Below are 44,900 nucleotides of genomic sequence, written 5' to 3'. Positions count from 1 at the left end.
CTCAGAAGTTGCACCTCGCGTAGGACAATGAATAGCCGTGCTGGCCGAGAAATTCTGCGTTTTTCGTGAAGAAGTGCAGCAAGCGGTTGAGATACAGCTCCGGCTGAAGAGCGAGCAGCGCACGTCGTGCGCTGCTCGCCAGCGTTTGGCCCGGTTGTGCGCCCAGCAGGGTCAGTGTCCAGGCGACGAAGATCAGCAGCAGCCACCGGTCCAATCCCCTTGCGGTCCGCAGTGCGAAACGGTTCAGCCCAAACTGATGCTTGCTCTCCTTGAAGAACGACTCGATTTGCCAGCGCTTTGCCCCTTCTGAGATCACCTCGTCGCCCTCCATCAACTCAGAGGACACCGCATGGAACACACGTTGGCCGCGCTGAACGCGACCGAGCGTCAGGGTGTCGTGCGGCCAGTTCTGGAGCTCGACGTACCCGCCATGCGGGCAATCGGCAACGGTGACGACGCCAGGATGATCGGTGCGCCTGGTCGACCGTACCCCGACCACGAATTCAAAGCCCAGCGTCCGAACCTCGTCAAGAAAGGCGGCTGCCTCGAAGCCGCTATCGGCGAGGACACGCACCCGGAACCGGGTGCGGATGGTGTGCGGAACAGTGCGCAGCAGGTCACGGGCCAGTGTGATGGGTGTGGGCGTCCCTTTGCCGCGGTACACCCGGTACCCCACTGGGAACTTCAGGGTCCCGTAGTGCGCAAAGAGGATGACGAGATGGATGCCGTGGACCTCGTTGTAAACGCGAACGAACGGGAGCTGGCGTCCCGTTTTCGGGACGCTAGTGAGATCGACACTCAGCCGCAGGCACGGATGATGTTTCCGCTTAGCCGCCTGGAGCAGCAGGTCCCATTGGGCGTCCCTGAGAAGGGTCCAGCACGCGGTGGTGTCCCAGTCGTATTCGTTGAAGAAGCGACTGAGGGCACTGGCGCTGACGAGCTCGGCTCGGTGAAGAGCCATCTTCACGTCTGGATTGAGAAAAAGAGAGAACGCAGCCCCGAGGCTGCGTTGCTGGTAAGCCGTGGGAGGGACGGCCAGCAGGCGGTCTGTCAGAATGCGGGCACGCTCCCAGAGAGGCTGTGACTTCGACACTCCCAGACTCTCGCGTCTGGGAGCGCTTTTTTCGTCTTATGCAGGTGCAACTCCTGAGTTCAACGCCAGGGCCCTCTCAGCGGCAGTCCGGCGTATGGCTCCTGCAATGCAGAAGTTAGACATTCAGGTGGAGTTTTTCGAACACGGCAAGGGCGCGGACCGGCGAAAGATCCTACTGGCCCTTGCACCTGATGACACATGAACTTGCGGTTTTCCGGTGACATTCCCCATCAATTAGGGAAGCGTCACCCCAGATAGAAACCGCAAATTCAGACTGTAAAGATCAGTCGTAGATTTGAAGTTTTTCATATCCGAAATACTCTTGGTAAATCCATGCCTTCACCACAAAAACCATAAATCTAGCGTTACCGAGGTAGAAAATGAACAAAGTAGATCTAGATATCCAGTTAATCTGCAATATGGATGACGCATATTTGAGAGACAATCCTGAAGTAAAGGATTATGTGAGACCTCTTCACATCAATGAGGCAAAGTTACTTTTTGGTCGTACTCTTTCACGTCAGGAACGCCGCGATCCACGCTTTATTGCTCGAATCTCGGATTATGTTATGGTCGTAGTACGCAGCGAGAATGGAATTTGCCTTAAGGGGATTGCACGGCGTGGAAATTCAGACAGCGCCAACGGTATAATCGAGGATTTCTTCAAACGTTCTGTTTCCGCTTAAAAATCTGTACTGCTTAGACCAGAAGTTCTCTCTTCTGGTCTCTCCCTCCAGTGAGGCGAACACCATGACTGATCCTCCCACGACGAAGCAGATGGAGTCCGGGAAGCTGAAAGTACGACTCAATGGTATCAAGCATGGCATCAGCGCCCGTCTCTTGACCGACGATGAACAGCCCGCATTTGACGCCCACCTGGCTCATCTCCGGGCCGACCTTAAGCCCGTCGGCTATCTCGAACACGAACTCGTAGACGCTCTCGCCTATGCCCTCTGGCGGCGGCGCAAGCTCTACGGTTGGCAGGAAGCCAGTACGCAAGCCCAGGCCCGTGAAGCCCTCGAACACGCCGCCTACCCCAACACCATCGAGACGCTGACCGCTGAGGTCCATCTCTTACAGGGGCGTACCCCGATCAACCTGCCGGAGTCTCTACGGGCACTGTGTGACGCTATCGAAGCGGCAGGCCTCTTCCGCCCGGATGAGGCGCGCGTGGTTGATCATCTGGACACGTTCAGAGGCGCAGCAGAGGCGCTTCCACAGATAGCTCAGCCTGGCAAATCTGTGGCTGATCTGCGATGGCAGCAAGTGGAGTTGCTCCAGTGCCTGGATCGTGTCGAGGGGTTGCTACAAGAGATACAGGCGGTGAGGGCTATTCCGCAGGAGTCCACGCTCAATCTGATCTTGCGGTACGAGGGGAGTCTGAATCGCAGCGTGCAGCAACACCTCGATCAACTCCGCGCCCAGCAAGCGCACCGGCTCAAAGCGGAGCGACTGGCCCACAAAGACCGTGATTTGGACGAGGAGGACGGCGAGGACTGACCTGCCGGAACCCTCACCAGGACGGCCAGGACGCGCAGCGGAGACCCACTGAGGGCAGAACTATGGCCGAGGGGGGTCCTCGTGTCCTGTCACTGACGTGGCGGGAGGGAACGGGAAGGTCAGCAGCTCAGGCAAAGTCAGCTCGAAGGCTGCTGCCAGCGCCATAAGCGTTCCGATCTGAGGGTTGCCAATCTCAGCATTTTCGAGCTTGCCGGGGTGGGTGCGGTGAACGTCCGCTTGCTCCGCAAGTTCGTCCTGACTCCAGCCACGCGCTTTGCGGAGTTCGCGGATGTGTTGACCGAGCGCCTGAAGGTAGGCAGGGTCAACACTTTTCCGCGTGGAGGAACGAGGCATCGCCTCCAGCATCGTGTGGGGGTTGTAAGGCGCGCTACATAACGCTTTATGCAGAATACAATCTGCAAAGCTGACTGTAGGAGGTCGCGTTATGGCAATGATCATCGGACTGATTGGGATGGCACTTCTGGCTCTGGGCGGTATTGGAGTCATCAAGCGCAGGACGCCTCTGCTCAAGCTCAAGAGGCGTAGGGCTGCCGCAGGTGTCCTCATCGGCGGGCTGGCGTTGACCGCCGTCGGAGGCAGCCTCTTGCCGAAGAGTGAGGTCACGTTGACCTTCACACCGGCTACCGCAACTGTGAAGCTGGATGGGCAGACCTATACGCAGTCGCCCGTGCGAGTGAAACTGACGGACCTGCCGTATACCGTGAAGGCGAGTGCGGAGGGGTATCACGCGCAGTCGGTGAGCTGGGACACGGAGAAGCAGAAGAGCCTGCACATCAATTTGAAGCCAATCACCGCAGCCGAGCGGGCGGCGGATGCGGCTGCCGCAGAGGCGATGCGAGAACGTACCAGGCAAGCCGCGCAAGCCAGAGCGGCACAGGCCGACCAAGCCTCAAAGTCGTTGGATGACGGCACATTCATCGTCCGCTGCCAAGATGCCGTCCGCGCCCAACTGAAAGCCCCCTCCACCGCCAAGTTTCCTGGCGTACTGGAGAAGGCCGCTGCGGTCACCACATACGAGAACGGCAACAAAGACTGGTCTGGGTGGGTAGACAGTCAGAACAGCTTTGGGGCGCTGCTCAGGACTGAGTTCCTGTGTGAGTACGATTTTGACAATCAGCAGATCGAGCTGACTGTCAAAAACTGAGTCTAGCACAGTATTTTTCGGTAGCGGCGGCCTTCAGGTCGCCGTACCTCATTTGTGGCACCTGTGGAGTTAAAAATATGAGACCTCAATCTCCACTCATAATATTGCGCTTGTGCAGCATCGTATGTCAGTCCGCTAGCGGGAATCGCTATACTATTACGCCTGTGTATAGCCTGTGTATGCCTGCCTCTCTCAAGTTTGGAGCGACATCATGACCTCTCGGAAGCTCGTTGCGATTGATCTATTTGCAGGGGCTGGCGGCTTTGGCGAAGGTCTTGAGCTTGCTGGTATCAAGGTTGCTGCGGCCCTTGAACTCCACCCGCACGCTGGATTGACTTATGCCTTTAATCATCCCGATACAGAAGTTTTTATCGGCGACATCAGAGAGACTGAATTCTCAATAGTTCTTAACTCAATCAAAAAGAAGCATCATACAGATGAAATTGACCTTATTACTGGTGGCCCTCCATGTCAAGGCTTCAGCACGGCAGGTAAAAAGAATTCAGAAGATCCAAGAAATAACTTGTTCAGGCAGTATGCAAGAGCAGTTGAGTTTTTTAAGCCACAGTACTTCATTTTGGAGAATGTTCCTGGCTTTAAAAAAATGTATGGCGGCTTCGCCTATGAACAGTCAAAGAAGCTACTTGAAGATTTAGGCTATAAGACCAAGGACGCAATTCTAAGTGCACCAGACTATGGAATCCCTCAGCGCAGAAATAGATTTTTTATGATAGGTTGGCGCAAAAGTTTAGCAGAACCAAGCTGGCCCTCAACAACTCATGGTAATCACAGTCTCTTTGGAAATGGTCTTCCAATTGTAACGATTGAAGAAGCTTTGGGGGATATTGATTTCTTAGCACCAGGATTTGAAACTCATTATATTCCCGGCCAAGCTGCTAGTCCTTATCAGGAAGGCCTGAGGCATGGTGATCTTATTTATAATCATTTAGCAACTCAACATAGAGAAAAGGCTGTTGAGATGTTTAGTTATATACCAGAGGGTAAGACAATCTCACAGGTGCCTGATCATTTACGAACTGGAAAAATCACAATGGCTAGAATGGACAGGAAATCCCAATCAAATGCAGTCTTAGCCTTACCAGATGATATGATTCATTATAAGCATCACAGAATACCAACCGTTAGAGAGATGGCGAGGCTTCAATCTTTCTCAGATGATTATGTCTTTTTGGGGAAAAGAACTTCGGGATTTATGGAACGCCGAGTCGATGTTCCACAATATACCCAAGTGGGAAACGCTGTACCTCCGCTTATGGCAAAGGCAATTGCAGTTGAGATAGCCAAGGCGTCCGAAGCGAATACTAAAGATTCTAGAGATAAGAAGGTTAAGAACAAAATGCTTGAGCTTCTTCGTGGAACATCAGGCTTTTCCGGGTATACTTTATCGAAAGACGCATTAGAGATAATCAAGATGAAATCTTTATTGGGAAACTTACTGCCTCTCCCAATTGATGCTGGAAATGGTGTTACGCCAACCACTTATAGAGAACCAATAAGATGGTCCAGGAAGAGCAGCTAAAATAATGTTGTGCTGGCCCTGGATGGTAAGCCGAATCTAGTAGATACTGTTTCTAAGAACTGGATAATATAAGGGAATTGATGCCAATCCGATGGCGTATCGGCGGACGGGTCGTCGCGTGTGGTCAGCTTTAAGTCAAACATATATGTATTGCTTCTGGTTTGACCGCTATTTAGCTCTCCCCGCCTAGCTTTTTCATCTCTGCCTTCCAGCTTATAGATATTCGCCGTAACAATAACGTGATAAATGTGATACTTATCAGCGTTCGGCATTTTGATACCCAGCTTGTCATATGAGCAGCCAACCGTTCCTGACAGAGGACATGGATTCGTAGCTTGATCGAAGTAAGTTTTCCATCTAGCAGCCATTCCTGCCCGATCTGCAAGAGATGTTTTAACCGAAAGAAGAATAATTGGCTCCCGCCCGGAATTCGCTGCGCTCCACTCAGAATTCCTAATTAAAATATCAACATCAGGCTGAACCACAAAAACTGACGCCGCTTCAGCATCTTTATTATCAGCATTTTCTTCCAGCGCTTCCTGCACGAGGTCTTCAGTTGACTCGCCTTCGATTTCTACGTTGCCGGAGAAAACAATGGCGAGAGCGCTCTTGAGTTCCTTTGGTACAGGATGCTGTATATACCATGCGCTCCCAGTCTCTTCAAGATACTTGGCTAGCGCATAGGCTGTCATAGTTTGGAAATTTGTTCCAGCAGAACGTTTGAGAGAGTTAATAATAGCAGTCTCAGTCCTATCTGGTTTGTCCCTCCATCGATTCGTCATTTCGGCTCTAATTAAAGATTTAGTAGCATCTCTGGCGGCCAGTAAGGGATAAGTAAGGTTATTTAAGTAACGTACTGGCTCGCCTTCATCGCCAATATGCGCTTCATATGCTTCAATACAAGGCCCTAGAACACCGCTTCGCCTTCCATTGATGCTCTTCTGAATCTTCTGTAACGAATGTTCTTGCGGTCTGATAACCGCTTTGGGAGTAGCTTTGCGTGACTGGGGCATTTCTAATGAGCCTAGCATTACAAACTGATTCTGTCTAGAGCATAATCCTGAGCTGTGTACTTCAGTCAGTGGGCTTGATACTGTTGCCCTTATGGGAACAACAGGAGTCTACAAAACAAGTAAAGGGTTTCGCTGGCATTTAACTTACGAAGGTAAGCGGTTCAATGGCACTGCTACAACCAGCAAAGAAGCTGAGCAACAGCGTGCTCAGAAGCTCTCGGAACTCAGCCGCGGCCTGACTGCACAGCCCACTAAGATCACTTTTGGGGAACAGCTGGAGACATGGTTACAAGAGAAGGACCGCTCGCGTGCCGTCCGGACGAGCCTGGGCTACCGCTATACGGCCGAGAAGTACATCAGCGCCAAGTTCAAGGCACTCAAGCTCAAAGACCTACGACCGGCACATGTGCGCCAGCTCTACACCGACCTCCAAGAACGTGGCGTCACGGAGTCCAACACCCTCCGCCTAACCCACGCGGTCGTGCATGGCGTTCTGGAAATGGCGCTCAAGGATGAGCTGATCGCCCGCAACCCTGCGGCGGGCCAGAAGCCACAGGTCACCAGCAAGGACACGGCTGACGATGAGCTACAGGTCTTCAGCCCCGAAGAGGCCAGTCGCTTCGCTACGGCCTGCGATGATTCGCCTTGGGGCATGGTCTTCAAGTTCATGCTACTGACCGGTGTGAGGCGGGGCGAGGCCTGCGGCTTGGCTTGGGAGTATGTCTTTCTAGACGCTAAAGCGCCCTACGTCCGCATTGAGCAAGCTCTGCACTGTGCGGGCGGAGAGAAGCTGCTCACCCGCCCCAAGACCAAGACCAGCCGCCGGACGCTCTATCTGTCTCCCGATGCTGTGGCGGTCCTACAGGAAGCCAAGCGCCGACAAGAGGCGATCAGGCAAAAGCTCGGTGACAAGGCGTTCCACAACGACTTCGTGTTCACCAGCGCCAAGAATGGCGACTCGCTCGGGCCAGACAACCTGAAGAACCACATGAACCGCCTCTGCAAGGCCGCAGACGTGCCGAGGATCAGGATTCATGACCTGCGCCACACGTTCGCGTCCCTCGCGCTCAGGGCTGGGACGCGGGTGGAGGTGCTGAGCAAGCAGCTTGGGCACGCCTCCCCGATGATGACACTGAACGTCTACCGGCACGTCTACCAAGAGGAGATGCAACAGACGGCCATTCCTGCATCCGTACTGTTCGGTCAGGCGGGGTAGAAGTCAGAGCCCGTTAGTATCCAGCATATATCTACAAATGTGGTGTTCGTAACCTAGAAAATTCAAATGCTCCATGCTACCCGCGTGATCTAGAAATAGGACTATACTGGTAAAATCCTCTTGGGGAGTACTTTTAGAGCTTCTGAATTGCATTCCTATAATTTCATGATCATGATCCATGCCGTATCTGATAAATTCAGTTAATACTTGAGTGGAAACATAGTCTATGCTAGAGTAGCCAGCTTCTTTTCTGGCTGGCTTAGAAATTTCCTTAACGTACTTATCTACAAATTGCGCAACATTATAATATTTTGCTTTATCTAAGTCAAATACACTTATCCCCTTCGATGCTCGAGATATATCTACTAAGTATTCTGATTTTTTAGTGGAAAATCTACCTATAGTAAACTTTTTACCGTCCAAGTCTGGTGAGGCAGTCTCCATTAATGCAACTTTTTTCTCATAAGCTGCGTAAAACATTGAAATTCCCGGAGGGCTCATTCTGTTAGGCTGAGTTGCAAACTCCACTGGAGGAGAAGCTAAATCCTTAAATGCTGTATAATGATCATTAAATCTTACATGATAAAGCAAATCTTCATTCGTTATCTCTTTGTACATACCCATTTCTCTAATAAAATTACCGATAACTGAGAGTATTTCCATTGGCTCCAAATAGAACTCTTCGTTCAAATCTAGATCGCTGTCGTTAGATTTGAAAAACATATATCTTTTTTCATGTTGCACTAACTGCTTGAATCTTTCCCAAGAGTATTTATACATATGATCTTCTGGAAGACTAAATGGATCTTTATCGCACCAAGTATTATCAGCTATAGTATTGACAAGATCATTAAATAGTTTTGTTCCATTCTCGAAATATTTTTCGAGAATATCTTCAGTAGTAAGAGTATCACCAAACCAACCCGACTCAGATTCATTATCTCGCGGCAAGTCTTCTTCGGCAGTACCATAACGGTTCATCATCACCAAAGCAACCCTTTCAATAACCAATTCTATATCAGCAGCTATGGGGAACGGAGATGTATTCCCACAGTAATCACAGTGCATACTTGTCATATTGCTCTGCACTAACTCTACCAATGCATAGTCACCGTATGAGTTATCAGATATACATTGACCACAGATAAATTTGCTGGGAGGTATGCCATAGCCCCGCTCATCCATTTCGATCATAAGATTTCCAGTCCCCATATGTGCAAGTCTACCGGGTAGGAACGGAGGGCGTGGATAGGATTGACGAGCCAAAGGCACCCCCCATTCCAGCCGTTTACACTGGAATTACACCGTTTTGTGACAGGGGCGGCAATTTCACCGTGTGCAAAAAAGAAAGAAACGATGTCTAGCACATCGTTTCTTCTTGGTGGGTCGCCTCGGACTCGAACCGAGAACCCGCTGATTAAAAGTCAGCTGCTCTACCATTGAGCTAACAACCCATGAATGTTCGTGTAAACAGCCTCTCGGCAGCGAGCAGGAAGATAGCACTACACCCCCATCCGTTCATGAGAGCGCCTGGGACCACGCAGGCTACAATGGGCGGCATGACCTCCTCTGCCGCATTGCCTCCGGACCTGGCCCGTCAGCTCGAGGCGCTCGGCGGTCAGCTGGTCTGGCGCATCGGGAAGGACGAGCTCAGCGATAATGTGGTCGTGCGCCTGGGCTACGCGTCGGCCACGCCCCGCTTTTCGCACCTGCCCCGGCTGCGCAGCGCCGGCGATCAGGAACTGCAGGACGCCGTCGAGAATGGCCGCCTGGTGATCGAATGGGTGGACTGATCCGGCGGGCAGCTCACCAGGCGACTGCCCAGAGGCCAGGTCGGCCAGACTCTCCGCGTACCAGAGCCGCGGCCACCTCGTGATTCTGCTCGCCCGGCAACAGTTCACGTTGCGCCATCCGGACGGTGGGCCCGCCGCGCTGGAGTTCGTCCGCGACCCGGCTCGGGCGCTTGCGGCCGTGGATTTTCTGCGCGCCCTGGACGCCGATACCCAGCAGGTCCGCGGCGAGCTGGTCGTGTCCGTGCCGGTCATGGGTGAGGTGGACCTGCCCTTCGTCAGCCACCTGCACGTCACGTCGGAGGGTGCAGAGCTGCGTCCGCAGCTGCTGGAGCACGAGCGCGCCTGGGTCGAGGTCGGTGGGGTCGCGCAGGCCAGTATGGTGGGGGACATGGCCTTCAGCTTCGAGTTCCGCGCCCACCTCGCTCTCCCGGAGGGCAGCGGTTGGGGCGGCGCGGCCTTCGAGAAGATGGCCCGCGCCGCCGCCGAGCGGACCCTCGAACGCCTCGCCCGGACCCTGCCGGCCAGCATCGCGGCGGCCCTGCCGAACCGTCAGGACTGAGCGGGGCGCTCGCCGGCGGCCAGCGCCTGCACGGCGCGCAGCATCAGTTCGCCTTCGACCGCCTGCACACGGGCCTTGAGCGAAGATACCGTGTCGCCGCGCAGCACCGGCACACGCGCCTGCGCCAGCACTGGCCCCTCGTCAATCCCGGCCGTCACCAGATGCACCGTCGCCCCCGATTCGGCGTCACCGCTCGCCAGCACCGACTCGTGGACGCGGTCGCCGTACAGCCCGTGCCCACCGTGCCGCGGCAGCAGGCTGGGGTGGATGTTCAGCAGCCGCCCTGCGAAGGCCTCCAACACCTGCGGCCCTAGCGCCTTCATGTAGCCGCTCAGGACCAGCGTGTCGGCACCGCTGCCCACCAGAAAGTCGCGCAGGGCCGCGTCGAGAGCCAGAGGGTCCGGGAAGCGCGCCGCGCTGAGGTGCGCCGTCGCTAGGCCCTCCGCCTGGGCCCAGGCCAGAGCAGGCGAGCGGCTGTTGTTGCTCGCCAGGGATAGGGGCGCGGCGTGCAGCTCCCCGCTCCGGCACGCCGCGACGAGGTGCCGGGCCGCGCTGCCGCCGTGCGAGGCAAGGAACGCGAGCTTCACAGCCCCCCCGAGCCGGCAACACGGCGCGTGGCGTGCCGCGTGCCCAGAGCGGCCAGGAACGCCGCTCGCCACACACCGCACGCCGCGCACTTCATTTGCCCAGCTCCTCGAGAAGGTACGCGCTCGTCAGGATGCCGTTGTGGTAATCCTGTACGGCGAAGCTCTCGTTGGGGCTGTGGGGGGCGTCCTCATTCAGGCCGAAGTCCACGAACAGGACCGGCGCCTTCAGGATCTCGGTGAAGGCCGCCACGATGGGAATGCTGCCCCCGGTGCGCGCGAACACGGCCGGCTTGCCATACACCCGCTCCAGCGCGCGGTCGGCGGCGCGGATGTAGGGGCTGTCGGTACTGAGTTTGACCGGCTGACCGCCGTGATGGTCCATCACCTCCACCGTCACGCCCGCCGGAGCGATCTGGGGGACGTACTCCTGGATGAGGCGGGTGATGCGCGCGGGGTCCTGCCCCGGCACGAGGCGCATGGAGACCTTGGCACCGGCCTTCGCGGCGATCACGGTCTTGCTGCCCTCGCCCTGATAGCCGCCCCAGATGCCGTTCACGTCCAGCGTGGGGCGGCCCCAGATGCGTTCCAGGGTGGTGTAGCCCTCCTCGCCCGGCAGCGCCGAAACGCCGATGCTCGCGGCGAAGGCCTCGTCGCTGTGGGGCAGGCCCGCCCACATCTCGCGCTCCTCATCGGTCAGCGGCTCGATGCCGTCGTAGAAGCCGGGAATGGTCACGCGGCCCTGGTCGTCCTTGAGCCGGGCGATGATCTCGCACAGCGCGTTGATGGGGTTGGGCGCCGCGCCCCCGTAACTGCCGCTGTGGAGGTCGCGGTTGGCTCCCTGCACGTGCAGTTCGACGTAGCTCAGGCCGCGCACGCCGTAGGTGATGGTCGGCACGTCCGGCGCGAAGCGGCTGCCGTCCGAGATCACGATCACGTCGGCGGCCAGTTGCGCGGCGTTTTGGCGCAGGTAGGTGTCGAGGTTGGGGCTGCCGACCTCCTCCTCACCTTCGATCAGGAACTTGACGTTCACGGGCAGTTCACCGCGTGAGAGCAGCAGCTCGGCGCCCTTGACGTGCGCATAGGCCTGGCCCTTGTCGTCGGTGCTGCCCCGCGCGTAGATGCGCCCGTCCCGGACGGTCGGCTCGAAGGGCGGGGTGGTCCATTTTTCCAGCGGCGCCTCGGGCTGCACGTCGTAGTGCCCGTAGATCAGGACCGTAGGCCGCCCCGGCGCCTGGAGACGCTCGGCGTACACGACCGGGTGCCCGGCCGTCGCCTCGACGCGCGCTGCGAAGCCCAGCGAGTCCAGCTTGACGCGCAGGAACTCGGCGGTACGGGCCATGTCGGCCGCGCGCGCCGGGTCGGCGCTCACCGAGGGAATGCGCAGCAGGTCGAACAACTCGGCGTTGGCCTGCTCGCGGTTCAGGGCGGCGGAAAGGTCCGGGTGGGTCATACCCCGGATGATAGCGGCCCACCCCGGCGGGGCCGTCCGGAAGGGCGGGCCAGCGGCGCAGCGACCGGGTTCAGGCGCTCTCCCCCGCCGCGAGCAGGCGTTCCAGGGCCAGGAGGTCTTCGGGACGGTTGACGTTGGCAAAAAGCTGCCGGGGGAGGCCGGCGACCGTCACGGTGGCCTCCGGAGGAGCGGCCAGGCGCAACCGGCGCTCGCCGGCGTCCAGCAAGGCCGTCACGCCGGGCAGCAGCGCCGTGTGATACAGCGCGGCCAGGGGTTGCGCCCGGCCCTGCGGGTCGCGGGCCTGCACCGCCAGGACCCCGGCCCGGACACCGGGCACGTGTCCGGCTTCCCACAGAGCCGCCCAGTAGGCCGGGGTCAGGGCGGGCTGATCTACCCCGCACAGGGCCACCCAGCCCGCGCCGCGCCGCGCCGTGACCGCTGCCAGCGCCGCCTCCAGGCCGGCCAGCGGTCCCTCACCAGGGCGGGTATCGGGCACCGCCTCCCAGCCACTCAGGGCGTAACGGCCCGGCGGGGCGACCAGCAGGCGCAGCCCGCACCCCTCCAAACTGGCGGCGGCCCGCTCCAGCAGGGTCCGGCCCCCGAGGCACGCCAGGGCCTTGTCGCGGCCGAACCGGCTGGACCGGCCGCCGGCCACGAGAGCGCCCGTCAGGTCGGGCATGAGGCCGGCGGGCAGGCCTATCACGACTGTCCCGCTGGGCCGTCAGATGAGAACACCAGTCCTGCCCTCCGCCGAGCACCGTTCCTCATGCCGGGAACGGACCGGCAGAGGGCACGGATGAAAAATCACCCTCCAGCAGCTCTTTTGCCGGCTTGCTCAATTCTGATTCCTCGCTTTACGTTCGTACCACAAAGTTACCTGTCTTACACTTGGAGATCCTGTTCTTGGGAAGGATCATCTCATATTTCCAAGGGGGAACATCATGAAGAAACTTGCTCTGATCATTCCGGCCATCTCCATCGCTCTCGCCTCCTGCGGGGTCGCCGGCCCCACCACGACCGCCTACACCCTGGCGCGTCCCGCCACCGTGCAGTCGCTGGCCCCCGCGTACAGCCCGGCCGGGACCGTGTCGGTCGGCCAGGTTCCCGGCGTGACGCGCACCACCATCACGCTGACCGGTCTGGCCCCCTACGGTCTCTACACGGCCCGCTACTTCACCCCCGGCGCCGCCGCGACGACCACCACGACCACCGCCGCTGTGACCCCCGCGGCCGCCGCAAGCAGCACCGTGACTGATCCCGCCGCCGCCACCGCCGGCACCTCGGCCGGTGGAGCAATCGCCGGCGGCACGCTGGCCCAGACCCAGGCCACCGGGACGACCGACCCGGCCGCCCCAGTGACCACCACGACCACCACCCCCGTGGTCGACCCGGGTGGCGTGTGCACCGGCGGCACGGCCATTGCGACCAGCCGCCTGACCGGCCAGGCCGACAAGGACGGCAAGCTGAGCCTCGACGGTTTCATCCCCACTGCCGCCCTCAGCGGCGCGACGTACCTGAACGTGCAGGGCGCCAGCGACTTCGCCGGCACCCCCTCGGACAGCGGCGTGCTGTGCACGGCCGTCAGCCTGAGCTGAGCGCCTTCTAGCGCTGCACAGAAAAAGCCGGGGCTACGCGCTCCGGCTTTTTGCGCGCTACCCTGCGGCCGATGAAGGACAAACGATGAGGTCGCGGCGATGAGCTTACGGATTCTGGGCGGAAGCGCCAAAGGACGCGCCCTACAGGTGCCCGAGAGCGCCCGCCCCAGCAGCGCGCGTATCCGCAAGAGCCTGTTCGACCTGCTCGCCTCGCGCGCGCCCGCCGATCAGTTTCCGGATTTCCTGGACCTGCACGGCGGAAGCGGCGCCGTGGGGCTGGAGGCGGCCAGCCGCGGCTACGCCGTCACCCTGACCGAGATGGACCCGCGCGCAGTCAAGGCGCTGGAAGCCAACGCCCGCGCGCTGGACCTGCCGGCACGGGTCGTTCGCGGCGATGCCCTGTCGATGCTGCCCCGGCTGGGCCAGTTTGATGTGGTCTTCAGCGACCCCCCCTACGAGGCCGACATCCCCGGCCTGACCCGCAGCCTGTTCCGGGCCGGAGTCGTCCGCCCCGGCGGCGTGCTCATCTGCCAGCATCCCGACCGCGTGGTGCTGCCGGAGGCGCAGGGTTACGAGCGCGAGTTGCGCGAGTACGGCAGCAACTCGCTGACCCTCTACTGGCGGGCGGCGCCGCTGCCGGACCCCGCGCCCGCCGGGGCAGCCACGGACCAGGAGGCAGCCCCGGATCAACCAGACACAGCCCCCGCTGAGCTAGGGTAGATACGCCATGAACGCGGTCTTTCCCGGCTCCTTCGATCCCATCACCAGCGGTCATATGGACGTGCTTACGCGCGCCAGCCGCATTTTCGACCATGTCACGGTGACGGTGATGCACAACGCCCGCAAACAGGGCCGCCACCTCTTCGACCTCGACGAACGCCTCGACGTCCTGCGCGGCGCAACCGCCCACCTGAGCAACGTGAGCGTGGACAGCTTCGGCGGGCTGCTCGTGGACTACATGGCCCAGCAGCAGAAGGGCATCATCATCCGGGGGCTGCGCGCGGTGAGCGACTACGAGTACGAGCTCCAGATCGCGCACCTCAACCGCCAGCTCGGCGAGGTCGAGACGGTGTTCATCATGGCCGCGACCCGCTGGAGCTTCGTGAGCAGCTCAATGGTGCGCGAGATCGCCAGCTACGGCGGCGACGTCTCCGAGATGGTGCCGCGCGCCAGCGCCGAGGCCCTGCGCCGCAAGTTCGGCGAAGCCTACGCCGAGCGGGCCGCCGGACAGATCGAACACCACTGAGGGTCACGGCAGAGGGCCGGGGAGATACACGTCTCCCCGGCCCTCTCGCCTGCCTGAATTCAGCCCTGCACTGTTCAGACTGGGCAGCCTTCAGCCCTGCGCGGCCCGGCGCAGCGCGTCGGCCTTGTCGGTCTGTTCCCAGGGAAACTCGGGGCGGCCGAAATGCCCGTAGGCGGCCGTCTGGGCGTAGATGGGGCGCTGAAGGTCGAGCTCGGCGACGATGGCCTGCGGCCGGGCGTCGAAGTGCGCGGCGACCAGGTCGGCCAGTTTCTCGTCGCTCAGGGTGCCGGTGCCGTAGGTATCCACCCGCAGGCTGACCGGGCTGGCGCGGCCGATCGCGTAGGCCACCTCAACCAGGGCACGCCTGGCCAGCCCCGCCGCGACGAGATTCTTGGCGATGTAGCGCGCGTAGTAGGCCGCCGAGCGGTCCACCTTCGTCGGGTCCTTGCCCGAGAAGGCTCCGCCGCCGTGCGGGACCGCGCCGCCGTAGGTGTCCACGATGATCTTGCGGCCCGTGAGGCCGGTGTCGCCGTGTGGCCCGCCGATGACGAAACGCCCGCTGGGATTGATGAAGTATTTCGTCTCGTCGGTCAGCAGTTCGGCCGGAATCACGGCGCGCACCACGTGCTCCAGCAGGTCGGCACGGATGGTCTCCTGCGTCACGTCCTCGCTGTGCTGCGCCGAGATGACGATGGTATCCACGAAGGTCTCGGTCGCCTCGTGCGGCTCGCCGTCGCGCACGACCGTCACCTGCGCCTTGGCGTCGGGGCGCAGGTAGGGCAGCGTGCCGTCCTTGCGCAGCTCGGCCAGGCGGCGCGTCAGCGCGTGTGCCAGCGCGATGGGCAGCGGCATGAGCTCGGGGGTCTCATCGGTCGCGTACCCGAACATCAGGCCCTGGTCGCCCGCCCCGATGACCGAGTAGGCGTTGACCGGGTCGGCGCGCTCTTCTTCGGACATGCCGCGCCACTCCTCGCTGTGGTTGACCCCGCCCGCGATCTCGGGCGACTGCTCGTGCAGTGAGACGAGCACCGCGCTGTACTCGGCGTCGAAGCCGTAGTTCGCGCGGGTGTAGCCGACGCGCTGCACGGCCTCGCGCACGGTGCGCTGCACGTCCACATGGGCCTGATGCGCCGTGACTTCGCCCGCCACGACCGCCATGCCGGTGGTCAGCAGCGTCTCGACCGCCACGCGACTGCCGGGTTCCTGGCGCAGGAACTCGTCGAGGATGCTGTCCGAGATGTAATCGGCCAGCTTGTCCGGGTGGCCTTCGGAAACCGATTCCGACGTATAGAACTTCCGCATGATCTTCGCTCCTTACATGCCGGGGGGCGTCTCACAGAACCGCCTGGAGAGGGATGTCGCTGCGGTCCCGGGCATGACCGGCGGCGCCCGCGCGCCGTGGCTTCCGCAGCCTACTCCACCGGGTACGGGACATGGCACCCGGCCGGGGCCTCCAGAAGTACACAAATGACCCGCGAAATATTTATCCCTTTAGAAACGGGTCCCTCTGCTCTGTATGAGTTGAGTGTGAACGCTTTCCCTAGCCTCGGCCGAGTCGTGGCCCCGACCCGGATGGGAAGGCGGCCACCCACACCCGCCATCCCCCCGCTTTCAGGAGACCCCATGACCAGACTTTCTTCCCGCGCCGCCCTGCTGGGCGCTCTGCTGCTCGGCAGCGCCCTGGCCGCCTCGCCCCGCGACACCCTGGTCATCCAGACAAGTAGCGACCTCCCGACCCTGGACCCCGGCGGCACCTACGACACGGCGTCGGGCGCGGTCGTGGAGAACCTGTACTGAGACCCTGCTGACCTACAAGGGCAACAGCCTGACCCGTCTGGAGCCCCTGCTGGCGACCAAGTGGACCGTGAGCAACAACGGCAAGACCTACACCTTCGACCTGCGCTCCGGCGTGAAGTTCCACAGCGGGGCCACCATGACCTGCGCCGACGCGGAATACACCTTCCGGCGCAACATCCTGACGAACAACAGCGCCAACGGAAACTGGTTCATGGCCGAGAGTCTGCTGGGCACCCAGAGCAACGCCTACGAGGACAAGAGCATCACCTGGGCGCGCGTCGCGGCGGCCGCGAAGTGCAACAGCGCCGGGCAACTGGTGTTTACCCTGCCCAAGGTGGACCCCGCGTTCCTGGCCAAGCTGGCCTACTCCGGGCAGTCGGTCATCGAGCGCGCCTACAGCGCCCGCCTGGGCAAGTGGAGCGGCACCGAGGCCGACTGGAAACAGTGGGTGGGCAAGAACCTCGCGGAGACCAAACTCAGCGGCGCGCCCAACGGCACCGGGGCCTACCGCTTTGCCCGGCAGGACGCCAACACCTTCGTGGCGCAGGCCTTCGGCGACTACTGGGGACAGAAACCGGCCATCAGGAACGTCGTCCAGCAGAAGGTCTCCGAGCTCGCGACCCGCCAGCAGGCCTTCCTGCGCGGCGACGCTGACCTGATCGACGGCGGCGGACGCGCGCCCGACGAGACGCAGCTGCGCGGCCGGCCCGGCGTGACGTGGCTCGACAACCTGCCCAACGTGACGGCCGGAGCCATCGTCATGAACCAGACCATCAAGGCGGGCGGCCTGCTGGGCAGCGGCAAGCTGGACGGCAAGGGCATTCCGCGCGATTTCTTCGCCGACGACGACGTGCGCCGGGCCTTCTCGTACTCGTTCAACTACGCGCAGTACATCAGCGACGTACTGCGCGGCAAGGGCACGCAGCGCACCATGCTGCTGCCCGACGTGTTTCCCGGCTACGACGCCTCGGGGCGCACCTACCGCTTCGACGCCGCGCAGGCCCGCAGCGCCTTCCAGCGGGCCTGGGGCGGCCAGGTCTGGAAGAACGGCTTCGTGCTGACGGCCAACTACCGCGCCGGCAGCGTCACCGCCCAGACCGCCATGGAAATCCTGAAGAAGAACGTCGAGGCCATTAACCCCAAGTTCCGGGTGAACATCCAGCCCAAGCAGTGGAGCGACATGCTCGACGCCTCGGGCCGAGGTGAGGAAGCCATGATCATCCTGAACTGGGCGCCCGACTACGCCGACCCCGACAACTTCATGTACACCTACTACGCCTCGGACGGGTACTACGCGCCGCGCAGCAACTACCGCGACGAGCGCGCCGACGGCTGGCTGCGCGCCGCCCGCCAGACCGTGAACATGTCCGAGCGCACCCGCCTGTACTCGCGTGTGGCCGCCCGCACCTACGACCTCGCGCCGTACATCAACCTGCCCGCCGCCGTGAACTACATCTTCTACCGCAGCAACCTGGGCGGCATCTCGGCCGACACCTACAACCCCATGACCAGCTTCATGACCGGCACGAACTGGAAGGACCTGCGCAAGAACTGAGGGACAGGAGGCGGAGCGCCGAGCCTGGACCGGCGCCCCGCCTCCTGTCCAGGACCGGTCGGCCTCCGCTACCCTGCACGCATGAAACACAAACGCGCCAGTCGCCTGGGCTGGCACCGGGTCGCCCGCGAGGACGAGACCGTGCTGGCCCTGCCGCACGGCAGGGTCGTGGACTACGTCGCGCACGAGGTCACGGCGCCGCTCGTCGTGCCCTTTCTGGGCCGCGACCTGCGGATTCTGGACTCCGGCTACCGCTGGGTGCACTACGCGCCCACCGGGCACAACTGCGCCCTGACGGTTCACCTCGGCCCCTCGGGCGTACCCGCACAGCTCTACGTGGACGTGGGGGACGGCGGGGGCGTGGACGAGGACGGAGTGCCGTACATCAACGACCTGTACCTCGACGTGCTGGCCGTGTGTGAGGTACAGCCGGGCGGCGCGTGGCACGTCACCGAGACCGAGATCATCGACGTGGCCGACCTGGACGCCGCGCTGCAAGGGGGCCGCGTGACCCCGCAGCAGCACGCCCTGGCGTGGCACGAAGCCCGCGCCGCCGAAACCGCCCTGCGCGCGGGCACCTTCGCCCCGCTGGAAGTCGTGCGGACCTACCTCACCGACCCCTACACCTGAGCCGGGGAAGTCGCCAGCGAACGCGCCGCGCGCCGGTCCGAATCTGGCAAAACCGGACACCCCCCGCCGCGGTCCCACGGCCCGGTTTGACCTGCGCCCCTTCTCTCCGCTAGATTGCTCTGCGCTGGAACGGTGTCCGAGTGGTTGAAGGAGCACGCCTGGAAAGCGTGTATAGGCGCAAGCTTATCGAGGGTTCGAATCCCTCTCGTTCCGCCAGAACACGAGCGGGCCGCTTTCCCTGGGAAAGCGGCCCGCTCGATTTCCCCTGTCCTCAGGCGCGGCGCGGCCCCGCCCGCCACGCGCTCAGGAGCGGCAGCAGCGCAATTGCCCCGCACAGCGCCGCCAGGGTACCGAACCCCGCGCGGGCGATGACCAGCCCGCCCAGGAAGGTGCCCAGACCCGCCGCGACGTAGCCCAGACCATCGGTCACGCCCTGCGCGGCAGGAAAGCGGGTCATGGCCTTGCTGCCGCCCAGGTTCACGAGGTTCCAGCCCAGACCCAGCACGAACATGCTGACCCCCAGCCACGCGGTGCCGGGCAGCGCCGCGCTCAGGGCCGCCGCGAGCAGCAGCAGCGCCCCCGACACATACCCGAAACGCAGGCCCAGGCGGTCGAGCACCGGCCCCGTGAACCAGCCGAAGCCGAACATCCCCAGGATGTGCCCGCTGATCAGGGCCGCGACCCCCACGTGGTCCATGCCGGCGTGATGCGCGCGCAGCGGCGTGAGGCTCATCAGCGTGACCATCACGCCCTGGGCGGTGGCGAGGGCCAGCGCGGTACTGCGGACCCCCGGCTGCGAGAAGACCACGCGCCAGTGGAGAGCCGGGGGCCGGGCCGCCGCGCCTGCCGGAACCCGTGGGCCCCAGCCCAGCACGAGCAGCGCCGCGACCCCCAGCAGCCCTCCGCCCACCAGCCAGCCTGCGACCTCGGGCGAGGTGCCCAGCGCCGCCCCCAGGGCCTCGACCGGCCGGGCGAACCCGGTCATGACGAACGACCCCGCCACGCTCATGAGCATCAGCAGGCCCAGGGCGCGGCCCCGGCGGGCAGGCGGCACGTTCTCGGCCACGGCGTAGCGCGCCTGCTGGTAGCCGCCCTGCGCGCCGCCCATCAAGGTAGCCCCCAGCAGGAACAGCGGCACCGTTCCCAGGCGGGCGCCCACGAAGCCCAGCGCGGCCCCCAGGGCCCCGAGCGTAAAGGCCAGCCCCAGCCCGAGGCGGCGGCCCCGGCGCAGCATGAAGGCGCCAAACGCCCCTGCCGACAGCGCCGCCGAGAGGCTGATGAGGGTGCTGGGCAGCCCCGAGAGCTGCCCCTGCCCGAGCCCACCCATGATGATGCTCGCCAGGATGGTGCTGACAGTGGTGGCGCCGGTCGCCAGCGCCTGCGAGACGTACAGGGCCGGCAGGCCGGAAGCCGCCCTGGGCGCGGCGCTGTCCGCAGGGACGGGAACGGGCAACGCCGCGGCGTGCTTCATGGCCGCCTAGGCCCCGGCCTGGGCCTGCCAGCGCTGGGCGACGGCGCCGCGCAGGTACTCGGCGGCGTCCTCGGTACTCGCGCCCGGCGTGAACACGCGGCCCACGCCCAGCTCGGCCAGCACCGGCAGGTCCTGGTCGGGAATGATGCCGCCCCCGAACACGATGATGTCCTCGGCGCCCTTTTCGTGCAGCAGCGCCATCACCTCGCGGAAGTAGTGCAGGTGCGCGCCCGAGAGCACGCTCAGACCGATGGCGTCCACGTCTTCCTGGACGGCGGCGTTCACGATCATCTCGGCGGTCTGGCGCAGGCCGGTGTACACGACTTCCATGCCGGCGTCGCGCAGGGCTCGGGCGACCACCTTGGCGCCCCGGTCGTGGCCGTCCATGCCCGGCTTGGCAATCAGGATGCGGATGCGGCGGTCTTCCATGAACAGGCTCCTTGCGGCACTTCTCGCCGCCTGCCGGACGAACCCGGAGAGGGAGGTCCAGTCCGGGGTCCGTTCTTCGCCCTCCCGCTGCGCCCGGTCCGGGCGGGGCGAGAAGCCTGTCCTCCGGGTCCGGGTACGTTCTGGGTTGGGGTCCGGCGTGTGGAGGCATTCTACGCGCCCGCGGAGGCGGCCCCGCGCGCTCCGTCCCAGACTGCGGATCAGGGCGGGGTCAGCGGGGAGACGCTAGAACGGAGCAGCCATGTCGCTGCTCTCTGCCCTGACCCTGCTGGCCGTTGCCGGCGGCCCTGCCCTCGCCTCTGTCCCGGCCCGTCCGGTGCCGGCGGCCACCCTGACCGCTTCCGGACCGGCCGCCAGCACCCCGGGCAGCCCCGCCCTGACCGGTACGGTGTGGACCCTGCGCACCCTCGTTCCCGACGGCCTGACCCGGCTGGACCTCACGTGGGACGGGCCCTCGGCCCCCACGCTGCGCGTCGCCCCCGGCGGGCGGGTCAGCGGACACACCGGCTGCAACCTGCTGTCGGGGTCGGCCACGCTGGAAGGCAGCCAGCTCCGGATGCAGAATCTCGGCGTGACCCGGCGCGGCTGCTCCGGCGCGGTCGCCACGGTCGAGACGGCGTACCTGCGCGTCCTGTCGCAGGTCGTCCGCTACCGCGTGCAGGGCCAGACCCTGACGCTCTACGCGCGCGGGGCGCAGCGCCTCGTGTTCCAGGCGGGCGCCGCGCCGCAGGCCCCGGCCACGCCGGGCGCCGTCCCGGCGTCCGTTCCGCTGCGGCCCGCCCAGCTCGCGGGCGAGTGGCAGGTGCAGACCGTGACGCTGGGGACCGGGGCCGTGCGCGTGCCCAGCGGCGCCGCCCTGACACTCAGCGTGGACGGCCCCGCCGGACTGCGGCTCTCGGGCCGGGCGGGGGGCTGCAATACCGTGAACGGGCAGGCCGAGCTACGCGCCGACATGCTGCACTTCAGCGGCGTGGCGACCACCCGGATGCTGTGCGCCGACATGGCGGCCGAGAACGCGCTGTACCGCCTGCTAGGCACACCGCTACGCGCCGAGGTGCAGGCCGGACCGGGCGGCGACACGCTGACCTGGACGGGCGACCTGGGCCGCGTGACCCTGAAGCGGGTGGGCACAGGCTCCAGATAGGCCGGGGCAAGGCCACAGCACAGGCCAGGGGAACACGGCCGGAACGCCAAACCCGTATTAAGACCGGGCCGGAACAGGACGCGGGGCGCGGGCGTACACTCCGGACATGCTTCCGCCCCTCGTCAAGCAGGTGCTCGACAATTTCAACTTCGATGTGGACCCCGGCCTCAGCCAGGAGGAGAACGTCGAGGAGGTCATCAAGAGCGCCGCACTGCTCTCGGGGGCGATCTCGGTCGAGCCGGTCCCTTTCGCCGACATCCTGCTTATCACTCCAGTGCAGGCCAAGATGGTGCTGCACATCGGCAAGATCTACGGCTTCGAGGTCAGTGGCGCCCGCGCCGCCGAGATCGCCCGTGAGCTGGGCGCGACCGTCGCCTACGGCTTCGCGGCGCGGCAGGTCATGCGCGGGGTCGCCAAGATGGCCCTGCCGCTCATCGGCGGCCTGATCACCGCGCCCGCCGTGTACGGCTGGACCTTCGCGCTGGGGCGCCTCGCCCAGAACCACTTCGAGCGCCGCCGCGCCGGGCTGCCCCCCGCCGAACGCAGCGAGCGGGCCCAGGTCGTGCAGGAGGCCAAGACCCAGACCCGCCAGGCGCTGCCCAGCGCCCGCGACTTTTCCGACCTGGCTGGCGAGCTGCGCCGCCGCGCTGAGGAAAAGGAAAAAGGCAGCCGCAGCGACCTGAACTGAGCCCTGAACCGGGCCGCGCGTGCGCCCCCGCTTGACCCCCTCCCCTGCCCTGGCGCAGACTGGGGGTCAGGTCATGATCCGCAGGAGTAGCGGCGCACGTACCCGGCGGCCCGGCCACACGGCGGGGTCAGGAGCGAGCCCGAGACGGTGAGAGTCGGGCGGGTGGCGGGCCGCGAAAGGCAGCGGGGAGCCGAGCAGGACAAAAGGGCCGGTGGTCTGGGGAACCCAGTGCCGGAACTGGGGTGGAACCGCGCGGCGCACGAGCCGCGTCCCCAGGCGGCAGCGCGTCCGCCTGGGGCGCTGCTGTGGGAAGGCGGGGGCGGCGACGTCTCCCCTTCCCGAAGGAGCCGGGATGCCCGCAACCTCAATGGAAGAACTCGTCAGCCTGTGCAAACGCCGGGGCTTTATTTTTCAGGGCAGTGAGATCTACGGCGGCCTGCAGGGTTTCTATGACTACGGCCCCCTCGGCGTGGAGCTGAAGAACAACATCAAGGCCGCGTGGTGGCGCGCCAACGTCTACGAGCGCGACGACATGGAAGGCCTGGATTCCAGCATCATCATGCACCGCATGGTGCTGCGCCACTCGGGCCACGAGGCCACCTTCAGCGACCCGATGGTGGACAACAAGAAGAACAACAAGCGCTACCGCCTCGACCACCTCGTCAAGGACCAGAAGGCCGACGTGATCGCCCGTGTGGCGGCGGCGATGGGTGCGGACACCGAGAACTTTCCGGCCCTGATCGCCGCACTGAACGCCGACCCGGCCAAGGCCAGTGAGGCCCTGCGCGCGGCGGGCGTGCGTGACGCCTTCTCGGGCGAGGTGGGCGAGTGGACCGAGCCCAAGCCCTTCAACATGATGTTCAAGACGACCATCGGGCCGGTCGCGGACGAGGAGAGCTACGGCTACCTGCGCCCCGAGACCGCGCAGGGCATCTTCACCAACTTCAAGAACGTGGTGGACAGCACGAGCCGCCGCCTGCCGTTCGGCATCGCGCAGATCGGCAAGGCCTTTCGCAACGAGATCACGCCGCGCAACTTCATCTTCCGGGTGCGGGAGCTCGAACAGATGGAAATCGAGTTCTTCTGCGTGCCCGGCACCGACGAGGACTGGCACCAGCACTGGCTCGACAAGCGCCTGGCATGGTGGGAGGCCCAGGGCGTGCCGCGCAGCAAGATCGAGATTCTGGACGTGCCGAAAGAGGACCTCGCGCACTACTCCAAGCGCACCTACGACCTTATGTACGACTACCCGACCCTGGGGCACGAGGAAATTGAAGGGATCGCCAATCGCAGCGACTACGACCTGGGCTCGCACACCAAGAACCAGAGCGAACTGGGCCTCGTGGCGCGCGTCGAGGAGAACAATGACAGCATCGCCAAGCTGACCATCCCGCACCCCGAGACGAATAAGCCGGTCGTGCCGTTTGTCATCGAGCCGTCGGCGGGGGTGGACCGCGCGATGCTGGCGGTGCTCTCGGAGGCTTTCACCAAGGAGACGCTGGAGAACGGCAACGAGCGTATCGTCCTGAAGCTCAAGCCGCACCTCGCGCCCATCAAGGTGGCGGTCATTCCGCTGGCCCGCAACAAGCCCGAACTCGTCGAGCTGGCCCGCAAGATCAAGAGCGAGTTGCAGGGCCTGGGCCTGGGCCGCGTGCTGCTCGAGGACAGCGGCAACATCGGCAAGGCGTACCGCCGCCACGACGAGGTCGGCACGCCCTACTGCGTGACCGTGGACTTCGACACCGTGGGCAAGGGCGAGGACCCCAGCCTGACCGACACCGTGACTGTGCGCGACCGCGACACGCTGGGCCAGGAGCGCGTGAAGATCAACGAACTGGCGGGCTGGATTCGTCAGCACCTGAACTGAGGCCGCACCCGATATCGCCCGCCCCTGAGCAGACCAGGGGCGGGCGATGTCTCGTCAGCGCGCCTGCGCCGCGTAGTAGGCCGCGATACCCCCGGCGATGGCCTGGGCAAACCGCTCGCGACCGTCGGCGCTGCTCAGGGCGCGCAGGTTGCCGGGGTCGGTGAGGTAGGCCGTCTCGATGAGCAGGCTGGGCTGGGTACTGGGGCGTGTGAGCGCAAGGTCGGCCCCCGGCATCAGGCCCCGGCCCGCGCCGAGTTCGGGCAGGCGGGCGCGCAGCGCAGCCAGCACACTCGCGGCCACCCCCTGGGCCTGCGGGTGCGTGAAGTACACCTCGGGGCCCCGGACACCGCGCGGGTCGCGCCCGTCGGGCAGGGCGTTGGCGTGGATGCTGACGAGGAGGTCGGCGCGCGCGGCCTCGGCCTGCCCCCCCCGCTCATAGAGACCCAGGGTCACGTCGGCCGTGCGGGTCAGGACGACGGTGGCCCCCTGGGCGCGCAGCAACTCGGCGGCGCGCAGGGCGATGGGCAGCATCAGTCCCTTTTCCGGCACGCCGAAGCTGCCTGCTCCCCCGGCCTGCGTGCCCCCGTGGCCCGGATCGAGGGTGATGACCCGCCCCGCCAGCGGCCGCGCCGGGTCCAGCGAGGGGGGCCGCCGCACCGCGAGGACGAGGTCGCCGTCCTCGTAGCCCGCCGTGAACCCCCAGAGCTGCGCCGCACGGAGGTTCACGGCAAGGTGCGTGACCCCCGGCGCGGGCGAGGTGACGACCACCCCCGCCAACAGCGGGTCGCTCAAGGCCCCCAGGACCGGCGGCGCGGCGAGACCGTACAGCGTCAGCACGAGCTGACCTGCCTGCGGCTGGGTGAGGCCAAAGGGCACCCGCGCGCCTCCCAGGGACAGCCGTAGCCGCAGGTCGCCCGCGGGGGCGACCGGTACAGGGCTCGCCGCCGGAAGGCCCGGCACCAACGGCGCGGCGGGCAGGGCCGGAACCGCCAGGGGCGTCAGCTCGGGCAGGGCTGGCCCACTGGCCGCGTCCGGGGTCGCGGGCCCTGGGGCGGGAGCCAGGACGGGCACCGGGGGCATCTGTGCCGCCAGGGTCTGTGCAGGGAGCGTCCCGGCGGCGGCCGGAGTCTGGGAAGCTGCCAGATCGTCCACGACCAGCGGGCCGGCCACCACGGGGGTCGGCGTTCCCGGCATCAGAACGAGGTCCTCGGCCCGGGCGAAGGCGCTCAGCCCCGGTGCGAGGCGCACGCGTAGGTCGTCCCCCCGTCGCCCGACGACCGCGAAGGTCATGCCGTCCCTGGGGTACAGCACGGGCCGGCCCGCCGCGTCTCTCAGCACGGTCTCGGCGCTGTTCAGGCCCTGGCCGGGCACGCTGCCGGGGCGCTGGGTGCCGGTCCTGGTCCCGGCCCCGGCCGCCGCCAGGACCGGCCCGGAGACGCTCAGGTGGCCCGGCGCGCTGCGGGTCACGCGGCGGCTGTCGCGGCCGGTCAGGGTGAAGCTCACCTCGGCGCGCACCAGTGGCGTCTGGGGCGAGACCGTCACCTCGGCGCTGTAGGTTCCGGCCGGCGATTCGCGCAGGGGCTGGGCCGGGCCGCCGCCGACCCGCACGGTGGCCTGTCCGCCCGGCGACCCCCGGAAGCCCAGGCGTACGCGCCGCTCGGCCGGGGTGTCGCCCGCCGCGTCCCAGAACTCGAGGTCGGCGGCCGGCAGCAGGTCCCCCGGCGCGATGGCCGTGGGCCGGGCCGGCAGGGGACCGGGCACGCTGCGGGTCACGCGCACGGTGCGGCGGCCGGTCTGGCCGGCACGGGTGGCGACCAGCCGCAGGTCGTTGACCCCACTTTTCAGCGGCCACCACAACATGAACAGGCCGTCGGCCCCCACCGCCACGCTCTGGGCACCGATCTTCAGGGCCGCGCCTGGGGTCACGCGGCCCTCCAGAATCACGTGGTCGGCCGTGACCCGGTGGTCGGGCGGCGGATAGGCGACGTACACGGTCGGGGCGGCCAGGGCGGCGCCGGGCAGCGAGGCCAGCAGCAGCGCGCTCAGGCCGCGCCGGAGGGAGGCAGGGGGCATAGCGAGGTCTAGCACGGCCGGCCGCCTCCCCGTTCACACAGGGCCGCCGGTGCGTGGCGGCAGCGGCCCTATCATGAACCATGACCGACCTCTCCGCGTCAGTGCGCGCCTCGCCCGAGCGGATGGTCAGCGACTACCAGACCTGGCGCGCGCAGTATGAGGCGCTGCGGGACGCGGCCGTCGCCCAGATGGGCCGGCTGGTCCATCAGGCGGGCCTGAACATTCACCACATTACCGGGCGGGTCAAACAGCCGCTGAGCCTGGCGGACAAGCTGCGGCGCAAGCCGGGGCGATATACCCGGCTGGGCGACGTCACCGACCTCGTGGCGGTGCGGGTCATCACCTATTTCGAGTCGGACGTGCAGGTCGTCGCCGCACTCATCGAGGCTGGGTACGCGGTCGACTGGGACCACTCGGTCGACAAGTCCAAGACCCACGATCCCGACCGGTTCGGGTACATGGGGATGCATTACGTGGTGTATCCGCCTGCCCGCGAGCCGGAGTTCGCCGGGCTGGGCATGGAGACGGTGCGCTTCGAGATCCAGATCCGCAGCATCCTGCAGCACGCCTGGGCCGAGATCGAGCACGACCTGGGCTACAAGAACCGCGACGCCGTGCCCCGCGAGGTCCGGCGCCGCTTCTACCGCCTCGCGGGGCTGCTGGAGATGGCCGACGAGGAGTTCATGGCCCTGGCGCGCATGAACCGCGACTACGCCGCGACCCTCCCCACCCGCGTGGCCGAAGAACCCGAGGGCGTGTTCGTGGACGTGCAGAGCGTGACCTACCTGCTCGACGTGGCCCCGGTGCGCCGGCTCGACGAGGCGGTGGCCGACGCCCTGAACGTGACGCTGCTCGTCGGCTGGCCCGATCCCGAGCGCCCGCAGCGCCTGACCAGCCTGCTTCAGTACGTGGGCGTGCGCTCGGTGGGGCAGCTCCAGAAGGAACTGGCCCGCCACGAAACCGACATCCTGCGTTTTGCCGCCGCGTTGCTGCCCCGCCTGCGCGAGGCCTGGACCCCGGCGGGCGGCGCGCGGCCCGGCACCAGCCTGGTGCACTACGCCCTGCTGCGCGCCTGTACCAACCCCGGGCTGGACCCGGCGTACATCGTCAATCTGCTCGACCTGACGAGCGAGAGCGGCATCCAGATGGCCGGAACGGTGCGCGAGGTGTACGAGGGGATCATCGGGCGCCCGGCATCCGGCTGAACGTGGCGTCCGGCTGAACCGGGCAGCGGGGCCGCCGCGCCCCGCTCAGCGTCCGTCGCCCGTGCGCAGGCGATATGCCGCTGCCAGCAGAGCGAGGGCCGCTGCCAGACTCAGCGCGCCCCAACCCAGCGAACGCGCCGCGGCGTAGGCCGTACCCGTCAGGGCCACCTGAAACCCGAGGCCCAGCAGGGTGTTGATCAGCGGGGGACTCTCGCGCTGGCGAAAGGCGTCGGCGCGGCGCACCGGCAGGGGCCGCCACAGTACCATCAGGGCCGCGCCGCCCGTCCCCAGCAGGGTCAGGGCCAGCAGCACGGGCGCGGTCAGCGGGTGCGCGCCGAACAGGCCGCGCGCGCCCAGCACCCCCAGAGCCAGCGCACCCAGAGCAGCGGCCGGCAGCGCGGCAGCCAGCCACTTCTCGCGCCGCAGGGCCGCCGGACTGCGCGGGGCCGTGACCAGGAGGTCGGGGGCGTCCTCGGCGTCCAGGGTCAGGCGCGCCAGGGCCGAGGCGAGGTTGGCCGTGAGCAGGACCACGCCGCCCGCCGCCCCGCCGGCGCCGCCCTCCCGCCCCACCACCGCGAGCAGCGGCACGAGGTACACCAGTTGCAGCAGCGTGCGCGACAGCAGGTCGGGGTCGCGCAGCAGCAGCCGCCACTCCTTGAGCAGCGTGGCGCGTGCGCCCCCGGCAAAGCGCAGGCCCCCGCCCTGGCTGCTGGCCCGCTGCCCACGCCGGGAAGGGGCCGGCGCCGGGGCGCCCGCACCTTCCTGCACGCCGAGCGTGAACTGCCGGGTCAGGGCCAGGACCGTCACGGCGAACACGCCCACGCTCAGGAGCAGGACCGCCAGCAGCGGACCGGGGTCGAGCCACAAAGCCCGTGCGGGCCACCACAGCGCGGCTTCCGGGCCCGGCCACCCGTCCATGCCCGGCCTGAAGCGGGCCAGCGCCGTATACAGCCCCACCGAGTCCTGCCCCGTGACCGTGCGCCACTGCGACGCCAGAAACAAGCTGGCCCCGACGAGCGCCCCGACCACCGAGGCCACCACACGCGCCCGGCGCACACCCAGCAGCCGCACCAGCCCCAGCGTGAGCCACAGCCCCGCGCTGGCCGACCCGAGCGCCGCCGCCGCCCACCACCCCAGCAGGCCCAGCCCACGCCACGCCCCCAGGGCGAGCAGGACCAGCAGCGCCGGCACCACGATCAGGGCCGCGCCCCCCGCCCCGGACAGCGCCACCCCCAGGGCCCGCGCCGCGAGCACGGTGCGCGCGGGCAGCGGCGAGTGCAGCAGCAGGTCGAGGTCCCCCCGCGTGAACAGCGCTTCGAGCGAGGCGCGCACCGCCGCCGAGACCATCAACGTGAACAGGAAGGCCTGGGCCAGCAGCACCGGTCCCAGCAGGGCGCTGGGCAGCGGCCCCCCCAGCGGCAGCTCGCCCAGCACGCCGCGCAGGGTGAAATACAGCGCGGCGGTGCCCAGCCCCACGAAGGCCAGCAGGGCCAGCAGCCCCCCGCGCCCCCGCCGGCTCAGGGCCCGCCACTGCCAGCGCAGCTGCTGCCCGACCAACCAGCGCAGGCTGCCGGGCGCGCTCACGCCTCCCCGTCGGGCAGAGGCACAGCAGCGGGCAGGGGCGCCGCCTGGCCGGTCAGGGCCAGAAAGGCGTCTTCGAGGGTGGCGGTGCCGGTGCGCGCCAGCAGCTCGGCCGGGGTGCCCTCGGCCACCAGCTGCCCGGCTGCGATGATGCCGATGCGGTCGGCGAGGCGCTCGGCCACCTCCAGGATGTGGGTCGTGAGGACCACCGCGCCGCCCCCCGCCACGAAAGCCCGCAGCGCGTCCTTGACCTGCCGCGAGGCCGCCGCGTCCAACCCCGTGAGCGGCTCGTCGAGCAGCATCAGGCGCGGGGAGTGGATGAGGGCGCCGGCCAGCGCGAGTTTCTGCTTCATGCCGTGCGAGAAGCCCTAGGTGCGCTCGGCGCGGTGCTCCCAGAGGTTCAGCCAGCGCAGCAGCCGCTCGGCCTCGTGGGCGGCCTGCGCGGCCTCCATGCTCCACAGGCCGGCCACGAACTCCAGGTACTCGGGCGGCGTGAGCTTGCCGTACAGCAGGGGGTCGTCGGGCAGATAGGCCAGCAGCGCCTTGGCCTCGCGGGCGCGCGACGCGAGGTCGTGCCCACCGATCCGCGCCGTGGTCGGGCCGGGTCAGGCCCGCGATCATGCGGATGGTGGTCGTCTTGCCGGCGCCGTTGGGCCCCAGCAGGGCGTACAGCTCGCCGGGGTCCACCCGCAGGTTCAGGCCCGCGACCGCCTCACGCGCGCCGAAGCGCCGCCGCAGCTCCTGGAGTTCCAGGGCGGGCACGGCCGGGGAGGATTCGGGAGCAGAAAGACCGGCGGGCGACGACATGCCGCCCAGTACGCGCCCGGAACAGCCGGAGTTGCCGCGTGCCGTCTATGCGCGCGCGCGCAGCCAGCCGGCCGCCGCGCGCGTCGCCAGCGGCATGAAGGCGTAGGTCATGGCCGGCACAATGACCAGCGACTGCGCCAGCGAGCGCAGCGGCAGGGGCCAGGACACCAGATGCGGGGCAAGCAGCAGCGCCACCGCCAGACTCACCGGGTACAGCACGCCGATGGTCAGCAGGGTCATCTTCCAGCGGGGGGGCTGGCGCAGGGTGGGCGCGGCGGCGGGTGTGAACCAGAATTCCAGGCCCGGCTGTTTCTCGAAGCTCACGTGTTCGTCGACCAAGGGGGCGATGTGATCGAGCCACAGCGCCCGCTCGGGCGAGAGTTCCCAGGCGGCGGCGCTGGCAAAGGAGTCGAAGCGCGCGATCATGGTGTACACGCCCGCCTCGCCCGGCGGGGGCCGCAGGATGCCGGTGCCGATGTGTCCCGGCAACCGCGCGAGCTGCGCCGAGGCCTCCGAGAGCCGCGCCTCGTACTGGGGTTCGGCCCCCCGGCGGATGCGGCGGCGCACGACGAGGCTCACGGGATCACCCGCCGAAGCTTCGGGCAGGGTGACCGAGGACTGCGCAAACTGCGTCATAGGTCGTCGAGGTCCCCCAGGTCGCCCACCCTGCCCGCCGGCGCCGGCACGCTGACGCCCGGCACGGCCACGTCGGCACCGGGACCCTCCTGCTCGCCCCGCAGGCGGCTCTCGACGGCGCGGGCGTGGGCCTCGAGACCCTCGGCGCGGGCCAGCACGGCGGCGGCCGGCCCGATGCGCCGCAGGGCCGCCTCGTTGACCCCCACCACGCTGATGATGTTCTGGAAGTCGCGCACGTTGACCGGACTCATGAACCGGGCGGTGCCGCCAGTCGGCATGACGTGGCTGGGGCCGGCCACGTAGTCCCCCAGCGCCTCCATGCTCGCCTCGCCCACGAACACGCCCCCGGCGCGGCGCACCCGGCCCAGCAGGCTCCAGGGGTCGCGGGTGAGCAGGCACAGGTGTTCTGGGGCGTACAGGTTGGACAGCTCCAGCGCCTCGTCCAGCGAGGCCGCCAGGACGACCTTCATGCGCGCCGAGACGCTGTCGCGCGCCCAGCCGCGGTTGGGCTCGGGCAGGGCTTCGAGCTGGCCCATGAGTTCGCCCTGCACCCGCACCAGCAGCTCGCGGCTCGTCGAGACGAGGACCGGCTCGGCCCCGTTGTGCTCGGCCTGGGCCAGCAGGTCGGCGGCGACAAAGCGGGGGTCGGCGCTGTCGTCGGCCACCACCAGTGTCTCGGTCGGACCGGGCAGGCTTTCGATACCCACCTGGCCGTACACCAGGCGCTTGGCGATCACCACGAACAGGTTGCCCGGCCCCGCCACCTTGTCCACCGCCGGAATGCTGGCCGTGCCGTAGGCGAGCGCCCCGATGGCCTGCGCGCCGCCCACCCGGAAGACCCGGGCGATGCCCAGTTCACGCGCCGCGACCAGGATCGCGGGGTGGACCCGGCCTTCCCGGTCCGGCGGAGTCGTCACCACGATCTCCCCGACCCCGGCCACCTGTGCGGGCACGGCCGTATGGATCAGGGTGGAGATCAGGGGCGCGAGGCCGCCGGGCACGTACACTCCGACGCGCGACAGCGGCCGCACAAGCTGCCCCAGCGCGCCGTCGGGGCCGTGTTCCAGAAAGCCGTGCGCGGGCTGCGCGGCGTAGAAGGCCCGCACCCGCGAGATCGCCAGCCGCAGGGCCGCGTGCAGCTCGGGGGCGACCTCGGCCGCCGCCAGTTCCCCGGCCGTGACCTCCAGCGCCTCCGGGCGCACGCCGTCGAGTTTCCCGGTCCAGTCGCGCAGGGCGTCGTCGCCGCGTGCGCGCACGTCGGTCAGGATGCGCTCCACGACCTCTTCGGGACTGAGCGGCTCGCCGAAGGTCGCCTCGATACGCCGGGCGACCGCCTCCGGGACCGGAATCTGGTCGAAGGTCCGGGTCAGGGCGGTGCGGGCCTGTTCACCTTGCAGCACTTGCATGGGCACAGTGTAGGGACCGCGCGGGGCGGGAGGTCCCGGCTGCCCCGCGGCCAGGCCGCGTCAGATGCCGTAGCGCTCGCGGTAGTCGTCGTAGGCCTGCGCCGCGAGCGGGCGCACGAAGGGCAGCAGCTCGGCGTCGATACGCGCGGCCCAGGCCTCGTCCAGATGCAGTTTCATTTCGGCCGGATGGCTCAGAACCACCTGAATGCGGTCGGCGGTCGGCGGATGCGTGGCGCTGAGCTGCGTGCGCTGGGCCGCGCGCTCGTCGCGGCGCAGCTGGCGTTGCTCCTCGGGCAGGGTGTCCCACATGTAGCGCAGCTCCGCGAAGGCGTGGGGCCGCTCAGGGTCATGGCGCTGCTTGTGCAGGGCACTTTCCAGGAGATGACCCAGATGCAGCTTGTCGAGCGCGGTCGCTGCCGCCGTCGTGCCCGCCACGCCCGCCGACAGTAGGTCGGCGCGGAACTCGGCGCGCTGGTGGTCAGCTCCGATCAGCTCCAGCAGCAGGTGGTACAGCCCCAGTGGAATCCAGGCCAGCAGAGCCATCACGGCGTTGCCGAGCATCTCGATGATGTTGGGATCAAACCGCATCACGCCGTCGGGCCGCATGACCGTATGGGCCTGTGAGAGCATGGACAGCGCCGCCCAGACCAGCCTGCCGCGTGCCGGGTCGCCGCTGAGATCGTGGGCCAGTTCGTGCGCGAGGATGGCGACCCGCTCCTGGGGCAGCAGGCCGTACCACAGCGGCAGGCCCAGGCCCAGCGTCGGCCGGGGCGGAAAGCCGTCGTGACCCATGAAGGCATTGACCTCGGGGGTCAGGACCAGGCGCGCGGGCTGGGCCGCCCCCATCACCGCCGCTGCCTCGCGCACCAGCCGGTGCAGTTCGGGGGCCTGCGCCTCGGAAACCTCGGTACCCGGCAACAGACCGAAGCGGGGGCGGGCCTGCCACGCATACCCCAGCAGCGCGGCCGCCGCGAATCCCAGAATGACGCGGGTCACGGGATGCAGGGCGCCCAGCCCGAACACCGGCCCGAGCAGCCCCAGCCCGGTCAGGAGCAGCGCGGCGTAGCCCAGCAGCACGGCGCCCGCCAGCGCATAGGCCAGCCAGGACCGGCCCTCGGGCGGCACATCGGTCCGGCGGACGAACGCGTCGCGCAGCCGCGTGGCCTCCCGGTCGGCCAGCCGCTGCCACGCCTTCTCGATGGCACCCTGCGGCCCCCCTCCGTCCGGAACTGCCGTCATGGAGGACAGCATAGCCCGGCCACCTTCCCCGCCGGGGCGGGCTTACTGGGGGGGAAGCGGGGGGAGGGACCGGTGGGGACCTACCGCTTGCCCCGCCGCCGCTCGGGCCGGGCCGCGCGCGCCGCCGGAAGGCTCAGGCTGGCCTCGACCGGCCCGAAATCGGTCGGCTGGATAAGGTGCAGCAGCCGCCAGGGCGCGGCCTGCTCGGCATACACGTAGGCCCCGCCCGGTCGCAGAAAATAGGCGTGGGCTGCCAGGCCGGCGATCTCGGTGTCCGGCAGGCGCTGCACCAGGGCGCGCCCACCGGCCAACGGGGCCGTGAACTGCGTCCCTGGGTCGCTACCCAGGGTCCGGAGCCACAGCAGCAGGCTCACGGGGTCGTGGTAATCGGTGGTCAGGGGAGCACTCGCCTCGTCGCGGCCCTGGCGCAGGGTGACCAGCCCCGTCTTGCGGTCGAACCCCGTCTCAAAGGCGGCGCGTCCCCGGCCGTCGCCCTCGGCGTAGTGGATGCTCGCCAGGGTACGCGGGTTCATGCGGCTCGTCTGGAGGCGGCGCAGCTCGGGCAACACGCCTGCGAAATCGGTCTGCACCCGCGCGACGAGCTGCCCGCGCTCGGGGTGAATGGCCCACTCCTGCTGCCCGGCGTAGCGGCCCCCCAGCGCCAGCGTCAGGCTGAAGGCCTCGGGGCCGTCCTGAAAGCTGGCTAGGACCGGAGCCGGGTCCGGCGAGGGCAGAAGCGGCCGGTCCTCCGCCCCCCCCTGCGCCTGGGCCGCTTCCGGCTTCAGGTCAGAAGCGTCCAGAAGCTCTCACCCGGCCCGGTCCACTGCGCCCCCAGCGCCTCGGCAGCGGTCGCGCCCACATCGGCGAAGGTGGCCCGCTCGCCCAGGTCTACCGCGCCGATGCCGGGGCGGTAGGCCAGCAGCAGGCCGTGTTCGCGCGTGTGGTCGCTGCCGCGCCAGGTCGGGTCGTTGCCGTGGTCCGACAAGATCAGCAGCGCGCCTTCTTCCGGTACGGCCGCGAGCAACTCGGGCAGCGCGGCGTCGAACTCGGCCAGCGCGGCGCTGTAGCCGGCCGGGTCGCGGCGGTGGCCGAACTTGGCGTCGAAGTCCACAAGGTTGGTGAAGATCAGTCCCGACTCGCCCGCCTGCGCGGCCCGGCGCATCCGCGCGAGCGTCTTGGCGATCCCGTCGGCGTTGTTGTCAGTATGGATGCTCTCGGTGATGCCCCGGTCGGCGTAGATGTCGGGAATCTTGCCGATGCCCACGACCGACTGCCCCGCGTCCTCGACGGCGTTCAGCACGGTCGGCGGCGGTACGAGCGAGAAGTCGCGGCGGTGCTCGTTGGCCCGCTCGAAGGGGAACTCGCCCCGGAAGGGCCGGGCGATCACGCGCGCCACGGCGAACTCGCCCTGAAGAATCTCGCGGGCGGCGGCACACCACGCGTACAGGGTCTCCAGCGGTACGACGTCCTCGTGCGCGGCGATCTGGAACACGCTGTCGGCACTCGTGTAGACGATAGGCGCGCCGGTTTCCAGGTGTTCGGGACCGAAGTCGCGGATCACATCGGTGCCGCTGTAGGGCCGGTTGCACAGGTGGCCGCGCCCGGTCGCCGCGTCGAAACGGTCCATGACGGCGGGTGGAAAGCCGTCGGGAAACACCTGAAAGGGATGCTGGAGCTGCACGCCCATGAACTCCCAGTGGCCGGTCGAGGTGTCCTTGCCGGGGCTGACCTCGCGCATCCGGCCGTAGCCGCCGCGCACGTCCGGAGCAGCGGGCACCGTCTCCGGCGAGGTCTGCACGGTCGGCACGCGGCCCAGCCCCAGCGCGGCGAGGTTCGGCAGCGCGGCGGGCGCGGCGGCCAGGGTGTGGTTCAGGGTGTGGGCGCCCACGTCCCCGAAGGCGGCGGCGTCGGGCAGTTCACCCACGCCCACGGAGTCGAGCACGATGATGGTCAGCAGCATGATGGGGGCAGTCTACCCCCGCCCAGCGCGGGGCGTGACAAGGCTCACCGACCCCTAAAACAGGCGTGCTAGGCTCGTGAACGTGACCTCTCCCGCCCCCAGCGCCCCGCCCTCGGCCCCGGTTTCGCCCCGCCCCGCAGGTGGCCCGGAGCAGACGGCGGCCGCGCGTGGCCGGCCGGAACTGGTCGCCTCGGGCCTGACCAAGAATTACGGCCGGCGTACGGTCGTGCGCGGGGTGGATTTCACGGTCCGTCCCGGCGAGATCGTGGCCCTGTTCGGCCCCAACGGTGCGGGCAAGACCACCTCGTTCTACATGTTGGTGGGCTTCGTGCGCCCCGGCGGCGGCCACATCACCCTGGGCGAGCGCGACGTGACGCGCCTGCCCATGCACGAGCGTGCCCGCCTGGGCCTGGGCTACCTGCCGCAGGAACCCAGCGCCTTTCGCAAGCTCTCGGCCCGCGACAATCTCCTGGCGATCCTGGAATATCAGGACCTGCCGCGCGCCGAACAGGAGGCCCGCGCCGACGCGCTGCTCGCCGAGTTCGGGCTGACCCACCTGGCGAACAGCCTCGCCTACCAGCTCTCGGGCGGCGAGCGGCGGAGGTTGGAACTCGCCCGCGCCCTGACCACCGACCCCGACTACCTGCTGCTCGACGAGCCGTTTACCGGGGTGGACCCCAAGAGCATCCGCGAGATCCAGCGCCTGATCCGCGAGCTGCGCGACCGCCGGGGTATCGGGGTGTTCATTACCGACCACAACGTGCGCGAGACTATCGCGCTGTGTGACCGGGTGTACCTGATGTTCGACGGCACCGTGAAGTTCGACGGCACGCCCCAGGAGTTCGCGCGGGACGAGGACGCCCGGCAGTACTACCTGGGCGAAGACTTCGAGCTGTAGGGCGGGGCGCACCGATGCTGTGGCTGTTTTTGCCTTTCGTCGTCCTGCTTTCGGGCGTCGTCGCCTATGCGGCCGATACCATCGCCAAGAAGGTGGGGCGCAAACACCTGCGCTGGTTCGGGCTGCGGCCCAAGCAGACGGCGCTCGTGGTCGCGGTGCTCTCGGGCATGGGCATCAGCTTGGCGAGCCTCGCGGCCTTCTTGCTGCTCAACCGCAGCGCCGTGCAGACCATCGCGCAGGCCGACCAGCTGCGGCCGCAGATCGAGTCGCTGCGCCGCGAGGTGGGGTCGGTGCAGGCCGACCTGAACGCCGCGCAGCTGGAGCGCGACGCGGCCCAGGCCGGTGCCGAGCGGCTGCGCCGTGAGCGCGCCCAGGCCCTGACTGAGGTGGGGGCCGCCCGCACGGATCTCACGGCCGCGCGCGCCGCACAGGCCGGACTGGAAGCGCAGCGCCGGGCCCTCCAGAACCGCGTGACCGAGCTTTCGGCCCTGCGGCGCGACCTCGAAGCCCAGGCGCAGGCCAGCCGCGACCGCCTCGCGCAGTCGCAGTCGGCGCTGGAGGCCAGCCGGACGCGGGCCCAGGCCCTCGACGCGCAGGTGCTCGACCTCTCGCTGCGCAGCGCCCAGGCCGAGCAGGAGGCGCAGAGTGCCCAGGCCCGCGCCGACGACGCCCAGGTCAAGAGCGAGCGGGCGCAGGCCCAGAGCGAGCAGGCCCAGGCCCGTGCTCTGGCCGAGCAGGCAAGTGCGCGCGCGGCCCAGGTCCGCGCCGAGGCGGCCCGGCAGTCGGCCCTGGGCGCGCAGCGCGAGGCCCAGGCGCAGGTCGGTGCACTGAACACGCAACTCACGGCGCTGCGCCAAGCGGCGGCCACGGCAACCGGGGCACGCGCTCAGGCGCAGGCCCAGGCGCAGCAGGCCCAGGCGCAGGCCGAGCAGGCCCAGACACAGGCCCGCCAGGCGCAGGCCCAGCAGCTTCAGGCGCAGCAGGCCCGTGACCGCCTCGCCGCCGAGCGCGACGCCCTGGTGGCGCAGCGTACCCAGGCCACCCAGGAGCGCGACCGCGTGCGCCAGGACCTCACGGCGCTGCGCGCGCAGCAGACCCAGCTGCGGGCCAGCAACGGCGCGCTCTCCACGCAGCTCGCCAGCGCACAGGCCAGCCTGGGCCAGTTGCAGGACGAATACTCCAGCGCCCGCACCGAACTCAGTGCCAGCCGCAACGCCGTGCTGGCCTACCCCAAGAACGACCTCGTGTACGCCGGGCTAGTGCCCAGCGTGCGCAACCTCGACACCTTCTTCGCCCTGGCGGCGAGCGCGGCGCAGGCCCAGGGCGCGCGCGGCAACGACGGCGGCCCGGCCGCGCGCCTGAACAGCAGCAGCCGGGGCGCGCTGGAAACCAAGCTGCGCGGCCTGAACACGAGCAGCTTCGTGCAGTGCTGGGCGGCCCAGAACAGTCCGGCCGGCTTTCCGGTGGACCTGAGCTGCGACGCACGGCCCAACAGTGTGCTGTACCGCGCCGGCGTTCCCATCCGGCGCGTGACCGTGCGCCTGGGCGACGCGCGGGCCGTGCAGTCTCAGCTCAGCGAACTCGTGCAGGACACGGTGCTGGACCTGACCACGCGCGGCGTGCCGAGCGACGCCATCAGCAACCAGGGGCTGGAAGTCAGCGATTTCGTCAACCTGCTCGCGCGCCTGAGCAACCAGGGCAGTGGCAACGTCACCATCGGCATCGCGGCGCGCGACGACGTGAAGCCTGCCTCGCGGGTGGACCTCTACGCCGTCTTTCCCTGATCAGGGGAGCAGGCCACTTCCCGAAGCTGCGCACCGGGCGGCACACCGGCCCATCCGCCTCATGTGGCCCGGCTAGACTGGGGCCATGCCTCCACGAGTTCCCTGTCGCCGGGCGCGGCACGCGGCGTTGCCCCTGCTGCTGGGCGCGGCGCTGCTCAGCGGCTGCGGCGCGACGACCAGCGGCACGAGCACCGGCCTGTCGGCGCGCACCGACCCCCTGACCTTCGCGGCCGCCTCCCTGCCGGCCGCCTACGTGAACGAGCCGTTCAGCGCCTCGCTGACCGTAGCCGGGGGCGTCGGGCCCTACGGCTACCGGGTCGCGGGCGGCACGCTGCCGCCGGGCCTGCGTTTTTCGGGCGGCACCCTCTCGGGCACGCCGAGCGCGCGCGGGGCCTTTCAGTTCACCGTCGAGGCCAGCGACGCCAACCTGAGCAACAAGGTCCAGACCTACACCCTGAACGTCAACGACCTGCCGCCCCTGTCGCTGGAACCCACCCTGCCCACCGGCGAGATTCGCGGCGAGACGCGCGTGCCGGTGATGATCAAGGCGCCGCGCAGCGCCCGCGCCGCCCGCGTCACCTGGGACCTGGGGCCGGACGTGCAGGTCACGCGGGTGCAGGCCGCCGAGAGCGGAAACCCGGTGTTCTGGCGCCAGCAGGGGCAGGTGCTCTCGCTGGACCTGGGCTTCAAGACCGTGCCGCGCGCCGGCGCCCGCGTCGCCCTGATCACCGTGAAACCCACCAAGGCCGTCAGCCTGAACAGCACCCTGTTCTGGTACGAGTCGCGCGACGGCGCCGGCAAGGTCCTGGGCGAGAAGCAGCCGCCCGCGCCCGCGCAGGTCACGCCGGAGACGACCCCGGCCGTCACCCCAGCGACTCCAACTGTCCCGGCCTCGGGCACCACCCCAGCCCAGACCACCCCAGCGCAGACCCCGCCGGGCACCTCACCGACCGACTCTTCTCCCCTGCCCTCGCCCTCCGTAGCTCCAGCGCCGTTGCCGACCAGCGACCCGGCGACCGGCACGCCGACCACACCGGGCACCCCAGTTCCCACCGGCCCCGGCACCGTGCCGACCACGCCGACCAACCCGGTGACGCCGCCCGTCGGAGGTCAGCCATGAAGCGGGCGCTGCTGGCGGGCGCCGCCGCGCTGACCCTGTGGTCCGCCGTGGCCGGGGCGACGGCCGTCACTCCCCTGACCCTGGCGCAGCAGGCCCAGAAGGCCGAGGTGATCGTGCGCGCGACCCTCGGCACGCCGACCACGGCCAAAGAGGGCGACGTGACCTACACGGTCTATCCACTGACTGTCACCGAGACGGTGGCCGGCGACGCCGCCAGCCTGCCGCAGCACCTGGGCCAGCCCGCGCTGTTCTTTCTCCAGGGCGTGCAGGACCTGCCGGCCCTGGGCGGCGGCCAGGAGGTCTTCGTCCTGCTGTATAGCCGCCGCGCCGACAGCCCGCTCGTGGGCTTCAACCAGGGGCTGTACCCGGTCACGAACGGAGCGGTTTCGGTGTCGCCCGCGGGGAGTGCGGCGACGACCAGCACTTCCTCCCCTGCTCCGGGTGATCCGGCCGTGACCCTCATCACCGACCCCACGGCCCTGCGCGACGCCATCCGCGCGGCGCGGGAGAAGCGCTGATGCGCCGCGCCGCGCGGATGGGCGCGCTGCTGGCGGCGGCGCTACTGGCACAGGCGGGCGCGGTGGGCCTCAAGCTGCGGCCCCAGGGCGAGGCGATGCGGCAGGCGACCCTGGCCGCCCTGGCCGCCCTCTCGACGCGCGAGGTGCCCTTTACCCTCGACGACAGCTCGGGGCCGACCCTGACGCTGGGAGGCGTCGGGGTCAGCGACGCCCCTTTCAACCCCGACGTGTCGGCGCGGGTGGTCGTGGTGGGCGGCGAACGGCGCCTGGAGTTCAACCCGCAGGGGCCACTCACGTTGACCGAGGCAGTGCGGCGGCAGCTTCAGGACGAGTTCAAGCTCACGGCCTGGACTCCCGAGGCCGCGCAGAAACGGTTCGGGGGCGCGGACCTGAACGGCGACGGCGCTGTCGACCTTGCCGACCTCGCCCTGCTGATGGAGAACTTCGGCAAGACCTCGCCGCAATACGGCGACCTGAACCAGGACCGCAAGGTGGACGACGCCGACCTGCGGCTGTTCAGCGCGCAGTACACCACCGCCCTGAACGCGGCTCCGGCACAGGCCACGCCAGCCACCCCTGCGCCCGCCTCAACGGCCACCCCCGCGTCCGCGACCCCTCCAGCTGCGGCGCCCGCCACAGCCCCAGCAACCACGCCGACCCCCACGACCCCCGGGGCGACCCCGCCCGCAACCGTGCCGCCCGTCACGTCGCCTCCCGCAACGACTCCGCCCGGGACCACGCCAACCACACCCTGATCCGCGCGCCCCTGCTACCCTGGCCGGCATGACCCGCTATGCCCAGACCCCCGACGACGCCGATACCATCGACCTGCAGAGTTTTCTGAAACTGCGCGGGCTGGTGGAAACCGGCGGTGAGGCCAAGTTCCGCGTGCAGGGCGGCGAGGTCCGCCTGAACGGCGACATCGAGACCCGGAGGCGCAAAAAGCTGCGCCGGGGCGACGTCGTCGAGTACGCGGGGCAGCGCGTGGAGGTGGACTGGTGAGCGCCGGAGCGCCGGGCGACCTGCACGCCGGAGCGATCACCGAGTTCCGCCGCCGCAAGGACGAGCATTTCGCGGCCGGGCGCGGCCCCATTCAGGGAGAGGCGCTGGGCCGGTTCCAGGGGCTGAGCTACTACGCCCCCGACGAGACCTGGGCCCTGGGCGCGCCGCTGGAAGCGCCCAGCGCGCAGGACGCGGGCGAGGTCACGCTGGAGACGAGCACCGGCCAGCCACGCCAGATGGCCCTTGCCGGGCGGGTGCGCCTCCCGCTGCCCGGCGGCGAGCAGCTGCTGAGCGTCTTCGCGCCCCTCGGCGAGCAGGACCCGGCGCGCGTATTCATTCCCTTCCGTGACGCCACCAGCGGCCCGGAGACCTACGGCGCGGGCCGGTATCTCGACGCCCCGGTATCGCGTGGTCCCGGCGGCGAAGCGCTCGTGCAGCTCGACTTCAACCTCGCCTACCATCCCTACTGCGCCTACGGCGACGGCTGGACCTGTCCCCTGCCCCCCGCCGGCAACCGCCTGGGCGTGGCCGTGCGCGCCGGCGAGCGGCTGCCCCAGACGGCGCAGTAAGCCTCCGGCCCGCCGGCTGAGCGGTTTCTCCCACCGGGGCAACGGCGGGCACCTCCACAGGCCTCCAGAGCAGCTCTGAAGGCCGGCTCAGCGCGCGACGACTGCATACCGCAGCTCGCGTGGGCCGGCGGCGAGCAGAGCGTCGCGGCAGGCCAGCAGCGTGCTGCCGGTGGTCGCCACATCGTCGACGAGCAGCACGGTCCCTGGAGGCAGCGCGCCGCACACCCGGAAGGCCCCAGCGAGGTTGGCCTGCCGGTCCCCGACCTGTTGCCGGGCCTGCTGGGCAGTGGCGCGGGTGCGTTCCAGCGCCGGCACGCAGGGCACGCCCAAGCGGTGGGCAATGGCCCGCGCCAGCAGTTCCGCCTGGTTGTAGCCGCGCTCCCGCTGTCGGGCCGGGTGCAGGGGCACCGGCACCACCGCCGCCACGTTCCAGCTTGGGGGGACCGCGGCGGCGAGCAGCTCGCCCAGCGGCACGGCCACCTCGCGCGCGCCGCCGTACTTCAGGGCCCGCACGCTGCGCCGGGCCACGCCCTGATACGGCCCGCAGCTCAGGAGATGAGGGGTCACGCGCCCACTCAATGGCGAGTGACTCTCGGTCCGCACACGCAGGGCCGCGCGGCACGCGGCGCACAGGCCCGCCGCCGTACCGAGCTGCGCGCCGCAGCCAGGGCAGGGGCGTGGCAGCAGAGCACGCAACCAGTCACCGAGAGTGGAACGGGCATCGGGAGACATCAGGACCTCACGGAGACTGAAAGGGCCACACGAGTGGAATGACGAACATGGACACTGCAAAGGTCAGGAGGGTCAGGCCCAGGCCCACCCGCACGAAGTCGAAAAAAGTGTAGCGGCCGGGGCCGTACACGAGCATGCAGGAGGGTTCCAGCGGAGTGATGAAGGAGTTGCTCGCCGCGATCGTGATGCCGATCACGAAGGGCCGGGGATCGTACCCCAGCGTCTGGGCCGTGCCGATGGTGAGGGGCAACATGACCAGAGCCGCGGCCTGGTTGCTCATGGGCTGGGTCAGGACCACCGTCACCACGAATAGCGCTCCGAGCAGACCATACGGGCCCAGCGGCTCGAGCACGCCCGAGAGTGCCCCGGTGATGACCCGGGCCGCGCCCGTGTCCTCGAACGCGCCCCCGAAGGCCAGCATGCAGGCCACGAGCACGATTACCGGCCACTCGACGCTGCGGTAGGCTTCCTCGGGCGAGATCAGGCGCAGGGCCAGCGCGAGGGCCACGGCCACCACCACTGCGACCCCCAGCGGCAGCAGGCCGGTCGCCCCGGCCAGGACCGCTCCGGCGAACAGCAGAAGGGCCAGCGGCGCCCGGCGAAGGTCGCGCTGCTGCTCGGTCAGGTCACCCAGGACCACCAGCGCGTCCCCGAGGGCCGAGACCCGTTCGGCCGGCCCCTGCACCAGCAGCACGTCGCCCACCTGCACCCGTACCCGGCCCAGGTGGGCCTCGGGCCGCGAGCGGCGGTGCAGGGCCAGGACGCTGCACCCGTAGCGCTCGCGGAAGCGCGACTCGCGCAGCGTGCGCCCGAGCACAGGCGCGCCCGGCAGCACGGCCACCTCGACCAGCCGGGCCTCTCCGGGCCGCTCCTCCTGCTGCCGGCGTTCGCCGTGGCTCACCAGTCCCAGGTGGGTGCGGGCCGCCAGGATGCGCTCGGTGGGCCCCTCGGCGGCCAGACGGTCGCCCTCCTCGATCCGGAACTCGGCCCCGGGGGCAGAGAACATCTGCCCGGCGCGGTCCACCGACACCACGGTCAGGCCGTGGTCGCGGCCCAGGTTGCCCGTGCGCAGCGTCTGGCTGATCAGGGGACTGCCCGCCGCCACGGTGAGGTCAGCGAGGTAAGGACGCAGCGTGTCCTGGGCGGCGGCGTCCCGTACGGGCAGTAGCCGGGGCGCAACGAAAAACAGGTACAGCAGGCCGGCGACCGCCACCGGCACGCCCACCCAGGCCAGCTCGAAAAAGCCCAGGGGCCGCAACCCGCTGGCCGGCAGCGCGCCCGACACCACGAGGTTGGTGCTCGTGCCGATCACGGTAACCGTGCCGCCCAGGATGCTGGAAAAGGCCAGAGGCATGAGGACGCGGCTGGCCGGCAGCCCCGCGCGGCGCGACACGCCCGAGACGACTGGCAGGAACACCGCCGTGGTCGCCGTGTTGCTGGTAAAGGCGCTCACGCCTGCCACCGTCCCCAGCATGGCCCGGAGCAGACGCGGAGCGCTGCGTACGCGCCGGGTCAGGGCAGTCCCGATCCACTCGATGACGCCGGCCCGCAGCAGGACCTGGGTGAGAATAAAGAGGCTCGCCAGCGTGAGCACCGTATCGCTGCCGAACCCCGCGAACGCCTCGGCCGGGGTCAGCAGCCCCAGCAGCAGCAGCGCCCCCAGCAGGCATAGGGCCGTTACGTCGACCGGCAACCACTCGGTGGCGAACAGCACCAGCGCAACGACAAACAGCGCCAGCAACAACAGGACTGGGGTCATACGACGGCCCTCAGTGGGCGGGCGGCAGCGTGTGGGCCAACCGGGTCAGGGCGTCGGTCAGGACTGCCACCGCGCGGTCGTACTCGTCGAGCGAGAGCCGCTCCTCGGGGGTGTGGTCCAGCGCGCTGTCGCCGGGGCCGTAGGCGGCGGTGGGCACCGGCCAGTGAGGGGCGACCACGTTCATGTCACTCGTGCCGGTCTTGACCTTGAAGACCGGCGTTCCTCCCGCCGCGCGGATGGCGACCCGCAGCGCCCGCGTCAGCGCGTTGTCGCGCGGATGGCGGACCGCGTGTTCGTGGCCCAGCAGCGTCACCTCGGCGCCCAGGTCCGAGAAGGCGCCGACGATCGCCTCGCCGGCCTCCTCTGGGGAGAGTCCCGGCGGCAGACGCAGGCCAACGGTCGCCCAGGCCCGCTGCCGCAGGCCGTCGACGCTAGAGCCGAGGTCCTGCAGGGTGGCCTGCACCTGGGCGAAGATGCCCGCGTCCGGCCCCCCTACCCCGGCCGCCCAGGCGCGCACGCGGAACCAGCCCTCGGTGAGGTCGTCGGCGGCGCTCGTACCCTCACCGGCCGTGTGGAAGTTGTCCTTCTCGGTCCGCACTCGCGCGACCAGGCGGCCCTTATACCCCAGTGTCAGGGCGTCCCAGCCGCTCGGTTCGCCGATGAACACGGCGTCGGGTACGTAGGCCGTCAGGGCATGGCGAGCGCCCCGGCTGCTGGGGGCCTCCTCCTCGGTCGCGCCGATCACCACGAACCGGGCCGCCGCCAGCGCCTCCGGGGGCAGGGCCGCCACCGCCGCCGCGAAGGTGCACAGGCTGCCCTTGGCGTCCACGCTGCCGCGCCCGTGCAGCACCCCCTGCTCGTCTACCCGCACCGGAATCTCGCCGGGCACGGTATCCATATGGCCCAGCAGCACGACCGTCCGGGGACCAGACCCCCGAATACCGACCGCGTTCCCGGCCTCGTCAACGTGCGCCGCGAAGTCGTGATCCGCCATCCAGCCGCGCAGGAACTCGGCCACCGCTCCTTCCTCGCCCGACAGCGAGGGAGTCGCCACCGCCCCGATCAGGAGGTCGTGGTGCGCCGGACGCGGGCCGGAGGCGGCCTCAGCCGTCACCGTTCCCCCGCGACCCGACGACCTGCGCCAGGGTGGCGAGCAGACGGGTCAGGGCAGCGAGGACCGTCAGCGCGACCGCGCCCACGCCCCCAGCGACGATGACCCACAGGGCGTTCAGGGGCTGAGGCGTTTCGGCGGTAT

The 44,900-nt window shown here is 67.9% G+C and carries 44 protein-coding genes, 2 tRNA genes and 2 pseudogenes (1 of these 48 cut by a window edge); 24 read left to right on the top strand and 24 right to left on the bottom strand.

Annotated elements, in window-relative coordinates:
* Position 1 precedes the first annotated feature (1 nt).
* Positions 2-1,093, bottom strand: coding sequence for a transposase (locus ASF71_RS21380; protein WP_056303871.1), 1,092 nt, complete (start codon positions 1,091-1,093; stop codon positions 2-4).
* A 380-nt stretch (positions 1,094-1,473) separates the two neighbouring features.
* On the opposite strand from ASF71_RS21380, the gene ASF71_RS24390 reads away from it, so the two are divergent.
* Together ASF71_RS24390 and ASF71_RS21375 are read left to right on the top strand one after the other, a co-directional pair.
* Positions 1,474-1,779, top strand: coding sequence for a hypothetical protein (locus tag ASF71_RS24390; protein ID WP_156373032.1), 306 nt, complete (start codon positions 1,474-1,476; stop codon positions 1,777-1,779).
* A gap of 64 nt (positions 1,780-1,843) precedes the next feature.
* A complete protein-coding gene (locus tag ASF71_RS21375; protein ID WP_156373031.1) occupies positions 1,844-2,593 on the top strand; it encodes a hypothetical protein in 750 nt (249 codons plus the stop codon).
* 60 nt (positions 2,594-2,653) lie between these two features.
* Here ASF71_RS21375 and ASF71_RS25940 read toward each other — a convergent pair whose 3' ends face one another.
* Entirely contained in the window at positions 2,654-2,947 is a 294-nt protein-coding gene (locus ASF71_RS25940) for a helix-turn-helix domain-containing protein (RefSeq protein WP_056303864.1), read from the bottom strand.
* Between the two features lie 91 nt (positions 2,948-3,038).
* Between ASF71_RS25940 and ASF71_RS21365 the strand changes: the two genes are divergently transcribed.
* Both ASF71_RS21365 and ASF71_RS23295 read left to right on the top strand, forming a co-directional pair.
* Positions 3,039-3,758 carry a PEGA domain-containing protein gene (locus tag ASF71_RS21365; protein ID WP_056303862.1) on the top strand — a complete coding sequence of 240 codons (720 nt, stop codon included), beginning with the start codon at positions 3,039-3,041 and terminating at the stop codon, positions 3,756-3,758.
* A 211-nt stretch (positions 3,759-3,969) separates the two neighbouring features.
* The gene (locus tag ASF71_RS23295) at positions 3,970-5,298 is read left to right on the top strand and encodes a DNA cytosine methyltransferase (RefSeq protein ID WP_156373030.1); all 1,329 of its coding nucleotides are present in this window, start codon (positions 3,970-3,972) and stop codon (positions 5,296-5,298) included.
* Here the strand turns inward: ASF71_RS23295 and ASF71_RS24385 are convergent.
* The gene (locus ASF71_RS24385; protein WP_156373029.1) at positions 5,295-6,311 is read right to left on the bottom strand and encodes a hypothetical protein; all 1,017 of its coding nucleotides are present in this window, start codon (positions 6,309-6,311) and stop codon (positions 5,295-5,297) included. The two genes, ASF71_RS23295 and ASF71_RS24385, sit on opposite strands and share 4 nt — an antisense overlap.
* Positions 6,312-6,402: 91 nt before the next feature.
* Here ASF71_RS24385 and ASF71_RS21360 point away from each other — a divergent pair, with 91 nt between their 5' ends.
* Positions 6,403-7,527, top strand: coding sequence for a site-specific integrase (locus ASF71_RS21360; RefSeq protein ID WP_056303859.1), 1,125 nt, complete (start codon positions 6,403-6,405; stop codon positions 7,525-7,527).
* 3 nt (positions 7,528-7,530) lie between these two features.
* Here ASF71_RS21360 and ASF71_RS23290 read toward each other — a convergent pair whose 3' ends face one another.
* On the bottom strand, positions 7,531-8,721 hold the full coding sequence (locus tag ASF71_RS23290) for a HEPN-associated N-terminal domain-containing protein (protein WP_162243154.1): 1,191 nt from the start codon (positions 8,719-8,721) through the stop codon (positions 7,531-7,533).
* A 185-nt stretch (positions 8,722-8,906) separates the two neighbouring features.
* Positions 8,907-8,981, bottom strand: a tRNA-Lys gene (locus tag ASF71_RS21355).
* A 105-nt stretch (positions 8,982-9,086) separates the two neighbouring features.
* Between ASF71_RS21355 and ASF71_RS21350 the strand changes: the two genes are divergently transcribed.
* Positions 9,087-9,320: a DUF3248 domain-containing protein gene (locus tag ASF71_RS21350; RefSeq protein WP_056303927.1), complete on the top strand. Its 234-nt coding sequence runs from the start codon at positions 9,087-9,089 to the stop codon at positions 9,318-9,320.
* 79 nt (positions 9,321-9,399) lie between these two features.
* Complete coding sequence (locus ASF71_RS21345) at positions 9,400-9,879, top strand: DUF3809 domain-containing protein (protein ID WP_056303858.1); 480 nt, start codon at positions 9,400-9,402, stop codon at positions 9,877-9,879.
* Here ASF71_RS21345 and ASF71_RS21340 read toward each other — a convergent pair.
* From ASF71_RS21340 to ASF71_RS21330, 3 genes are all read right to left on the bottom strand, one after another.
* Entirely contained in the window at positions 9,870-10,466 is a 597-nt protein-coding gene (locus tag ASF71_RS21340) for a phosphoribosylglycinamide formyltransferase (protein WP_056303856.1), read from the bottom strand. The genes ASF71_RS21345 and ASF71_RS21340 overlap by 10 nt on opposite strands.
* A 91-nt stretch (positions 10,467-10,557) precedes the next feature.
* Positions 10,558-11,916, bottom strand: coding sequence for a dipeptidase (locus tag ASF71_RS21335; protein ID WP_056303853.1), 1,359 nt, complete (start codon positions 11,914-11,916; stop codon positions 10,558-10,560).
* Between the two features lie 70 nt (positions 11,917-11,986).
* Positions 11,987-12,595, bottom strand: coding sequence for a molybdenum cofactor guanylyltransferase (locus ASF71_RS21330; protein ID WP_056303924.1), 609 nt, complete (start codon positions 12,593-12,595; stop codon positions 11,987-11,989).
* Positions 12,596-12,857: 262 nt separating this feature from the next.
* Between ASF71_RS21330 and ASF71_RS21325 the strand changes: the two genes are divergently transcribed.
* The 3 genes from ASF71_RS21325 to coaD all read left to right on the top strand — a co-directional run bounded on the left by ASF71_RS21325 (position 12,858) and on the right by coaD (position 14,757).
* Positions 12,858-13,511, top strand: a complete 654-nt coding sequence (locus ASF71_RS21325; protein ID WP_056303851.1) for a hypothetical protein — start codon at positions 12,858-12,860, stop codon at positions 13,509-13,511.
* A 99-nt stretch (positions 13,512-13,610) separates the two neighbouring features.
* Positions 13,611-14,231 (top strand): RsmD family RNA methyltransferase, encoded by a 621-nt coding sequence (locus ASF71_RS21320; RefSeq protein ID WP_235514671.1) that lies wholly within the window; start codon positions 13,611-13,613, stop codon positions 14,229-14,231.
* Positions 14,232-14,238: 7 nt separating this feature from the next.
* Positions 14,239-14,757, top strand: coding sequence for a pantetheine-phosphate adenylyltransferase (gene coaD, locus ASF71_RS21315; RefSeq protein ID WP_056303849.1), 519 nt, complete (start codon positions 14,239-14,241; stop codon positions 14,755-14,757).
* A gap of 90 nt (positions 14,758-14,847) precedes the next feature.
* On the opposite strand, the gene metK is transcribed toward coaD, so the two are convergent.
* A complete protein-coding gene (metK, locus tag ASF71_RS21310) occupies positions 14,848-16,059 on the bottom strand; it encodes a methionine adenosyltransferase (protein WP_056303846.1) in 1,212 nt (403 codons plus the stop codon).
* 321 nt (positions 16,060-16,380) lie between these two features.
* Between metK and ASF71_RS21305 the strand changes: the two are divergent.
* From ASF71_RS21305 to ASF71_RS21295, 3 genes and pseudogenes are all read left to right on the top strand, one after another.
* A pseudogene (locus tag ASF71_RS21305) lies at positions 16,381-18,109 on the top strand (ABC transporter substrate-binding protein).
* Between the two features lie 81 nt (positions 18,110-18,190).
* Complete coding sequence (locus ASF71_RS21300; RefSeq protein ID WP_056303844.1) at positions 18,191-18,739, top strand: DUF402 domain-containing protein; 549 nt, start codon at positions 18,191-18,193, stop codon at positions 18,737-18,739.
* Positions 18,740-18,865: 126 nt separating this feature from the next.
* Positions 18,866-18,955 (top strand) — tRNA-Ser (locus ASF71_RS21295).
* Between the two features lie 55 nt (positions 18,956-19,010).
* Here the strand turns inward: ASF71_RS21295 and ASF71_RS21290 are convergent.
* Entirely contained in the window at positions 19,011-20,210 is a 1,200-nt protein-coding gene (locus ASF71_RS21290) for an MFS transporter (RefSeq protein WP_056303842.1), read from the bottom strand.
* A 6-nt stretch (positions 20,211-20,216) separates the two neighbouring features.
* Positions 20,217-20,639, bottom strand: a complete 423-nt coding sequence (locus ASF71_RS21285) for a cobalamin B12-binding domain-containing protein (protein ID WP_056303840.1) — start codon at positions 20,637-20,639, stop codon at positions 20,217-20,219.
* Positions 20,640-20,898: 259 nt separating this feature from the next.
* Here ASF71_RS21285 and ASF71_RS21280 point away from each other — a divergent pair, with 259 nt between their 5' ends.
* The 3 genes from ASF71_RS21280 (at position 20,899) to ASF71_RS21270 (ending at position 24,356) form a co-directional block, all read left to right on the top strand.
* Positions 20,899-21,801: an META domain-containing protein gene (locus ASF71_RS21280; RefSeq protein WP_056303839.1), complete on the top strand. Its 903-nt coding sequence runs from the start codon at positions 20,899-20,901 to the stop codon at positions 21,799-21,801.
* Between the two features lie 106 nt (positions 21,802-21,907).
* Entirely contained in the window at positions 21,908-22,489 is a 582-nt protein-coding gene (locus ASF71_RS21275; protein ID WP_056303837.1) for a YcjF family protein, read from the top strand.
* Positions 22,490-22,841: 352 nt separating this feature from the next.
* Positions 22,842-24,356, top strand: coding sequence for a glycine--tRNA ligase (locus tag ASF71_RS21270; protein WP_056303835.1), 1,515 nt, complete (start codon positions 22,842-22,844; stop codon positions 24,354-24,356).
* Between the two features lie 54 nt (positions 24,357-24,410).
* On the opposite strand, the gene ASF71_RS21265 is transcribed toward ASF71_RS21270, so the two are convergent.
* Positions 24,411-26,429 (bottom strand): N-acetylmuramoyl-L-alanine amidase, encoded by a 2,019-nt coding sequence (locus tag ASF71_RS21265; RefSeq protein ID WP_056303833.1) that lies wholly within the window; start codon positions 26,427-26,429, stop codon positions 24,411-24,413.
* A gap of 80 nt (positions 26,430-26,509) precedes the next feature.
* Between ASF71_RS21265 and ASF71_RS21260 the strand changes: the two genes are divergently transcribed.
* Entirely contained in the window at positions 26,510-27,634 is a 1,125-nt protein-coding gene (locus tag ASF71_RS21260; protein WP_369815038.1) for a GTP pyrophosphokinase family protein, read from the top strand.
* A gap of 45 nt (positions 27,635-27,679) precedes the next feature.
* Here ASF71_RS21260 and ASF71_RS21255 read toward each other — a convergent pair whose 3' ends face one another.
* The 8 genes and pseudogenes from ASF71_RS21255 to ASF71_RS21225 form a co-directional block, all read right to left on the bottom strand.
* The gene (locus ASF71_RS21255; RefSeq protein WP_056303831.1) at positions 27,680-29,218 is read right to left on the bottom strand and encodes a hypothetical protein; all 1,539 of its coding nucleotides are present in this window, start codon (positions 29,216-29,218) and stop codon (positions 27,680-27,682) included.
* A complete protein-coding gene (locus ASF71_RS25465; protein WP_235514679.1) occupies positions 29,215-29,568 on the bottom strand; it encodes a hypothetical protein in 354 nt (117 codons plus the stop codon). Before ASF71_RS25465 ends, ASF71_RS21255 begins: the two co-directional genes overlap by 4 nt.
* Before the next feature lie 286 nt (positions 29,569-29,854).
* A pseudogene (locus tag ASF71_RS25460) lies at positions 29,855-30,022 on the bottom strand (ABC transporter ATP-binding protein); the annotation flags it as partial.
* A 45-nt stretch (positions 30,023-30,067) separates the two neighbouring features.
* Positions 30,068-30,658 (bottom strand): antibiotic biosynthesis monooxygenase, encoded by a 591-nt coding sequence (locus ASF71_RS21245; protein ID WP_056303829.1) that lies wholly within the window; start codon positions 30,656-30,658, stop codon positions 30,068-30,070.
* Positions 30,655-32,064 (bottom strand): histidinol dehydrogenase, encoded by a 1,410-nt coding sequence (gene hisD, locus ASF71_RS21240; RefSeq protein ID WP_056303828.1) that lies wholly within the window; start codon positions 32,062-32,064, stop codon positions 30,655-30,657. The genes ASF71_RS21245 and hisD overlap by 4 nt, the downstream gene beginning before the upstream one ends.
* A gap of 60 nt (positions 32,065-32,124) precedes the next feature.
* Complete coding sequence (locus ASF71_RS21235) at positions 32,125-33,303, bottom strand: M48 family metallopeptidase (protein ID WP_235514670.1); 1,179 nt, start codon at positions 33,301-33,303, stop codon at positions 32,125-32,127.
* A gap of 80 nt (positions 33,304-33,383) precedes the next feature.
* Complete coding sequence (locus tag ASF71_RS21230) at positions 33,384-33,893, bottom strand: hypothetical protein (RefSeq protein ID WP_369815037.1); 510 nt, start codon at positions 33,891-33,893, stop codon at positions 33,384-33,386.
* A 191-nt stretch (positions 33,894-34,084) separates the two neighbouring features.
* Positions 34,085-35,263 carry a phosphopentomutase gene (locus ASF71_RS21225; protein WP_056303824.1) on the bottom strand — a complete coding sequence of 393 codons (1,179 nt, stop codon included), beginning with the start codon at positions 35,261-35,263 and terminating at the stop codon, positions 34,085-34,087.
* 82 nt (positions 35,264-35,345) lie between these two features.
* Here ASF71_RS21225 and lptB point away from each other — a divergent pair, with 82 nt between their 5' ends.
* From lptB to ASF71_RS21190, 7 genes are all read left to right on the top strand, one after another.
* A complete protein-coding gene (gene lptB, locus ASF71_RS21220; RefSeq protein WP_369815036.1) occupies positions 35,346-36,161 on the top strand; it encodes an LPS export ABC transporter ATP-binding protein in 816 nt (271 codons plus the stop codon).
* Between the two features lie 14 nt (positions 36,162-36,175).
* Complete coding sequence (locus ASF71_RS21215) at positions 36,176-37,945, top strand: DUF3084 domain-containing protein (protein ID WP_056303822.1); 1,770 nt, start codon at positions 36,176-36,178, stop codon at positions 37,943-37,945.
* An 85-nt stretch (positions 37,946-38,030) separates the two neighbouring features.
* Positions 38,031-39,065, top strand: a complete 1,035-nt coding sequence (locus tag ASF71_RS21210; protein ID WP_235514669.1) for an Ig domain-containing protein — start codon at positions 38,031-38,033, stop codon at positions 39,063-39,065.
* On the top strand, positions 39,062-39,583 hold the full coding sequence (locus ASF71_RS21205) for a hypothetical protein (RefSeq protein WP_056303821.1): 522 nt from the start codon (positions 39,062-39,064) through the stop codon (positions 39,581-39,583). The genes ASF71_RS21210 and ASF71_RS21205 overlap by 4 nt, the downstream gene beginning before the upstream one ends.
* Positions 39,583-40,338 carry a dockerin type I domain-containing protein gene (locus tag ASF71_RS21200; RefSeq protein ID WP_235514668.1) on the top strand — a complete coding sequence of 252 codons (756 nt, stop codon included), beginning with the start codon at positions 39,583-39,585 and terminating at the stop codon, positions 40,336-40,338. The genes ASF71_RS21205 and ASF71_RS21200 overlap by 1 nt, the downstream gene beginning before the upstream one ends.
* A gap of 28 nt (positions 40,339-40,366) precedes the next feature.
* Complete coding sequence (locus ASF71_RS21195; RefSeq protein ID WP_056303819.1) at positions 40,367-40,585, top strand: RNA-binding S4 domain-containing protein; 219 nt, start codon at positions 40,367-40,369, stop codon at positions 40,583-40,585.
* Positions 40,582-41,154, top strand: a complete 573-nt coding sequence (locus ASF71_RS21190; RefSeq protein ID WP_200939760.1) for a DUF1684 domain-containing protein — start codon at positions 40,582-40,584, stop codon at positions 41,152-41,154. Before ASF71_RS21195 ends, ASF71_RS21190 begins: the two co-directional genes overlap by 4 nt.
* A gap of 87 nt (positions 41,155-41,241) precedes the next feature.
* Here ASF71_RS21190 and ASF71_RS21185 read toward each other — a convergent pair whose 3' ends face one another.
* The 4 genes in view from ASF71_RS21185 to ASF71_RS21170 are tightly spaced (at most 10 nt apart) and all read right to left on the bottom strand, a layout consistent with a single transcriptional unit that may run on beyond the window.
* Positions 41,242-41,886, bottom strand: a complete 645-nt coding sequence (locus ASF71_RS21185) for a ComF family protein (RefSeq protein WP_056303817.1) — start codon at positions 41,884-41,886, stop codon at positions 41,242-41,244.
* Positions 41,887-41,893: 7 nt separating this feature from the next.
* Positions 41,894-43,645 carry an SLC13 family permease gene (locus ASF71_RS21180; protein ID WP_056303815.1) on the bottom strand — a complete coding sequence of 584 codons (1,752 nt, stop codon included), beginning with the start codon at positions 43,643-43,645 and terminating at the stop codon, positions 41,894-41,896.
* Positions 43,646-43,655: 10 nt separating this feature from the next.
* Positions 43,656-44,759: a [LysW]-lysine hydrolase gene (locus ASF71_RS21175; RefSeq protein WP_056303813.1), complete on the bottom strand. Its 1,104-nt coding sequence runs from the start codon at positions 44,757-44,759 to the stop codon at positions 43,656-43,658.
* Positions 44,749-44,900, bottom strand: the final stretch of a protein-coding gene (locus tag ASF71_RS21170; protein ID WP_056303810.1) for a hypothetical protein. 970 nt of this gene lie beyond the right edge of the window; the window shows 152 of its 1,122 coding nt (coding positions 971-1,122); its start codon lies off the right edge, out of view; it ends in the stop codon at positions 44,749-44,751. The genes ASF71_RS21175 and ASF71_RS21170 overlap by 11 nt, the downstream gene beginning before the upstream one ends.

Origin of the sequence: Deinococcus sp. Leaf326, from assembly GCF_001424185.1 — a bacterium.
Classification (GTDB): domain Bacteria; phylum Deinococcota; class Deinococci; order Deinococcales; family Deinococcaceae; genus Deinococcus.
The sequence above is the reverse complement of the archived record's forward strand: the minus strand, read 5'-3'. Positions and strand labels throughout refer to the sequence as shown.

Bases quoted from the DNA above. Each gene is read 5' to 3' on its own strand.
- ASF71_RS24390 (WP_156373032.1), top strand. From the start codon at position 1,474: ATGAACAAAGTAGATCTAGATATCCAGTTAATCTGCAATATGGATGAC.
- ASF71_RS21375 (WP_156373031.1), top strand. From the start codon at position 1,844: ATGACTGATCCTCCCACGACGAAGCAGATGGAGTCCGGGAAGCTGAAA.
- ASF71_RS25940 (WP_056303864.1), bottom strand. From the start codon at position 2,947: ATGCCTCGTTCCTCCACGCGGAAAAGTGTTGACCCTGCCTACCTTCAG.
- ASF71_RS21365 (WP_056303862.1), top strand. From the start codon at position 3,039: ATGGCAATGATCATCGGACTGATTGGGATGGCACTTCTGGCTCTGGGC.
- ASF71_RS23295 (WP_156373030.1), top strand. From the start codon at position 3,970: ATGACCTCTCGGAAGCTCGTTGCGATTGATCTATTTGCAGGGGCTGGC.
- ASF71_RS24385 (WP_156373029.1), bottom strand. From the start codon at position 6,311: ATGCCCCAGTCACGCAAAGCTACTCCCAAAGCGGTTATCAGACCGCAA.
- ASF71_RS21360 (WP_056303859.1), top strand. From the start codon at position 6,403: ATGGGAACAACAGGAGTCTACAAAACAAGTAAAGGGTTTCGCTGGCAT.
- ASF71_RS23290 (WP_162243154.1), bottom strand. From the start codon at position 8,721: ATGATCGAAATGGATGAGCGGGGCTATGGCATACCTCCCAGCAAATTT.
- ASF71_RS21350 (WP_056303927.1), top strand. From the start codon at position 9,087: ATGACCTCCTCTGCCGCATTGCCTCCGGACCTGGCCCGTCAGCTCGAG.
- ASF71_RS21335 (WP_056303853.1), bottom strand. From the start codon at position 11,916: ATGACCCACCCGGACCTTTCCGCCGCCCTGAACCGCGAGCAGGCCAAC.
- ASF71_RS21330 (WP_056303924.1), bottom strand. From the start codon at position 12,595: ATGCCCGACCTGACGGGCGCTCTCGTGGCCGGCGGCCGGTCCAGCCGG.
- ASF71_RS21325 (WP_056303851.1), top strand. From the start codon at position 12,858: ATGAAGAAACTTGCTCTGATCATTCCGGCCATCTCCATCGCTCTCGCC.
- ASF71_RS21320 (WP_235514671.1), top strand. From the start codon at position 13,611: ATGAGCTTACGGATTCTGGGCGGAAGCGCCAAAGGACGCGCCCTACAG.
- coaD (WP_056303849.1), top strand. From the start codon at position 14,239: ATGAACGCGGTCTTTCCCGGCTCCTTCGATCCCATCACCAGCGGTCAT.
- metK (WP_056303846.1), bottom strand. From the start codon at position 16,059: ATGCGGAAGTTCTATACGTCGGAATCGGTTTCCGAAGGCCACCCGGAC.
- ASF71_RS21300 (WP_056303844.1), top strand. From the start codon at position 18,191: ATGAAACACAAACGCGCCAGTCGCCTGGGCTGGCACCGGGTCGCCCGC.
- ASF71_RS21290 (WP_056303842.1), bottom strand. From the start codon at position 20,210: ATGAAGCACGCCGCGGCGTTGCCCGTTCCCGTCCCTGCGGACAGCGCC.
- ASF71_RS21285 (WP_056303840.1), bottom strand. From the start codon at position 20,639: ATGGAAGACCGCCGCATCCGCATCCTGATTGCCAAGCCGGGCATGGAC.
- ASF71_RS21280 (WP_056303839.1), top strand. From the start codon at position 20,899: ATGTCGCTGCTCTCTGCCCTGACCCTGCTGGCCGTTGCCGGCGGCCCT.
- ASF71_RS21275 (WP_056303837.1), top strand. From the start codon at position 21,908: ATGCTTCCGCCCCTCGTCAAGCAGGTGCTCGACAATTTCAACTTCGAT.
- ASF71_RS21270 (WP_056303835.1), top strand. From the start codon at position 22,842: ATGCCCGCAACCTCAATGGAAGAACTCGTCAGCCTGTGCAAACGCCGG.
- ASF71_RS21265 (WP_056303833.1), bottom strand. From the start codon at position 26,429: ATGCCCCCTGCCTCCCTCCGGCGCGGCCTGAGCGCGCTGCTGCTGGCC.
- ASF71_RS21260 (WP_369815038.1), top strand. From the start codon at position 26,510: ATGACCGACCTCTCCGCGTCAGTGCGCGCCTCGCCCGAGCGGATGGTC.
- ASF71_RS25465 (WP_235514679.1), bottom strand. From the start codon at position 29,568: ATGAAGCAGAAACTCGCGCTGGCCGGCGCCCTCATCCACTCCCCGCGC.
- ASF71_RS21245 (WP_056303829.1), bottom strand. From the start codon at position 30,658: ATGACGCAGTTTGCGCAGTCCTCGGTCACCCTGCCCGAAGCTTCGGCG.
- hisD (WP_056303828.1), bottom strand. From the start codon at position 32,064: ATGCAAGTGCTGCAAGGTGAACAGGCCCGCACCGCCCTGACCCGGACC.
- ASF71_RS21235 (WP_235514670.1), bottom strand. From the start codon at position 33,303: ATGACGGCAGTTCCGGACGGAGGGGGGCCGCAGGGTGCCATCGAGAAG.
- ASF71_RS21225 (WP_056303824.1), bottom strand. From the start codon at position 35,263: ATGCTGCTGACCATCATCGTGCTCGACTCCGTGGGCGTGGGTGAACTG.
- ASF71_RS21215 (WP_056303822.1), top strand. From the start codon at position 36,176: ATGCTGTGGCTGTTTTTGCCTTTCGTCGTCCTGCTTTCGGGCGTCGTC.
- ASF71_RS21210 (WP_235514669.1), top strand. From the start codon at position 38,031: ATGCCTCCACGAGTTCCCTGTCGCCGGGCGCGGCACGCGGCGTTGCCC.
- ASF71_RS21205 (WP_056303821.1), top strand. From the start codon at position 39,062: ATGAAGCGGGCGCTGCTGGCGGGCGCCGCCGCGCTGACCCTGTGGTCC.
- ASF71_RS21200 (WP_235514668.1), top strand. From the start codon at position 39,583: ATGCGCCGCGCCGCGCGGATGGGCGCGCTGCTGGCGGCGGCGCTACTG.
- ASF71_RS21195 (WP_056303819.1), top strand. From the start codon at position 40,367: ATGACCCGCTATGCCCAGACCCCCGACGACGCCGATACCATCGACCTG.
- ASF71_RS21185 (WP_056303817.1), bottom strand. From the start codon at position 41,886: ATGTCTCCCGATGCCCGTTCCACTCTCGGTGACTGGTTGCGTGCTCTG.
- ASF71_RS21180 (WP_056303815.1), bottom strand. From the start codon at position 43,645: ATGACCCCAGTCCTGTTGTTGCTGGCGCTGTTTGTCGTTGCGCTGGTG.